The sequence below is a fragment of the Thermus scotoductus DSM 8553 genome (assembly GCF_000381045.1).
Classification (GTDB): Bacteria; Deinococcota; Deinococci; order Deinococcales; family Thermaceae; genus Thermus; species Thermus scotoductus.
In genome coordinates, this window is record NZ_KB905746.1 from 1 (window position 1) to 44,337 (window position 44,337).

At 64.6% G+C, this 44,337-nt stretch carries 47 protein-coding genes and 1 tRNA gene; 22 read left to right on the plus strand and 26 right to left on the minus strand.

The annotated features are described in order from the left end of the window. Positions 1-281 precede the first annotated feature (281 nt). The 4 genes from F604_RS0107210 to speD form a co-directional block, all read right to left on the minus strand. Positions 282-1,238 (minus strand): ABC transporter permease, encoded by a 957-nt coding sequence (locus tag F604_RS0107210; protein WP_019551061.1) that lies wholly within the window; start codon positions 1,236-1,238, stop codon positions 282-284. Further along, entirely contained in the window at positions 1,228-2,151 is a 924-nt protein-coding gene (locus tag F604_RS0107215) for an ABC transporter ATP-binding protein (RefSeq protein ID WP_019551062.1), read from the minus strand. The genes F604_RS0107210 and F604_RS0107215 overlap by 11 nt, the downstream gene beginning before the upstream one ends. Before the next feature lies 1 nt (position 2,152). Then, complete coding sequence (locus tag F604_RS0107220) at positions 2,153-3,304, minus strand: NEW3 domain-containing protein (RefSeq protein WP_019551063.1); 1,152 nt, start codon at positions 3,302-3,304, stop codon at positions 2,153-2,155. Between the two features lie 87 nt (positions 3,305-3,391). Continuing rightward, positions 3,392-3,826 (minus strand): adenosylmethionine decarboxylase, encoded by a 435-nt coding sequence (gene speD, locus F604_RS0107225; protein WP_015717779.1) that lies wholly within the window; start codon positions 3,824-3,826, stop codon positions 3,392-3,394. 278 nt (positions 3,827-4,104) lie between these two features. On the opposite strand from speD, the gene sdhC reads away from it, so the two are divergent. Genes sdhC through F604_RS0107250 form a run of 4 tightly spaced genes read left to right on the plus strand, consistent with a single transcriptional unit; the run spans position 4,105 to position 7,297 of the window. Next, positions 4,105-4,470: a succinate dehydrogenase, cytochrome b556 subunit gene (gene sdhC, locus F604_RS0107235; RefSeq protein WP_019551065.1), complete on the plus strand. Its 366-nt coding sequence runs from the start codon at positions 4,105-4,107 to the stop codon at positions 4,468-4,470. Then, the gene (locus tag F604_RS0107240; RefSeq protein WP_019551066.1) at positions 4,460-4,855 is read left to right on the plus strand and encodes a succinate dehydrogenase hydrophobic membrane anchor subunit; all 396 of its coding nucleotides are present in this window, start codon (positions 4,460-4,462) and stop codon (positions 4,853-4,855) included. The genes sdhC and F604_RS0107240 overlap by 11 nt, the downstream gene beginning before the upstream one ends. Before the next feature lies 1 nt (position 4,856). Continuing rightward, positions 4,857-6,590 (plus strand): succinate dehydrogenase flavoprotein subunit, encoded by a 1,734-nt coding sequence (gene sdhA, locus F604_RS0107245; RefSeq protein ID WP_019551067.1) that lies wholly within the window; start codon positions 4,857-4,859, stop codon positions 6,588-6,590. Positions 6,591-6,598: 8 nt separating this feature from the next. Continuing rightward, positions 6,599-7,297 (plus strand): succinate dehydrogenase iron-sulfur subunit, encoded by a 699-nt coding sequence (locus F604_RS0107250; RefSeq protein WP_015717774.1) that lies wholly within the window; start codon positions 6,599-6,601, stop codon positions 7,295-7,297. Between the two features lie 54 nt (positions 7,298-7,351). Here F604_RS0107250 and F604_RS0107255 read toward each other — a convergent pair whose 3' ends face one another. The 6 genes from F604_RS0107255 to F604_RS12895 all read right to left on the minus strand — a co-directional run bounded on the left by F604_RS0107255 (position 7,352) and on the right by F604_RS12895 (position 11,911). Beyond that, entirely contained in the window at positions 7,352-7,906 is a 555-nt protein-coding gene (locus tag F604_RS0107255; RefSeq protein WP_015717773.1) for a DJ-1/PfpI family protein, read from the minus strand. 83 nt (positions 7,907-7,989) lie between these two features. Then, positions 7,990-9,258 carry an aspartate--tRNA(Asn) ligase gene (aspS, locus tag F604_RS0107260; RefSeq protein WP_019551068.1) on the minus strand — a complete coding sequence of 423 codons (1,269 nt, stop codon included), beginning with the start codon at positions 9,256-9,258 and terminating at the stop codon, positions 7,990-7,992. A gap of 113 nt (positions 9,259-9,371) precedes the next feature. Beyond that, on the minus strand, positions 9,372-9,671 hold the full coding sequence (locus F604_RS0107265) for a hypothetical protein (RefSeq protein ID WP_019551069.1): 300 nt from the start codon (positions 9,669-9,671) through the stop codon (positions 9,372-9,374). Further along, entirely contained in the window at positions 9,658-10,956 is a 1,299-nt protein-coding gene (locus F604_RS0107270) for a phospholipase D-like domain-containing protein (RefSeq protein ID WP_019551070.1), read from the minus strand. Before F604_RS0107270 ends, F604_RS0107265 begins: the two co-directional genes overlap by 14 nt. A gap of 56 nt (positions 10,957-11,012) precedes the next feature. Then, entirely contained in the window at positions 11,013-11,768 is a 756-nt protein-coding gene (locus F604_RS0107275; RefSeq protein WP_019551071.1) for a TatD family hydrolase, read from the minus strand. Further along, on the minus strand, positions 11,765-11,911 hold the full coding sequence (locus F604_RS12895; RefSeq protein ID WP_019551072.1) for a hypothetical protein: 147 nt from the start codon (positions 11,909-11,911) through the stop codon (positions 11,765-11,767). The genes F604_RS0107275 and F604_RS12895 overlap by 4 nt, the downstream gene beginning before the upstream one ends. Before the next feature lie 115 nt (positions 11,912-12,026). Here F604_RS12895 and F604_RS0107285 point away from each other — a divergent pair, with 115 nt between their 5' ends. Continuing rightward, entirely contained in the window at positions 12,027-12,146 is a 120-nt protein-coding gene (locus F604_RS0107285; protein ID WP_019551073.1) for a hypothetical protein, read from the plus strand. A gap of 83 nt (positions 12,147-12,229) precedes the next feature. Next, positions 12,230-12,883, plus strand: coding sequence for a flavodoxin family protein (locus F604_RS0107290; RefSeq protein WP_026329050.1), 654 nt, complete (start codon positions 12,230-12,232; stop codon positions 12,881-12,883). 10 nt (positions 12,884-12,893) lie between these two features. Here the strand turns inward: F604_RS0107290 and tsaB are convergent, their stop codons facing one another. Further along, positions 12,894-13,448: a tRNA (adenosine(37)-N6)-threonylcarbamoyltransferase complex dimerization subunit type 1 TsaB gene (tsaB, locus tag F604_RS0107295; protein WP_019551075.1), complete on the minus strand. Its 555-nt coding sequence runs from the start codon at positions 13,446-13,448 to the stop codon at positions 12,894-12,896. A 28-nt stretch (positions 13,449-13,476) separates the two neighbouring features. Between tsaB and F604_RS0107300 the strand changes: the two genes are divergently transcribed. Genes F604_RS0107300 through F604_RS0107310 form a run of 3 tightly spaced genes read left to right on the plus strand, consistent with a single transcriptional unit; the run spans position 13,477 to position 17,160 of the window. Continuing rightward, entirely contained in the window at positions 13,477-14,670 is a 1,194-nt protein-coding gene (locus F604_RS0107300; RefSeq protein ID WP_019551076.1) for a carbohydrate ABC transporter permease, read from the plus strand. Continuing rightward, the gene (locus F604_RS0107305; RefSeq protein ID WP_019551077.1) at positions 14,660-15,853 is read left to right on the plus strand and encodes a carbohydrate ABC transporter permease; all 1,194 of its coding nucleotides are present in this window, start codon (positions 14,660-14,662) and stop codon (positions 15,851-15,853) included. The genes F604_RS0107300 and F604_RS0107305 overlap by 11 nt, the downstream gene beginning before the upstream one ends. A gap of 53 nt (positions 15,854-15,906) precedes the next feature. Continuing rightward, positions 15,907-17,160: an ABC transporter substrate-binding protein gene (locus F604_RS0107310; RefSeq protein ID WP_019551078.1), complete on the plus strand. Its 1,254-nt coding sequence runs from the start codon at positions 15,907-15,909 to the stop codon at positions 17,158-17,160. Positions 17,161-17,191: 31 nt separating this feature from the next. On the opposite strand, the gene F604_RS0107315 is transcribed toward F604_RS0107310, so the two are convergent. The 3 genes from F604_RS0107315 to glpX all read right to left on the minus strand — a co-directional run bounded on the left by F604_RS0107315 (position 17,192) and on the right by glpX (position 20,211). Next, positions 17,192-17,866: a DUF58 domain-containing protein gene (locus F604_RS0107315; protein WP_019551079.1), complete on the minus strand. Its 675-nt coding sequence runs from the start codon at positions 17,864-17,866 to the stop codon at positions 17,192-17,194. Continuing rightward, a complete protein-coding gene (locus F604_RS12020) occupies positions 17,863-18,849 on the minus strand; it encodes a glycyl radical enzyme family protein (protein ID WP_081624240.1) in 987 nt (328 codons plus the stop codon). The genes F604_RS0107315 and F604_RS12020 overlap by 4 nt, the downstream gene beginning before the upstream one ends. 393 nt (positions 18,850-19,242) lie before the next feature. Further along, positions 19,243-20,211 (minus strand): class II fructose-bisphosphatase, encoded by a 969-nt coding sequence (gene glpX, locus F604_RS0107325; RefSeq protein WP_015717753.1) that lies wholly within the window; start codon positions 20,209-20,211, stop codon positions 19,243-19,245. Positions 20,212-20,245: 34 nt separating this feature from the next. Here glpX and F604_RS0107330 point away from each other — a divergent pair, with 34 nt between their 5' ends. Next, positions 20,246-20,476, plus strand: coding sequence for a hypothetical protein (locus F604_RS0107330; protein WP_019551081.1), 231 nt, complete (start codon positions 20,246-20,248; stop codon positions 20,474-20,476). Here F604_RS0107330 and hisIE read toward each other — a convergent pair. Both hisIE and hisF read right to left on the minus strand, forming a co-directional pair. Further along, a complete protein-coding gene (gene hisIE, locus F604_RS0107335; protein WP_019551082.1) occupies positions 20,473-21,108 on the minus strand; it encodes a bifunctional phosphoribosyl-AMP cyclohydrolase/phosphoribosyl-ATP diphosphatase HisIE in 636 nt (211 codons plus the stop codon). The two genes, F604_RS0107330 and hisIE, sit on opposite strands and share 4 nt — an antisense overlap. Continuing rightward, positions 21,083-21,862, minus strand: coding sequence for an imidazole glycerol phosphate synthase subunit HisF (gene hisF / locus F604_RS0107340; RefSeq protein WP_019551083.1), 780 nt, complete (start codon positions 21,860-21,862; stop codon positions 21,083-21,085). The genes hisIE and hisF overlap by 26 nt, the downstream gene beginning before the upstream one ends. A gap of 96 nt (positions 21,863-21,958) precedes the next feature. Here hisF and trmFO point away from each other — a divergent pair, with 96 nt between their 5' ends. Beyond that, positions 21,959-23,272, plus strand: a complete 1,314-nt coding sequence (gene trmFO / locus F604_RS0107345) for a methylenetetrahydrofolate--tRNA-(uracil(54)-C(5))-methyltransferase (FADH(2)-oxidizing) TrmFO (protein WP_019551084.1) — start codon at positions 21,959-21,961, stop codon at positions 23,270-23,272. On the opposite strand, the gene F604_RS0107350 is transcribed toward trmFO, so the two are convergent. The 6 genes from F604_RS0107350 to uvrC are packed head-to-tail and all read right to left on the minus strand — an operon-like array spanning position 23,249 to position 30,580. Next, positions 23,249-24,709 carry a Mur ligase family protein gene (locus F604_RS0107350; RefSeq protein WP_019551085.1) on the minus strand — a complete coding sequence of 487 codons (1,461 nt, stop codon included), beginning with the start codon at positions 24,707-24,709 and terminating at the stop codon, positions 23,249-23,251. The genes trmFO and F604_RS0107350 overlap by 24 nt on opposite strands. Continuing rightward, on the minus strand, positions 24,706-25,314 hold the full coding sequence (locus F604_RS0107355) for a deoxynucleoside kinase (RefSeq protein ID WP_015717747.1): 609 nt from the start codon (positions 25,312-25,314) through the stop codon (positions 24,706-24,708). The genes F604_RS0107350 and F604_RS0107355 overlap by 4 nt, the downstream gene beginning before the upstream one ends. Before the next feature lie 13 nt (positions 25,315-25,327). Continuing rightward, positions 25,328-25,936: a deoxynucleoside kinase gene (locus F604_RS0107360; protein WP_019551086.1), complete on the minus strand. Its 609-nt coding sequence runs from the start codon at positions 25,934-25,936 to the stop codon at positions 25,328-25,330. A gap of 20 nt (positions 25,937-25,956) precedes the next feature. Continuing rightward, positions 25,957-27,006, minus strand: a complete 1,050-nt coding sequence (locus tag F604_RS0107365) for a S1C family serine protease (protein WP_019551087.1) — start codon at positions 27,004-27,006, stop codon at positions 25,957-25,959. Between the two features lie 4 nt (positions 27,007-27,010). Then, positions 27,011-28,789 carry an arginine--tRNA ligase gene (locus tag F604_RS0107370; protein ID WP_019551088.1) on the minus strand — a complete coding sequence of 593 codons (1,779 nt, stop codon included), beginning with the start codon at positions 28,787-28,789 and terminating at the stop codon, positions 27,011-27,013. A gap of 12 nt (positions 28,790-28,801) precedes the next feature. After that, positions 28,802-30,580, minus strand: coding sequence for an excinuclease ABC subunit UvrC (gene uvrC, locus F604_RS0107375; RefSeq protein WP_019551089.1), 1,779 nt, complete (start codon positions 30,578-30,580; stop codon positions 28,802-28,804). Positions 30,581-30,594: 14 nt separating this feature from the next. Between uvrC and F604_RS0107380 the strand changes: the two genes are divergently transcribed. Beyond that, positions 30,595-31,557, plus strand: coding sequence for a dipeptidase (locus tag F604_RS0107380; RefSeq protein WP_019551090.1), 963 nt, complete (start codon positions 30,595-30,597; stop codon positions 31,555-31,557). On the opposite strand, the gene F604_RS0107385 is transcribed toward F604_RS0107380, so the two are convergent. Beyond that, the gene (locus tag F604_RS0107385) at positions 31,540-31,944 is read right to left on the minus strand and encodes a PaaI family thioesterase (RefSeq protein WP_019551091.1); all 405 of its coding nucleotides are present in this window, start codon (positions 31,942-31,944) and stop codon (positions 31,540-31,542) included. The genes F604_RS0107380 and F604_RS0107385 overlap by 18 nt on opposite strands. Before the next feature lie 21 nt (positions 31,945-31,965). Between F604_RS0107385 and F604_RS0107390 the strand changes: the two genes are divergently transcribed. Genes F604_RS0107390 through F604_RS0107400 form a run of 3 tightly spaced genes read left to right on the plus strand, consistent with a single transcriptional unit; the run spans position 31,966 to position 33,422 of the window. Beyond that, on the plus strand, positions 31,966-32,598 hold the full coding sequence (locus F604_RS0107390) for an alpha/beta fold hydrolase (protein WP_019551092.1): 633 nt from the start codon (positions 31,966-31,968) through the stop codon (positions 32,596-32,598). Beyond that, positions 32,595-32,960 (plus strand): alpha/beta fold hydrolase, encoded by a 366-nt coding sequence (locus F604_RS0107395; RefSeq protein ID WP_019551093.1) that lies wholly within the window; start codon positions 32,595-32,597, stop codon positions 32,958-32,960. Before F604_RS0107390 ends, F604_RS0107395 begins: the two co-directional genes overlap by 4 nt. A 21-nt stretch (positions 32,961-32,981) precedes the next feature. Next, entirely contained in the window at positions 32,982-33,422 is a 441-nt protein-coding gene (locus tag F604_RS0107400; RefSeq protein WP_019551094.1) for a hypothetical protein, read from the plus strand. 25 nt (positions 33,423-33,447) lie between these two features. On the opposite strand, the gene truD is transcribed toward F604_RS0107400, so the two are convergent. After that, a complete protein-coding gene (gene truD, locus F604_RS0107405; protein ID WP_019551095.1) occupies positions 33,448-34,503 on the minus strand; it encodes a tRNA pseudouridine(13) synthase TruD in 1,056 nt (351 codons plus the stop codon). Positions 34,504-34,517: 14 nt separating this feature from the next. Then, a complete protein-coding gene (locus tag F604_RS0107410; RefSeq protein ID WP_026329051.1) occupies positions 34,518-36,230 on the minus strand; it encodes a M3 family oligoendopeptidase in 1,713 nt (570 codons plus the stop codon). Positions 36,231-36,263: 33 nt separating this feature from the next. On the opposite strand from F604_RS0107410, the gene F604_RS0107415 reads away from it, so the two are divergent. Beyond that, entirely contained in the window at positions 36,264-38,051 is a 1,788-nt protein-coding gene (locus tag F604_RS0107415) for an RNB domain-containing ribonuclease (protein ID WP_019551097.1), read from the plus strand. On the opposite strand, the gene icd is transcribed toward F604_RS0107415, so the two are convergent. After that, positions 38,048-39,328 (minus strand): NADP-dependent isocitrate dehydrogenase, encoded by a 1,281-nt coding sequence (gene icd / locus F604_RS0107420; RefSeq protein WP_026329052.1) that lies wholly within the window; start codon positions 39,326-39,328, stop codon positions 38,048-38,050. The genes F604_RS0107415 and icd overlap by 4 nt on opposite strands. 61 nt (positions 39,329-39,389) lie before the next feature. On the opposite strand from icd, the gene F604_RS0107425 reads away from it, so the two are divergent. From F604_RS0107425 to F604_RS0107450, 6 genes are all read left to right on the plus strand, one after another. Then, positions 39,390-40,502 carry an NAD(P)/FAD-dependent oxidoreductase gene (locus F604_RS0107425; protein WP_019551099.1) on the plus strand — a complete coding sequence of 371 codons (1,113 nt, stop codon included), beginning with the start codon at positions 39,390-39,392 and terminating at the stop codon, positions 40,500-40,502. Between the two features lie 158 nt (positions 40,503-40,660). Beyond that, positions 40,661-40,737: transfer RNA gene (locus F604_RS0107430), tRNA-Met, on the plus strand. A 167-nt stretch (positions 40,738-40,904) separates the two neighbouring features. Continuing rightward, on the plus strand, positions 40,905-42,227 hold the full coding sequence (gene miaB, locus F604_RS0107435; protein WP_019551100.1) for a tRNA (N6-isopentenyl adenosine(37)-C2)-methylthiotransferase MiaB: 1,323 nt from the start codon (positions 40,905-40,907) through the stop codon (positions 42,225-42,227). Positions 42,228-42,236: 9 nt separating this feature from the next. Further along, positions 42,237-42,572 carry a hypothetical protein gene (locus F604_RS0107440; protein ID WP_019551101.1) on the plus strand — a complete coding sequence of 112 codons (336 nt, stop codon included), beginning with the start codon at positions 42,237-42,239 and terminating at the stop codon, positions 42,570-42,572. 13 nt (positions 42,573-42,585) lie between these two features. Next, the gene (locus F604_RS0107445) at positions 42,586-43,497 is read left to right on the plus strand and encodes an NAD(P)/FAD-dependent oxidoreductase (protein ID WP_019551102.1); all 912 of its coding nucleotides are present in this window, start codon (positions 42,586-42,588) and stop codon (positions 43,495-43,497) included. A gap of 3 nt (positions 43,498-43,500) precedes the next feature. Continuing rightward, positions 43,501-44,058: a molybdenum cofactor guanylyltransferase gene (locus F604_RS0107450; protein WP_019551103.1), complete on the plus strand. Its 558-nt coding sequence runs from the start codon at positions 43,501-43,503 to the stop codon at positions 44,056-44,058. Positions 44,059-44,337: the final 279 nt, after the last annotated feature.

Here is a 44,337-nt window from a genome sequence, read left to right on the forward strand (position 1 = left end):
GGTGGACACGGATTGGGTACAATGTTCTTGGGGACAAAGTTCCCCGTGGACCTTGAAACTTGGAGTAGGGGGTTCCATCGGGTAGTCCGATGGGTAAAACTCCAAACGAACACCCGTGGCAGAGCCAGAAGCATTGCGCTCGCCTGCCGATACGGAGCCAAGGTCTTTCTGGGCCTGGACGGGGCCTTCGGGAGCAGTCCCGAGAAGCCCCGGACTTTAGTCCGGGGAGTCGTCACGGTTTCTGGGGTCCCCGCTGGGGTGCTTAGCCCCAGCGGGGTTTTCTAGGCGCGCACCTCCTGCCGCTGGAAGGCCACGTAGGCCAGGGTGAAGAGGAGGATCACCAGGGCCATGAGCCCGGTGAGCTGGGGCCAGATCAGGAGGAGGCTTTGGGAGAGGGGAAGGGGGGTTCCCAGCACCGCTCCCTCCAGCTGGGTGATGAGGATGGGGCCCAAGGAGCGCACCGCCGGGTTAAGCACAGCGGTGAGGGTTTCCGCGTAGAGGGTGTTGGGGGAGAGGCGGGAGATCCAAAGGGCCAGGTTGGCCTGCCTGAGCTGGCTTTCCGGGTCAAAGGGGTCGGCCTGAAGGAGAAGGGCGCTTGCCGCCAGGTCGGTGAGGATGGGGAAGAAGACGGCGAAGAAGAGCCAGACCCCGATGGCGGCTAGGGCGGCGGTGGCCGGCTGGCGAAAGAGGACGGAGAAGAGGAGGCCCAAGGCCAGCCAGAAGCCCGCATAGGCCAAGGTGGCCAGGAGAAAGAGGAAGGCCCGCCCCATCTCCTCGCCCTCAGGAGGCACTCCCAGGGTGAAGAGGCCGAGGCCCACCACCAGGAGGAAGAGGGCGGTGAGGAGCACGGCCAGGGTGCCGAGCCCCGCCAGGAACTTGCCGAAGAGGAGGGCGTCCCGGTAGATGGGCTGGGAGAGGATACGGGAAAGCGTTCCCCTGGCGTACTCCCCGTTCACCGCATCGAAGGCCAAGGCAATGGCCGCCAGGGGTACGAAGAAGGAGAGGAAGCCCACGAAGGAGGGCAGGGGGTCCTGGGCGGTGGTGAGGAGTTTCAGGTAGAGGTAAGGGTCCTCCCCCACGGTCTGGCGCAGGGTCTGGGTGCCGGTGTACACGGCGGCCAGGGCGGAAAGGAGGATCAATCCCTCCAGAATGCGCATCCTCAAGCCCGTGAGATGGTCGGCCATCTCCTTGAAGAAGACCGCCCAAAGCCCGGTCCAGGGGGAACCTTCACGCCGCATGGGCCACCTCCTTGAAGTAGTGGGCGTAGACCTCGTCCAGGCTGGGACGGCGGAGGGAGAGGCTTAGAAGCTCGCCCTGCTCCACGGCTATCCGGGCCAGCTCCGGCCGGAGGTCCCGGCTGGAGAGAATCCGGTACCGTCCTCCCTCCGCTGCCACCCGGGCCACGCCTTCCAGGCGGCGGAAGGCCTCCTCGAGGCCCGGGCTGGCCTCCACCAGGATCTCGTACCCACCCCCTAAGACCCTTAGCGCCAACTCCTCCACGGTGCCCAAAAGGGCGAGGTGCCCCTTATGGAAAAGCCCCACCCGGTCGCAGACCTCCTGGACCTGGTGCAGGAGGTGGCTGGATAGGAGGATGGTGATGCCCTCCGCCTTCAGGCCCTTGATGAGCTCCAGAAACTCCCGGGCGGCCTCGGGGTCCAGGCCCAGGGTGGGCTCGTCCAGGATGGCCACCTTGGGCCTCTTCAAAAGCACCTCCGCAAGCCCGAGGCGCTGCCGCATCCCCCGGCTGAAGGCGGAAACCCGCCGGTCCCGCACCTCCCACAGGCCCATGCGCTTGAGCACCTCCTCTATGCGGGCCTTGGCCTCCGTCTCCGGTAGCCCCAGGAGCCTTGTGGTGTAGCGCAGGTTCTCCCAGGCGGTGAGTTCCCCGTAAAACCCCACCTGGTCGGGGAGATAACCCACCCGGCTTTTCACCTTCAAGGGTTCCCGCATGGGGTCTAAGCCCAGCACCCGGGCCTCGCCCCGGGTGGGTTCGGTGAGGCCCAGGAGCATGAGGATGGTGGTGGTCTTCCCCGAGCCGTTAGGCCCCAGGAGGCCGAAGACCTCCCCTTCCTGCACCTCCAGGTTCAGGTCCTCCACGGCCACCACCCGTCCGTAGCGCTTGGTGAGGCCATGGGTTTCGATGACCGCCATGCTACCTCCGGCCGAAGCGGTTCACGGCGAAGCCCAGGACCAGAAGGGCCACGGCCATGATGCCCACCCCCACCAGGCCCCAAAGGCTGGAGCGCACCACGGTGGCCCGGTAATCCAGGCTCTCGGAAAGGCCATCGGACCCGGAAAGGCTGAGGGTCACCATGTAGTCCCCCGTCACCGCCTTGGGGGAGGGCTTGATGCGGGCGGTTACCTCCTGTTCTTGGCCGGGTTCCAGGGCGTCCAGCTTCTCGGGCTCAAACTTCACTTCCCAGCCCGAGGGCTCCATGGCGCTGAAGGACAGGTTCTTGGCCGGGGCGCTACCCTCGTTCTTCACCACAAGCTTCACCGCGTTTTCCCGGCCCGCCACCACCTGTCCGGAAAGCCGCCCCTCCTTGGTGGTGAAGCGCACCTCGGGCCGGCCCGTGACCTCGAGGGTCAAGGCCAGTTCCGCCTTGGCTTCCCCGGCGGCTGCCCTCAAGGTGAGGCCATAGGTGTCCGCCTTGGTGTCCTTGGGCAGGGAAACCTCCACGTCCAGGTCCTTGCTCTCCCCGGCCTTGATGGGCAGGCTGGTCACCTGCTGGCTGGAGAAGGCGGGGGTGAAGGTCACCTGCCAACCCTTGGGGGCCTCGTACTCCAGGGAAACCAATAGGTCGCGGTCGGACTCGTTTTTCAGGGTCACCCGGTAGCGGAAGGAGCTGGTGGGAGGACCCTTGAGGATGGGGAGCTCCGCCTCGAGGCTAAGCCTCTGGGGTAGGCCCTGCCCCACCACCAGGCCGATGGGAAGGCTGGCGGTATGGCCAAGCCCCTCAGCCCGCACCAGGAAGCGGTAGGTGCCGGGCTTCACCTCCTTGGGAGGCTGGAGGCGAAGGGTAAGGGTAGCCTCCCCGTCGGGGGCCAGGTAGACCGCCCGCACCAGGCGACCCCCGCCGATGAGGCTTGCCTGCCAGCCTTGCGGGGCCTCGGCCACCTGGACCCGCACCACCCCGGGGGGAAGGCCATAGTTCTTGAGGGTGAGGGTCAGGTTGACGCTCTCCCCGGGTTGCACCCCGATCTCCGGATAGGAGGTGCCTAGGGAAAGACCGCGAAAGCCCTGGGCTTGGGCTAAGGCCACGCCGAATCCCAGAAGAACCAGGGTGAGTAGCTTGCGCACCATACCTAAGCCTCCTCCTATAAGCTAGAGAGGAAGGATGAGTCCAAAATGAAAACCCCGGGGCAAACCCGGGAAAGGGGGGCAGTTTTCCTAGCTCACCCGGGCCTCGAGGTACTCCCGCTCCCCCAGGACAATCTTCCGGGCCAGCTCGGGGTCCTTGGGGAACTCCTTGCCCCGGTTGATCATGTAGGTTTCGTAGCGGCCGATCTCAAAGACAGCAGTGAGCTTCCTCAGCACCTGGGCCATGTCAAAGGCCTTGCAGGAGAAGATGTCGATGGAAAGGAAGCGCTTTTTGGGGAAGGTGTGGATGGCGATGTGGCTTTCGGCGATGATCACCACCCCGGTCACCCCGTCCTCCCCCTCGGGGCCGTAGCTGTAGACGAAGGGGGGAAGCACCTTGGTCATCTCCATCTCCTCGGGGAGCTCGTCCAGGACGCGGCGCACCAGCTCGGCGTCCCGGAGCTTTTCGGGATTGGCGTCGTAGCCGTCCACCATCAGATGCGGTCCGAATCCAAAGAGTTCCATCCTGACCACCTCCTTCCCGTGCCCCCCGGGGTATCCCCCGCGGCACGCCCCCCATTATGCCCCCCCCTCCCCCCCCTGTCAATACCTTGTCCCCTGGCGGGAAAACCCCCTTTTGCTCCCCCTGGGGGTGGCCCCGGGGAAGGGGGGAAGGGGAGGTGGAGGGAAGCTCCCTTCCATGCGCCTCTTATACGGGGATGGGGTATGGATGGGGAGGAAATAAGCCCCAGACGGTGGTTTCCTTAAGAAAGGTGGTATGATGTCCCCGGCAAGGAGGTGCCATGTACAGGGGAAGAGAAGGGCAGTGGGCGTTTTACCTGCACCGGATCTCGGGCCTGGGCATTCTGGTCTTCCTCATGCTCCACGTGGCCAACATCGCAAGCGCCATGTGGGGCCCGGAGGTGTCCAACGCCCTCATGAAGTTCTACCACCAGCCGGTTTTCCAGATAGGGCTCCTTCTTCTCATCGCCGGGGTGCTTTACCACGGGTTCAACGGGCTCAGGATCATCCTCATGGACTTCACCGCCTGGGGGGTGCGCTACCAGCGGCAGCTTTGGTACGGGGTCTGGGTTCTTTTCGTGATCTTCTACCTTCCCTTCCTTTTGAAGATCGGAGGGGGGATCCTGGGAGGTGGCCATGGCGATTAAGTCCAAGCGTTATGAGGAAGCCCGCCTCGAGGCCAGCACCAACCTGGAGCTTTACTGGTGGGTCTTCATGCGTATCTCCGGGGTGGTGTTGGTCTTCCTCCTCATCGGCCACATGTGGATGAACGCCATCCTAATAGACCTGAACCAGATTGACTACAACTATGTGGCTAAGAGACTTTCCCAGACCACCTGGAAGGTTTATGACTGGCTGATCCTGGCCTTGGCCCTCCTCCATGGGGGGAACGGGCTCCGTTATGTCCTGGACGACTGGGTGCGGCACCCGGTGAGGCGTTTTTGGACCAAGGTGGTGGTCTACAGCCTCATCGCCTTCCTTTTCTTCCTGGGGAGTCTTTCGCTTTTCAATCACGATTTCGGGGTGAAGTAGTATGGCGCACAAGCACGAGGTCATCGTGGTGGGTGCAGGCGGGGCGGGCCTTGCCACCGCCCTTTATGCGGCCAGGGAAGGTGCGGATGTGGCGGTGGTCAGCAAGCTTTACCCCACCAGGAGCCACACGGGGGCGGCCCAAGGCGGGATAGGGGCAGCCCTGGGCAACGTGGAGGAGGACCACTGGGAGTGGCATATGTTCGACACGGTGAAGGGGGGGGACTACCTCACCGACCAGGATGCCGCCGAGGTCTTCGCCAAGGAGGTGATCGAGGCGGTCCTGGAGCTGGAGCACATGGGCCTTCCCTTTGACCGGCTCCCCAACGGCAAGATCGCCCAGCGCCGCTTTGGCGGCCACACCAAGGACTGGGGCAAGGCCCCGGTGCACCGGGCGGCCCACGCCGCCGACCGCACCGGGCACATGATCCTCCAGACCCTTTACCAGCAGTGCGTGAAGCACAACATCACCTTCTACAACGAGTTCCACGTTACCGATGTCCTCGTTGAGGACGGGGTGGCCAAGGGTCTGGTGGCCTACGAGCTGGCCACGGGAGAACTGCACCTCTTCCAGGCCAAGGCCATCGTCATCGCCTCGGGGGGCTTTGGCCGCATCTACAAGGTGACCTCCAACGCCTACACCCTCACCGGGGACCTGCAGGCCATCCTCTACCGCAAGGGGCTTCCTCTCGAGGACATGGAGTTCTACCAGTTCCACCCCACGGGGCTTTACCCCTTGGGCATCCTCCTCACCGAGGGGGCCAGGGGGGAGGGGGGCATCCTGAGGAACGCCTCGGGGGAGCGCTTCATGGAGCGCTACGCCCCCACCATCAAGGACCTGGCCCCCAGGGACATGGTTTCCCGGGCCATGTACCTGGAGGTGCGGGAGGGCCGGGGGGTGGGCCCCAAGAAGGACCACGTGCTCCTGGACCTCACCCACCTGCCCCCTGAGGTCATCGAGAAGAAGCTTCCCGACATCACCGAGTTCAGCCGCATCTACCTGGGGGTGGACCCCTTGAAGGAGCCGGTGCCGGTGATGCCCACCGCCCACTACGCCATGGGGGGGATTCCCACCACCCTCTGGGGCCAGGTCATCCGGGACGAGAACAACACCGTGGTGCCCGGGCTTTACGCCGCCGGGGAGGCGGCTTGCGTGAGCCTGCACGGGGCCAACCGCCTGGGGACCAACTCCTTGGGGGATCTGGTGGTCTTTGGCCGGCGCGCCGGGATCCATGCAGCCCGCTTCGCCAAGGATGCCGACTACCACGAGCTCACCGAGGAGCACCTGCGCGAAAGCCGCGAGCGCATTGAGCGCATCAAGAACTCCACGGGCAAGGAGAAGGTGGCGGCGCTCCGGGCCGAGCTCCAGCAAACCATGATGGACAACGCCTCCGTCTTCCGCACCGGGGAGCTCTTGGCCAAGCAGGTGGAGATCCTGAAGGAGCTCATGGACCGTTACAAGCGGATCTCCATTGACGACAAGGGGGATGCCTACAACACCGAGCTGGTGGAGGCCCTGGAGCTTGGGTATCTCCTCGAGGTTTCCGAGGCCCTGGTGCACTCCGCTTTGAACCGCACCGAGTCCCGCGGGGCCCATGCCCGGGAAGACTACCCCGAGCGGGACGACCAGAACTGGCTCAAGCACACCTTGGCCTACAAGGTGGCCGACGGCAAGGTGACCTTCCGCTACAAGCCCGTGGTCCTGGGCCGCTTTGAGCCCAAGGCCCGCACCTACTAGGAGGTGCCATGCAGGTAACCCTGAAGATCCTTCGCTTTGACCCCGCCAAGGACCAGAAGCCCACCTGGCACACCTACCAGGTGGAGGCCGAACCGTGGGACCGGGTTTTGGACCTCCTCCACAAGGTGAAGTGGGACCAGGACGGCACCCTGGCCTTCCGCCGGAGCTGTGGGCACGGCATCTGCGGCTCCGACGCCATGCTCATCAACGGCAGAAACCGCCTGGCCTGCAAGACCCTGGTGAAGGACCTGGGGAACGTGATCACCGTGGAACCCATCCGGGGCCTGCCGGTGGAGAAGGACCTCATCGTGAACATGGAGCCCTTCTTCGCCGCCTACCGGGCGGTGAAGCCCTACCTCATCAACGACGAACCCCCGCCCGCCCGGGAGCGCCTGCAAAGCCCTGAGGAGCGGGAGCGGTTTGACCAGGGTACCAAGTGCATCCTCTGCGCCAGCTGCACCACCAGCTGCCCTGTCTTCTGGGTGAACGGGACGTATCTGGGTCCTGCCGCCATCGTGCAGGCCCACCGCTTCATCTTTGACTCCCGCGACCGGGGAAAAAGGGAGCGCTTCAAGGCCCTGGGCTCGGGAAGCGGGGTTTGGCGCTGCCGCACCGCCTACAACTGCACCGAGGCCTGCCCCCGGGATATCCCCGTAACCCAGCTCATAGAGGAGGTCAAGCGGGCCATCCTCTTTGACCGCTTCTAAAGGCGATAAAGGGCGCGCCCCGGGGAACCCCGGGGCGCGTTTTGGTCCTGGGATCTAGGCTACGCCTTCCTTTAAGAGGCGGATAAAGGCCTTGAGGACGGCGGGGTTGTCGGGCCATGCCCGGCCCGTGACCAGGTTGCCGTCTACCACCGGAGCATCGTCTACAAAGGTGCCGCCCGCTATTTCTACGTCGGGTTTGAGCACGCCGTAGGCCGCCAGGCGGCGCCCCTTCACTACCCCGGCGGCGGTGAGAACCAAAGGGCCGTGGCAGAGGGTACCCACGGGTTTGTTGGCTTGGAAGAAGTGACGGACGATCTCCAGGGCTTTGGGCTCTGTGCGGATCCACTCCGGAGCGCGTCCGCCCGGGATGTAGAGGCCTTGGTAGGCCTCGGGATCCACCTCTGCGAAGCTGAGGTCTGCTTGCAGGCGGTAGCCCAGCTTTTCCGTGTAGGTTTCCATAAAGGGTTCAAAGTCGTGGACCACCGTTTGAATGACCTTCTTCCGGGGCGCGGCCACGTGGACGGTGAACCCCTCTTCTTGAAGCCTTTGGATGGGGTAGAAGGTTTCTAAGGCTTCCGCGGCGTCTCCAGCGAGGATCAGGATCTTCATGCCTACCTCCTTCCGGCTCTTCAGAGCCTGCTTTTATCCTAGCTTTTCCCGGGCCCACCTATTGGGGTCGCGATTACCTTGCCTCAGGGCGTGAGCCGGTGCCGGTCCCGGGGGAAGGCCCGGGCGTAGCGGACGTTGGGGAGGCCCAGAAGCTTCTGGGTGAGGCGCTCGGCCCCGATGGCGAAGCCCCCGTGGGGGGGCATGCCGTACTTGAAGACCTCCAAGTACCCCTGGAAGGCCTCGGGGTCCATGCCCTTGGCCTTTAGGCTTTCCACCAGGTCCGGGTAGCGGTGGATCCTCTGGCCCCCGGAGGTGATCTCCAGGCCCCGGAAGAGGAGGTCAAAACTCCTGGTGGTGCCGTTTTCCTCGGGGTAGGTATAGAAGGGCCTAAGGCTTCGGGGGTAATGGGTGATGAAAAGCCAGTCCGAACCCCAGCGCTCCTTGGCGTACTGGCCGAGGAGGCGCTCCGCTTCCTCGGAAAGGTCCTGGCCCACGGGATAGCCCAGTTCTTCCTTCAGGATTCTCCTGGCCTCGGCATGGGTCAGGCGGGGGATTTCCTTGGGGAAGGAGGGCCACTCGGCTTCCAAAAGCCGGATCTCGTTTCCGGCGCTGGAAAGGGCTTCCTCCAGCATCTCCTGAAGGAGGTTTTCCTCAAGCCGCATGAGGTCCTCCTCCCCCTCGATGAACCCCATTTCCACGTCCAGGGACAGGTACTCGTTCAGGTGGCGGCTGGTGTTGTGCTCCTCCATGCGCCAGACCGGGGCCACCTCGTAGACGCGCTCAAACACCCCCACCATGATCTGCTTGTAAAGCTGGGGGGACTGGGCCAGGTAGGCCCGGTACTCAAAGTAGTCCACCCCGAAAAGCCCCGAGCCTCCCTCGGCCCCGGCCCGCACCACCTTGGGGGTGAAGATCTCCGTGAAATCCTGCCGGTCTAGATAGCGCCTAAAACCCCGCACCAAGGCGGCCTGCACCCTGAGGGGGGCGCGGGCCTTCTCCCCCCTTAGGGTGACGTAGCGGTATTCCAGAAGGGTGTCGGGGCTTGCCCGCCATTCCTCCTTGGGGATCTCCACCGGGGTGGGCTCCAGGGCAGGGGAGAGGATCTCTATTTCCTTTGCCTGCACCTCGAGGCCCCCCGGAGCCTTGGGATTCTCCACCACCCGGCCCCTTACCCGCAGGCTGCTTTCCGGCAAGGGGAGTTTCTGCCCACCGGTCACCACCTGCACAATGCCGCTTCGGTCCCGTAGCAGAAGGAACTGCACCTTGCCCAGGTCCCGCCGCCAGTGGAGAAAGCCCAAAAGCTCCACCTCTTCGCCCGCATGCTTCTTCAAGTCCCGTACCAGAACCCGCATCTCTCCTCCTTTAAGCTTTGGCCCCCCCGGCCATAGGGGACCGGGGGGGCCAGGCGGTTATGCCCCCCGTCTAGGCGTCATTAAGACAAGACGGGCGCATATTGCCCTTGAGTTTAGGGGGTTTCTTCCCCTAGGTCAAGGCGCTCAAAGGCCAGGACCAGGCTGGGGAGGTCCTGAGGGTCCGCCACAGCGAAGAAGTTCTCCTCCACCTGGTACCGGGCTGCCCACTCCCCTGCCACCCCGGCCAGGTTCAAGGGCTTTGCCTCTTCCCTCAGGAAGCGGAGGCGCCTTAGGCGAAGGTCCCCCGCCTCGGAGTAGAAGACCTGGTAGAGTACGCCCCCTCGGCGCTTCTCCCCGTAGAAGCCCCCTTCTATGGGGCTTACCTCGTAGCCCAGGGCCTTAAGGGCTTCCATCCAGCACCTCGAGGGCCGAGGGATCCTCCAGTATGATCTCGTAATACCCGGCGTAGAGGACGATGCGTCCTTTGGCCCTTACCTTCTTACCCAGATAGCTTTGCGGGAAGGGCTGTTGGAAGAGGCCGTAGTTTCTGGGGAAGACCACCAGCCTCAGGTCGCTTTCCCCGGGGCCAAACCGGAGGAAGGCCACGGTGCCCCGGTCCTCCACCTGCTGGATGAGGCCTTCCACGGTGGCGATGCGGCCAAAGTACCTGGGGGCTTCCTGCCAAGGGATGATCTCTTCCAGGGGGGGCAGGGCAAAGGGGTTTTCGGTAAGCCCTGCCTGGAAGTCCCTTTCCATCACGGAAAGGAGCCTGGCGAAGGCCTCGGGGGCCTCCTTGCGGGTGAAGCGCACGGCAAGCTCCCGGTTGGCGTTTATGGAGTTGGCGCTTAGGTTCAGGCTTCCCACCAGGGCCACCTCCCCGTCCACCACCAGGGCTTTGGCGTGCACGTAGGGATCGGGTAGGAAGCGGAGATCCGCCCCGGCCCGCCTTAGCTCCTCCGCTCCTGCCAGGAAGTAGGTGTCCCCGGGCTCCTGCGGGCTTCCCACCAGGCGGACCCGGATCCCTCTGGCCAAGGCTTCCTGGAGGGCGGCCACCACCTCGGGGTCGGCCATGGCCTGGTGCTCCAGCAGGATTTCCTTTTTGGCCCCTTGGATAAGGCCTAGGAGGGCTTCGCGGGCGCTGCCTTCTTTGACCCCTCCTAGGGTTCGGCTTGGAGCCCAGACGAGGAGGCTTCGGGATAGGTCCAGCCTCTTACCTTCCCAATCGGCCTCAAACACCCGCACCACCTCGGCCACCTGCTTGGGGTCATCCAGGATGAGGGCGTACTCCCGGTTGGCGGTAAAGGAGCTTCCCGTGAGGTTCATGGTACCCACCCAGGCCAGCTTCCGGTCCACCACCAGGCTTTTTTCGTGGACGAAGACGAAGCGGAAGGGGGTGGTGAGCTTGACGTCCACGCCCCGTTCCTTCAGGGCCTGAAACACCGTGAGGTCCACCCGTCCCCCGGAGGGCTCCCGCTCCAAAAGGACCTTTACCTTCACGCCTCGGGCCACAGCCTCCCCCAAGGCGTCCACCACGTCCAGGCGGCTTGGGGTCCAGAGGTACATCTTCACCAGGATCTCCTCCCGGGCCGAGGCGATGAGGTCCAGTAGCGGCTTGACCCCATCGTCCGGCTCCACCACCAACTTGGGGGCAGCCAAGGCGGTTAGGAGGAGGAAGAGAAGTAAAAAGAGCTTTCTCATACCGCCTTTCATTATGACCCATGGGGGTCAGGAAGCTTGCAAACAGAGGGGGTGGGCTATGTCCAGCGGAAGCAGGTTTCCGCGTTCTGGTCGGAGACGGCCTCCATCTCTTCCCAGGCCAGGCCCCTTGCCTCCGCAAGCTTTTCTAAGGTGTGCCGCACGTAATGGGGAAGGTTGCGCTTTCCCCGGTGGGGCTCTGGGGGCAGGAAGGGGGTGTCGGTTTCCACCAGGAGCCGGTCTAGGGGAAGCCTTTGGGCCGCTTCCCGGAGGGCCTGGTTTTTCTTGTAGGTGAGGGGGCCTGCCAAGCTGAAGTAGGCTCCCACCTCGAGGCCCGCTGCCTCGAGGGCCGGGTGCCCGCCAAAGGCATGGAGGACCACCCTTTGGGGTCGGTGGGCGAGGAGCCAGGCGGCCAGGTCTTCCTCCGCTTGCCCATCCTTGCTCCGCACGTGGAGCACCAAAGGTAGCCCGAACTCCTCGGCCAGGGTCGCTTGGAACTCCAGGGCCTTGAGCTGGGCGGGCTTGGTTTCGGGGGTCCAGTAATAGTCCAGGCCGCTTTCCCCAACGGCTCGCACCCGGGGGTGACGGGCGTAATACCTTAAAGCCTCTTCCACCTCGGGGGAAAGCAGATGGGCCGAGGTGGGGTGGAGGCCCACCGCGGCGTACACATTTTCCTGGGCCAGGGCCAGGGTCCTTTCCCAGCGGGTTGGGTCCACCCCCAGGGTGAGGATGGCCCTGAGTTCCGGAAAGTGGGCTTTGGCGTCTTCCAGCTCGGCTTCTTCCAGGAAATCCAGGTGGGCGTGGGTGTCGGTCATGCGTTCTCTTCGTCCTCTACCAGGATCCAGATGCGCTTAAGGGGCAGTTCGGCCTTAAGCTCCTCAGGCAGACGTTCGTAGCTCTCCAGGCAAAAGGCCTCTGTTTCTCCGCTCTTTCCCGCCCGCACCAGCCAAAGGGCCATGTCTTCAATCTAGCATGGGAGGTCCCCCACCCTGGCCACCCGGACCGGTTGTGTGGATTGAACCCATGCAGTGGCTTTGCCGCTTGTTGACTGCTTGTGCCCTCCACGGGTGGGGGTGGGGCTACACTTCGTTTCCCTGGACCGCTGGAAAAGCCCCTTGGGCTGCACGTATGTGCTGGCGTGGCCCCTCGAGGGGCCGGTGATGGAGCTTAAGGGCTACCCCGTCCTGGCCTAGGGGATGGGAGTTTGTGGCCGGACCTTGGCGGCCTTGGAGTGCGCGTGCTATGCTAAATGAGGTTTAGTGCGTGGGTGATATTTATGAGTCTACGCGTGCTCGGCGTCAACGCATCGGCACGAACGGATGGGTTTACGGCGGAGTTGTTGGACGAGGTTCTGGAAGCGGCCAGGCAGCAAGGGGCCACCACCGAGCGCCTGGACCTGGTGCGGTACCCCTTTCCCTTTTGCGTGGGGAACTACTCCCAAGACCCTACTTCCTGCGGCCCGGACACCTGCGTGCAGGGACCCTGGGATGGCTTCGGTAAGATAGCGGACAAGCTCGTCCAGGCGGACGCGGTGGTTTTCGCCACGCCGGTCTACTGGTTTAGCGTTTCCGCCCGGATGAAGGCCCTTTTGGAGCGCATGACCTCCATGGAGAACCAGGGCCTCTTAAACCTGGGCAAGCCCATGGTCCTGTTGGCGGTAGCCGAGGAGGAAGGGGCCAGCCAGGCGCTTTCCCAGATGCTCCTGCCCCTTTCCTACATGGGGTTTGTCCTGGCGCCCCTGGGGTTGGTCTACGCCCATCACCGGGGTGCCGTGAGCCTCAAGGGGAACACCGAGCTCATGGAGGATGCCCGCATTGCCGGGGAGAACCTGGTGCTGATGGCGGAAAAGCTTAGGGGAACCGCTTTCCGGGAACCCCTTCCCAGTTACCAGTACCGTCTGCCCAGGCTGCCAGGAGTGGCGGCGGACTAGCAGGGACGCTTCAAAGGTACAAGGGCTCCACCCCATCCCTGGCAAAGGGCAGAAGCTCGTAAAGAGCCCTGGGGTCTGGGGGCGCGTCCAGGAGAAGGTGGCTACCCTGGAGCTGGGCCCTTGAGATCTCTGGGGCTTTGAGCTTCCTGGGAGGCTCGAGCACAAGCGGCTTCCCCTCACGCCTGGCATAGGTGGCCCCATAGTAGAGCCCGTTTCTGGCGGTGAAAAGGGCGGTTAGGGGAGGCCCACCTTCCTCCAAAAAGGGCCAGCAGGCGGCAAGGAGGGAGCTTACCCCAAACACCTTGGCTCTATGGGCTAAAGCGATGCCTATCCCTGCTGCCAAAGCGATGCGAAGGCCCGTGTAGGAACCCGGGCCCTCCCCCAGGACCAGGGTGCCGATCTCCTCCCGCTCCACGCCCACTTCCCTTAAGAGGTCGTCCAGTAAGCCGAACAGGGCTTCCTCGTGCTTACGGCCCAGCCGCACCACCCGGCCCACTCCCTCTTCCCCGCGGAAAAGGCCCAAGGAAAGGTAGGGAGTGGCGGTGTCCAGGGTGAGGGTCCACACCCTTCCATCCTATATACTCCGGCACGGGATGCGGACCTTTCCTCTCCATGCCCTTCTGTCCTTGGGGGCGCTCCTTGCCCTGGGTGTGTACGCCTTCCGGCTCGGCTTTCTCCCGTGGGCCTGGGTGGGGGTGGGGCTTGGGCTTTACGCCCTTCTCGTCCTGTGGGGGCTTCGTTTCGGTCGGCACCATGCCCTTTTGGGGCTTGGGCTTTTTGCGTACTGGTTCCCACCCCTGGCCTTTCTGGCTCCTCTCTTGTTCGCCCTCTTGTTTGGCCGGGGCCTGAGGCAAAAGGAGCAGGCAGCCCTCTACGGCTGGGCCTTGGTTTGGCCGGCCTTAGCCCTCCTTCTGGTCTGGCATGTTTTCCCCACCTTTTACGCCTTTTACCTGAGCCTCTTTGAACGGGTTAACTTCCTGCGCCCCGCGGCCTTCGCTGGCTTGGAGAACTACCGTATTCTCCTCCAGGATCCTCTTTTCTGGAAGGCCTTGGGGAACACCTTCTGGTACGTGGTCTTTACCGTGCCGGTGGGCCTTCTCCTGGCCACAGGGGTGGCCATCCTCCTGAACACCCAGGTGGCCTTCCTGGGGTTCTACCGCACCCTTTACTTTCTCCCCTACATCACCGCCCTCACGGCGGCGGCGGCGGTGTGGCGCTGGATCTACCACCCGGAGTTCGGTTTTCTCAACTGGCTTCTTGGTACCCCGGGTCTCGACTGGCTGAACACGCCTAAGGGTGTCTTCGCCCTGCTCCTCGAGCCCCTGGGAGTTCAGCCCCCGGGTTTTTGGGCGGGGCCCAGCCTGGCCTTTGTGGCCATCATGGTCATGAGCGTGTGGCACTTTCTGGGATACCAGGTGGTGATCCTCCTGGCCGGGCTTCAGGCCATTCCCAAGGAGTATTACGAGGCGGCGGAGCTGGATGGGGCGAGCTTTTGGCAGAAGCACCGGCTCATCACCTGGCCGCTTCTTTCCCCCACCACCTTCTTTCTCTTCACCTTGGGGCTCATCGGGGCCTTCCAGGTGTTCACCCAGGTTTACGTCCTGACCCCCACGGTCGGGGTGTTGCAGGATACCCTTACCCTGGCTTTCTACCTCTACAACAAGGGTTTCCGCGACTCGGATTTCTCCTACGCCAGTGCCATCGCCATGGTGACCTTTCTCCTCATCCTGGTCCTCACCCTGATTCAAAGGCGGGTGTTGGAGAGGCGGGTGAACTATGAGATTTAGGCCCGGTGTCCTGTTCGTGCACCTGCTCCTCCTCCTGGGGGGGCTCGTCATGGCCTTCCCCTTCTACTGGATGCTGGCCACCAGCCTGAAAAGCCCCCAGGAGGCTCTACAGGCCAAGCCCGTCTGGGTTCCCGAGCGCATGAAGCCGGGAAACTGGCTCAAGGCGGCAAGGCTGGGGGATAGCCCCCTATGGGGGGGCTTGGCACCTGGAAGGAGCGTGGAGTTGGTTTTCCCTGGGAGGGAAGGGCATCCCCCCAGGGCCTTGGTACCCCGTACCCCCGGGGCCTTCTTTGACCCTCGGGCGGATGGCACTCGGGTGGAGGTGGTGTATCGGGAAGGGGCTTGGCGGGTGCGGCTGACCAACGCCACGGAGGAAGCCTTCCGCTTTTTGCCCCTGGTGGTGCTCTGGCCCAAGGAAGTCCCTCTGGCGGCACCCTTGCCCCCCGACGCCATCCGCTCCCAGGGGGAGTACTGGCGGCTGGAGTGGGTGAATGCGGTGCCCGGGGCCTTGGGCTACGTGCTCCACAACTACCTCGAGGCCTGGCATGCGGCTCCCTGGGGGCGCTACTTCTTCAACAGCTTCTTCACCGCCTTGACCCAGGTGGCGGTGGGGCTTTTCCTGGCGGCCCTGGCGGCCTTTGCCCTGGCCCGCATTCCCTTTCCCGGCAAGGAGGCGGTGTTCGTGCTCATCCTCGCCACCATGATGGTGCCGGGGGAGGTGCTCCTCATCCCCAACTACGTGCTTCTGGCCAGGCTGGGCTGGCTGGACACCTACTACGCCCTTATCGTGCCCTGGCTGGCCTCGGTGTTTGGCATCTTTCTCCTTCGGCAGTTTTACCTCTCCTTGCCCCAGGACCTCTTTGATGCGGCCCGCATAGACGGGGCCGGGTACCTGACCCAGCTTTTCCGCATCGCCTTGCCCTTAAGCCTTCCGGGATTGGTGTCCTACGGGATCTTCACCTTCCTGGGGGCCTACAATGCCCTCCTTTGGCCCCTCATCGTTACCCAGAGCCCGGAGATGCGCACGGTCCAGCTGGGCCTGCAGGCCTTTGTTTCCGAGGCGGGGTCGGACTACGGGGCCCTGATGGCGGCCAGCACCTTCGTGATCCTCCCCGTGATCCTGGGGTACTTCTTCGCCCAGCGCCAGTTCATCCAGGGCATCGCCCGCTCGGGGCTCAAATAGCCTGACCTTGGCTTGACACCAGGAGGGATATACTTAGTCTGGAGGTTTTGGGTATGCGAAAAGCGCTTTTGTTGGCGGCGGTTTTGGGGCTAGCCCTTGCCCAGCAGGCCAAGCCCGAGGACGTGATCAAGGAGCAGTGCGCCAAGGCCAAGGTGGTGGCGGAGCTCTGGCACGGCTTCACCGGCGGGGCACCCAAGGCCGCCTTGGAGAACCTGGTGGTGGAGTTCAACAAGACCCAGCAGGGCCGGTGCGTGCGTCCCGTGCCCCAAGGGGGGTACCGGGACCTTTCCACCAAGATCAAGGCGGCCTTCGCCGCGGGGAAGGTGCCGGCCATGGCCCAGGCCTACGAGAACAACATCGCCCTGTACCTCGAGGCCAAGGCCCTACTGCCCATTGAGTCCTTGGGGGTGAAGCTCCAGGGGGTGAACCTGGCTTTCCTGAACGCCGTGCGCTTCGGGGGGGTGGTCTACGGGGTGCCCTTCAACAAGAGCATCCAGGTCCTCTACTACAACAAGGACCTCCTGAAGAAGCACGGGGCCAAGGTGCCAGCTACCCTCGAGGAGTTCGTGGCCTTAAGCAAGAAGCTTTCCCAGGCGGAAGGAGGACCTGTCTACTGGTTCCAGCCGGATGCCTCCACCTTCGCCTACTTCTTCTTCAACCTGGGGGGGAGCTACCTGAAAAACGGCAAGCTGGTCCTGAACTCCAAGGAGGCGGTGGAGGCCCTCACCCTGCTGCAAAACGGGGTGAAGGAGGGGTGGGCCAAGGCCATCACCTCCGGCTACATCAACCAGAACCTGGGCTCCGGCCCCTACGCCTTCAGCGTGGATACCTCTGCTGGCTACACCTACTACCGCCAGGGAGCCAAGTTTGACCTGGGGGTGGCCACCCTGCCGGGCCGCACCAAGGGCCAGCCTGGGTTTGGTCTAGTCCAGGGCACCAACCTGGTGGTCTTCCGCCAGGCCAGCAAGGAGGAACAGGCGGTGGCCAAGGACTTCCTGCAGTTTGTCCTCTCCCCCAGGGCCCAGGCGGTCTTTGCCACCGCCACCGGGTACGTGCCGGTGACCGAGGGAGCCCTGAAGGATGCGGTCTACCAGACCTACGCTACCGAGAACCCCCACTTCGCCACCATCGTGCGCCAAAGCCGCTACGCCAAGTTTGAGCCGGCTTTGGCGGAGTGGGAGCAGATCCGCTTTGACATCCTGGGCCAGGCCATCAAGGAGGCCATTTTGAACAAGGCGGATCCCAAGTCGGTCCTGGACAAGGCCCAGAAGCTGGCCGAGGACCTCCTTTCCGGCAAGATCCGTTAGGGCCACGGCCCCTCCCCGCCCCGGGATTGCCCTAGATGGGCTCCAAAACCCCTTGGCGCAGGAGGGCGGGGAGGGGAGGCTCCCCCACCCTTAAGAGGGCGTACCGCCCCCGAAGAAGGGCGAGGAGGCGGAGGGCTTTTAGGTGCCCCTCGAGGGCCTTTTGGTATGCCCTTACCTCCTCCGGGCCCACGGGGAGGGTTTCCCCGGTTTCCACGTCCTTGAGGAAGGCTTCCTCGAGGGGCGGGGCCAGCTCCAGGGGCGCCAGGACCTGGACCAAGACCACCCGTTTCGGAAGGATCCTGGGCCAGGGCAAGGGGTCTAGCCCATCGGTGATGAAGACCAGGGTGCCCCGGCCCGGGCGAAGGGCTTCCGGTCTGCCCCGTTCCAGCCGGGCCAGGGCGTCCTCCTGGCGGGCGATCCCCAGGAGGAGCCTCGCCACCTCCTCCCCGTAGGCCAGCTTGCCGAAGAGGCGCATGCTTTCGCTTTCGTCCAGGTAGATGCGGAAGCGGCTTCGCTCGGGTGTGGTTTCCAGGCGGGTGTAGAGCCTTCCCGTCTTCCCGTAAGCCCGCCAGTGGACCCGCCTTATTTCGTCCCCAGGGGCATAGGGGCGGAGCTCGTAAAACTCGCCTCCCAGGCCCTTCCTGCGGGCCAGGCGCTCTCCCGGGTAGGGAAGGTAGGGCCGGGTGGCGATGCGGTAGCGGGTCATGCCGTCCGGCAGAAGGTGCAGACCCCCACCGGGGGCAGGGGTTCGATGACTTCCTCCCGGCTTCCCTCCCGGAAGACGGTGATGCCCTTGCACCCCTCCTTCCAGGCGGTGAGGAAGAGGTTTTCCACCACCTCCTTGGGGGTTTCCCGGGGGAGGTTCACCGTAGAGGAGATGCTTTGGTCCACGTGGCGTTGTAAGGTGGCCTGGAGGTGTACCCTCTGGAAAGGATCCACGGTATGGGCCGTGGGCCAGTCCGGCACCTCGCCTCCTCGTTCCCTGCGGTACCGCTTCAAGAGGGGATGTTCCGCCAAAAACACCTGGTGCTCCCGGGGTGTGGTGAAGGAAAGCGCCCAGGGTTTGTCGGCCAAGGCGGCTTGTAAAAAAGCGTCCGTGGCCCTTAGGGAGATGTTGGCGTGGCGAACCCGGCTTCGCTCGGGGTCGGTTTTGACCTGGAGGAAGTCCAGGAGGTCGGGATGGGTGTCGGAGAAGGTGAGCATCAAGGCACCCCGCCGGCCCCCGCTGGCCCCCATGACCCCCGCCAGGGTGGAGAAGAGCTCCATGAAGCTCACCGCCCCCGAACTCTCCATGCCTGCGTTGCCCACCTTAGCCCCCTTGGGCCTCAAGGTATCCGCATTGCTCCCCACCCCGCCCCCGTAGGCGAAGATGCGGGCGGCCTCGTCCAGGAAGCGGGTAATCCCCTTCACCGAGTCCTCCCCGATGGGGATGTAGTAGCAGTTGAACAGGGTGGACCGGCGCCAGTTCCCCAGGCCGAAGAGGATCCGTCCCCCGGGGACAAAGCGAAAGTCGGAGAAGAGCCAGGAGAACTCCTGCGTGGCTCCCTTTTCCACCCGGGTGACTCCTTGGACGAGCCGCTGCCACATCTCCTCTGGGGTGGCTTCCAGGAGCCTGCCTTCCGGGTCCTTTAGAGAAAAGAGGGGGTGTGGGGGAGCTATAATCCCCCGGTTTTTAAACCGGGGATACATGGACTCCCCCACGTCCACCACGGGTGGACACGGATTTGGTACAATGTTCTTGGGGACAAAGTTCCCCGTGGACCTTGAAACTTGGAGTAGGGGGTTCCATCGGGTAGTCCGATGGGTAAAACTCCAAACGAACACCCGTGGCAGAGCCAGAAGCATTGCGCTCGCCTGCCGATACGGAGCCAAGGTCTTTCTGGGCCCGGACGGGGCCTTCGGGGGAAACCCCGCGTGCTTTCCCGCAGGGAAACACCCCGAGAAGCCCCGGACTTTAGTCCGGGGAGTCGTCACGGCGTAGCGGTGGAGGAACACGGAGGCCCTAAGCTCATCGCCCTGGAAGAAATCCAGGGCAAGCCTTAGGGCTTCTTCCCGGGCGTACCAGCGGGGCACGCCCTTAGTCTAAACCCGAATGGTCACCCGGGCTCCGGTTTCAAAAAGATGAATGGAGTCTATGAACCGAACGGTGCGGGTGGCGTGGCCCAGAACGATGGAATGGGTCCTGGCCCCGCCCCCGAAGAAGCGCACCCCCTGGAGGATATCCCCGTCGGTGATGCCGGTGGCGGCGAAGACAATTTCCCTTCCCGGGGCCAGGTCCTCGGTGCGGTAGATGCGGTTTTCGTCCCCTCCCATGGCCTTGAGCCGGGCTCGTTCCTCCTCGTTTTGGGGGGTGAAGCGGGCCTGGATCTCCCCGCCCAGGCACTTTAAAGCGGCGGCGGCCAAAACGCCTTCAGGGGCCCCGCCAATCCCCATCACCGCATGCACCCCCGTGCCCCGGATGGCGGCGGCCAAGGCGGCGATCACGTCCCCATCGGAGATCAGCTTCACCCGGGCCCCTGCCTCCCGGATCTCCCGGATGAGGCGTTCGTGGCGGGGGCGGTCCAGGACCACCACCACCAGGTCCTCCACGGAGCGCTGGAGCGCCAGGGCTAAGGCCTTCAGGTTGGCGGAAACCGGCCAGGAAAGATCCACAAGCCCCGCGGCCGGGGGGGGAACGATGAGCTTTTCCATGTACATGTCGGGGGCGTGGAAGAGGCCGCCCTTCTCGCTGATGGCGATCACGGTCACGGCGTTGGGCAGGCCCTTGGCGGCGGTGGTGGTGCCCTCCACGGGGTCCACGGCGATGTCCACCTCCACGCCCCCTTGGCCCAGGACCTCCCCGATGTACAGCATGGGGGCCTCGTCCATCTCCCCTTCGCCGATGACCACCGTGCCTTTTATAGGAAGCTCGTTCAGGACCCGGCGCATGGCCTGGGTGCCCGCCTCGTCCACGGCTTCCTTATCCCCCTTGCCCGCCAGGCGGCTTGCCGCCAGGGCGGCCTGTTCGGTTACCCGCACCACCTCGAGGACCAGTCGGCGCTCTATTTCCATGTTTCCATCATAAGGGTTGGGCTAAGCTGGAAGCATGACCGCCTTGGTGCCCGACGGCCCCTGGCTTTACCGAAAGGCCACCCAAAAGCGCTTCCTCCGCCTAAGGAGGTGCTACCTCCGGCGTTTGCGGCAGAAGGGCTTCACTGCTTACCTCCTGGGATGGATCCGCCTTCTCGGGAGGGTGGTCCTTCTGGAAGGAAGGCTCTGGCTGAGCGCTCCCGCCCAGGGGGGCGGCGCCAAGGCCAGGGGGAAAGGGGGTGCTTAGCTGGGCGCAGGGCCAACTGGGGGCCGGTGCCGCTCCCAGAGGGTCCTGGCCAGGTCCTCCGGGGTGAGCCCCAGTTCCGCCAGCACGATGAGGAGGTGGAAGAGAAGATCCGTGGCTTCCCAGCGCACCTCCTCAGGGCTTTGATTCTTGGCGGCGATGATGACTTCCCCGGCCTCCTCCCCAATCTTCTTCAGGATCCGGTCCAGGCCCGCCTGGTGAAGCTTGGCCACGTAGCTTCCCTCGGGGAGGGTCTTTAGGCGTTCCTGGATGGTGGAAAAAACCTGGGAAAGGACAAAACCCAGGGAGGGCTCACCCGGAAGGAGGGGGCGGTGGAAACAGCTTTGCTCCCCCGTGTGGCAGGCGGGGCCGTGGGGAAGGACCCGGTAGACCACCGCATCCCCATCGCAGTCCAGGAGGACCTCCACCACCTCCTGGATGTTCCCCGAGGTCTCCCCCTTGCGCCACAGGGTCTTTCGGCTCCGGCTATAGAAGGTACTCCGCCTTGTCCTGAGGGTTTCCTCCAGGGCTTCCCGGTTGGCGTAGGCCAGGGTTAAGACCTCGCCTGTTTTGGCATCCTGCACCACCACGGGCACCAGGCCCTGTTCATCAAACTTCACTTGGGATAGGTCCATCTAGGCGCACCTCCAAGCCCTGTTCGGCCAGGAATCGCTTGAGTTCGGGTATGGGGATCTCGCCGAAGTGGAAGACGCTGGCGGCCAAGGCGGCATCGGCACCGGCTGAGAAGGCTTCCAGGAAGTGCTCCATTTTTCCTGCACCGCCGCTTGCGATCACCGGCACATTGACCGCCTGGGCCACCATGCGGGTTAGCTTAAGGTCGTAGCCCTCCTTGGTGCCGTCTTGGTCCATGCTGGTGAGAAGGATCTCCCCGGCGCCAAGCTCTACCCCCCTAAGGGCCCATTCCACCGCGTGAAGCCCCGTGGGGATGCGTCCGCCGGCGATGTAGACCTCGGGGAAGTCCCCCTTCCAGCGGGCGTCAATGGCCAGGACCACCGCCTGGGAGCCGAAGTGGTCCGAAAGCTCCTGGATGAGTTCGGGGCGCTTCACCGCGGCCGAGTTCACGCTCACCTTGTCGGCCCCGGCCAGAAGAAGCCTACGGGCATCCTCCAAGGAGCGGACGCCTCCCCCCACGGTTAAGGGGATGAAGACCCTTTCCGCCACCTGGGCCACCACCTCCAGGAGGATGGCCCGCTCCTCGTGGGTGGCGGAAATGTCCAGAAAGACCAGCTCGTCGGCGCCAACCTCGTCGTAGGCTTGGGCAGCCTCCACCGGGTCCCCGGCGTCGCGGAGGTTTACGAAGTTGACCCCCTTCACCACGCGGCCCGCGTGGACATCCAGGCAGGGGATGATGCGCTTGGCCAGGCTCATAGGGAATCCACCTTAAACCGGTGCCGCACCGCCATAGGGTCATTCTACCCGCCCTCGCCCTTTTCCCAAACCAGCCCAGGTGGTACCATCTAAGGGATGGAACGGGTGACGGTGGTGGGCGGAGGCTTGGCGGGAAGCGAGGCCGCCTGGACCCTGGCGCGGCTTGGGGTTCCCGTGCGCCTTTATGAGATGCGCCCCAAGCGCATGACCCCGGCCCACGCCACAGAAAGGCTGGCGGAGATCGTCTGTTCTAACTCGTTGGGGGGCGAAGGGCCTGCGAACGCCAAGGGGCTACTGCAGGCGGAGATGCGCCGGGCGGGAAGCCTGGTCATGGAGGCAGCCACTAGGGCCCGGGTGCCTGCGGGAGGGGCCTTGGCCGTGGACCGGGAGGAGTTTAGCCAGTACATCACGGAGAGGCTTTCCCGGCATCCCTTGGTGGAGGTGGTGCGGGAGGAGGTGGCGGAGGTTCCTGAGGGCCTCGCCATCCTGGCCACGGGGCCTCTTACCTCCGACGCCCTCTCCGAGGCTATACGGCACCGGTTTGGCGACCACTTCCTGAGCTACTTTGATGCGGCAAGCCCCATCGTCCTGTACGAGAGCATTGACCTGGAAACATGCTTCCGGGCCGGGCGCTACGGCCAGGAGGCGGACTACCTCAACTGCCCCCTGACCGAGGAGGAGTACCGGCGGTTCTACCAGGCCCTCCTCGAGGCGGAGGAGCACACCCCCCACGAGTGGGAGAAGCGGGAGTTCTTTGAGGCCTGCGTGCCCGTGGAGGAGCTGGCCCGAAGGGGCTACCAAACCCTCCTCTTTGGCCCCATGAAGCCCGTGGGGCTCAAGGACCCAAGGACCGGCAAGGAACCCTTCGCCGTGGTGCAGCTTCGCCAGGAGGACAAGGCGGGGCGGATGTGGAGCCTGGTGGGGTTCCAGACCGGTCTTAAGTGGCCCGAGCAAAAGCGGCTCATCCAGATGATCCCGGGCCTGGAAAACGCCGAGATCGTGCGCTACGGGGTGATGCACCGGAATACCTACCTAAACGCTCCCCTCCTACTCCAGGAGACCCTGGAGTTTAAGGAGCAGGAAGGGCTTTTCGCCGCGGGGGTGCTGGCCGGGGTGGAGGGCTACCTGGAAAGCGCCGCCACAGGATTCCTGGCAGGCCTGAACGCCGCCCGGCGCTACCGGGGGTTAAAACCCGTGGCCCCGCCGGAGGAAAGCATGCTGGGGGGATTGGTCCGCTTCCTGGCCACCGCCAACCCCAAGGGCTTCCAGCCCATGTACGCCAACTGGGGGCTGGTCCCTCCGGTGGAGGGAAGGATGGCCAAGAAGGAGAAGCGGGAAGCCATGTACCATAGGGGCCTTAGGGCCTTTGAGGAATGGGTGGCTTCCCTAGGGATGCTCGCCTCCACCTAGGCCCAGGGCCGTTAGCCCCTCCAGGGCCACCGCCTTCTCGTCCCAGGGCAGGGCCAGGGTACCCCTTTCCAGGGTGCGCTCGTGCCCCTTGCCGGCAAGGAGGACGGTATCCCCTTCCCGGGCCTCGGAAAGGGCGCGGAAGATGGCTTCCTTGCGGTCGGGGATGATCTCGTAAAGGCCCCCCTCCTCCCTGGCGGCCTTGGCCAGGGCCTCGAGGATGGCCTGGAGGTCCTCCGTGCGGTGGTCCTCCTCGGTGAAAAAGGTCTTGTCGGCAAGCCTCGCCGCCACCCGCCCGATATCCTCCCGCCTCCTCGGATCCCGTTCCCCGGCAGCCCCCACCACCAGAAGAAGCCTTCCCCGGGTGGTGGCCCGCAGGGTCTTTAGGGCCTCCTCCAGGCTCTTTCCCGTGTGGGCGAAGTCGATGACCACCCGGAAGGGCTTTTTCTGCACCACCTCCATCCGTCCCGGCACCCCCCTAAAGGTGGCGAGGCCCTGAAGCACCTTTTCCAGGGAAAGCCCATAGGCCAAGGCGGCGGCGCTGGCGGCCAGGGCGTTATCCAGGTTGTACCTCCCCAGCATGGGCAAAAAGGCTTCCCCCGAGCCCCAGGGGGTATGCAGGGTAAAGCGGAGGCCTTCCTCCCCTTCCCGCAAGCCCTCCCCCCACACCTCCCCACCCGGTCCGAAGAGAAGATGGGGCCTGGGAAGAAGGCGCTTCAGATGGGGCAGGCGGGTGTTTAAAACGGCAAGGTGAGAGCGCTCCACCAAAAGGGCCTTGGTGGCAAAGTAGGCCTCGGCGGTGCCGTGCAGGTCCAGGTGGTCGTCGGGGTAGAAGCTCACGAAGACCCCGATGCGGTAGGAAAGCCCCTCCACCCGCTTCAGGGCCAGGGCGTGGCTGGAAACCTCCAGCACCGCAGCTTCCAGCCCCCTTTCCACGGCTTCCCGCAAAAACCCGTACACCTCGGGGGCCTCGGGGGTGGTGAAATGGCCGAGGTTAGGGCGGGCCTCCTTTCCCAGGCGGAGGCCCACGGTGGAGAGGAGGGCGGCGGGTTTTTCGCCGGCTTGCAGGAGGTGGTGAAGGAGGCTTGCCGTGGTGCTCTTCCCCTTGGAACCGGTGATGCCCAAGAGGGCCAGTTTCCGGTCGGGTTCGCCGAAGAAATGGCGGGCCAGGTGGGCCAAGGCCTCCCGGGCGTCCCCCACCCGCAGGTAGGGCACGGGAAGGCTTAACTCCCTTTCCCCCACCACGGCGATGGCCCCCTTGGCCAGGGCTTCGGGGATAAAGTCGTGCCCGTCCAAGGGCTTGCGGTGGGGAAGGGGCACCCCGGGCACGGCCACGAAGACATAGCCGGGTTCCACCCGCCTCGAGTCCAGGGTGAGGCCTAAGACCCTAAGGGGCGGGGCCTTGAGGCCAAAGGGGGCGAAGAGTTCCTCGAGGGTCATGGCTGGATCCACAGGCGGAGGGCGGCAAGAAGGCTATCGCGGTCCTCCGCCTTTTCCACGAAGTCTATCCGGTCCGCCTCCACCACGTAGACGGGGGAGAGGTCCCAGGAGGCGATGAGTTGCTCGTAGAGGGCGTTGAGCCCGAGAAGGTAGCGGTCGGGGAGGTTTTGCTCAAAGGGCCTTCCCCGCTTTTTTATCCGCTCCCTTAAGGTGGGGAGGCTCGCCCGGAGGTAGATGAGAAGATCGGGCTTCCTAAGGGCTGGGGACACGCTCTGGAAGAGGTCCAGGTAGGTTCGCCAGTCCCGCTCCTTCAAGTGGCCTTCCCGGTAGAGGTTCTGGGCGAAGACCAGGGCGTCCTCATAGACCGTGCGGTCCTGCACCACGGCCCTCGCCCCGTTCACCTCCAGAAGGTGCTGGCGCACCCTTCTCGCCAGGAAGAAGACCTGGGAGTGGAAGGCGTAGGCCCCCATATCCCGGTAGAAGTCCTCCAGGTAGGGGTTTTCGCTCACCGCCTCGTACACCGGCTTCAGCCCGAAGGCCTCTGAGAGCAAAGCGGTGAGGGAGCTCTTGCCGCTACCGATGTTGCCGGCGATGGCCAGATACATGCTGGACCCTTCTTTAGGCGGTCCTGCCGTCCTGGGCCAGGTGGGTCTTCACCAGGGCCACCACCTGGTCCTGACCGGGGCCGGGTTGGCTATAGTCCAGCTGGTCCGCCTCGAGGACCAAAAGGGGATGGGCGTAGCGGGCAAAGTGGCGCTCGTAGGCTTCGGAGAGGGCCTCGAGGTAGGTGGGGTCCATCCCCTCCTCAAAGGGCCTGCCCCGTTTCCGGATGCGTTCCAATAGCACTGGCACCGGGGCCCTTAGGTAGACCGTGAGGTCGGGCGGGGGAAGCTTCAGGGAAAGCTCCCGGTAAAGGTCCAAGTAAAGGTCCCACTCGGGGCCCTCCAGGTTGAGGCTGGCGAAGATGGCGTCCTTGTCAAAGAGGTAGTCGGCCACCACCCCGCCAAAGAGGGGCCTTTCCCGAAGGCGGGAAAGCTGCCGGTAGCGGGAAAGGAGGAAGAAGACCTGGGTCTTGAAGGCGTAGCGCTTCCGGTCCTGGTAGAAAAGGGACAGGAAGGGATTTTCCTCCACCACCTCCAGAAGGGGCTCGGCCCCGAGCCTTTCCGCAAGGAGCCGGGCCAGGGTGGTTTTGCCCACGCCAATGGGTCCTTCTATGGCTACGTACACCCCTACCTCCGGAAGGTAGCCTAACGCCTGATAGGCCGGGCCACCATGGTCAAGGTGACCTCGAGCCTCCGTCCTTCCCGCCAAAGCATTAGCCGCACCCGGTCCCCAGGGCGGTAGCGGGCGATGAGGCGGACCACCTCCGCCTTGTCCTTGACCGCTTTGCCGTTCACCGCCAGAATCACATCCCCAAGGGCCAAAAGCCTCCCCTGGGCATCCCGCTGGGCTCCCCTTAGGCCGGCCCGGGCTGCGGGGCTTCCCGGGTCCACCCGGTCCACCATGGCCCCCTGGGTGGTGGTGAGGCCCACCGCCCTGAGGAGCACCGGCGGAAGTTCGTCCAGGCTAATCAGGCTGGCCCCCAGCCAGCCCCGCTGGGGGATGCCGAACCGCTCCAGGTCCTGGACGCTTTGGGCCACGAGATCCGCCGGGATGGCCACCCCGATTCCTCCCACCCCCGAGGGTCCTCCCACCACGTCCGCCACCACCCCCACCACCTCCCCTTGCAGGTTCAGAAGGGGGCTTCCCGAGTTGCCCACGGTGAGGGGTGCGTCGGTGAAGAGGTATTCCCCCACCTCGGCTCCCACGCTGGGGTCGGGGGAGGGAACCTCGAGGGGGCCTATGCCGGAGAGAATCCCGTAGGAGGCCAGGGGCCCCTGGCCGAAGGGAAACCCCACCAGCACCACCCCCATGCCCAGGGGAAGGCTGGTGCTGGGGGTCTTGCTGAAGGCCAGCACCCGAGGAGCCTGGAGGCCGCGTACCGTGAGAAGGGCGATATCGATCCCGGGGTCCACGGCGAAGCGCTCCGCAGGAAAGGTGCGCCCGTCCGCCAGGCGCACAGTGAGGTCGGCCAAGTCCTGGACCACGTGGTAGTTGGTGACCACCCGGAAGGGACTCACGAAGAACCCCGTGCCCACCACCTGGTTCTCCCCAGGGGCGGTTGGGGAGCCCTGGACCCGGACCACTGCGGGCAGGGCCCTTTGGATCACCTGGCTTCGGGCCACCTCCTCGGGGGAGACCAGGCGCTGGCCCAGGGCCAAGAGGGAAAGGAGGAGGGCAGCGAGGACGAGGCGCATGCCCTTACATTACCTCAGGGGCGGGGATACCCAGGAGGGAAAGCCCCGTCTTCAGGGTTTCTTGCAGGCTCCTCACCAGGCCAAGGCGGAGTTCCCTCAGGCCCGGGGGTGCCGTGAGCACCGGGGTGGCGGGCCTCCCGTCCTCCTTGGCGTTGTAGTAGGCGTTAAAGCTGGCGGAAAGGTCCAGCAGGTACTGGGCTAGGACATGGGGGGTTTTCTCCTCGGCAGCTTCCAGCACCGCCTCCTCAAAGTCCAGGAGGGCTAAGGCCAGTTCCCGCTCGTACGGGGTGGCCTGGGCAAGGTCTATCTCCCCCCATTCCCTGGCCTTGCGCAGGATGCTGTGGGCCCGGGCGTGGGCGTACTGGACGTAGGGGCCCGTATCCCCTTCAAAGGAAAGGGCCTCGGCGTAGCGGAAATCGATCTGTTTCCTGGGCTCGGTCTTCACCATGGCAAAGCGGATGGCCCCCAGGGCTACCATCCTGGCCGCCTCCTCCTTGGCGGGGTGGTCGGGGTTTTTCTCCTCTATCACGGCAAGGGCCCGCCTTTCCGCTTCCTCCAGGACCTCATCCACGCTCACCGCCAGGCCCTTGCGCCCGGACATCTGCTTACCTTCCAGCAGTACGGTTTCATAGGCCAGGTGGAAGGCGCCCTCCGCCAGCTCAGGGTGCCCCGCCAGGGCCAGAGCCGCCCGCACCAGGGCCTGGGGGTGGCTTTGGCGCACGTCGATGACGTTGATGGTTTCCCGGGCCCTGGGGGTGTAGGGTTCCCCCTGGGGGGCGCTGGTTCTCAGGGCCGGGTAGTAGGGGTTCTCGTAGGGCTGGAAGTACAACCCCTCCAAAAGGCCCATCTTCCAGAACTGGAAGGCGATGTCCTTGGCGTAGTAGGTGGCGGCTCCCCCGGAGCGCACCAGGACGAAGTAGGGGTCTTCCAGCCCGGGGATGAAGGGGCTTGCGTCCATGACCAAGGCCCCCGCGTACTTGCCCTCCGTGGGGCGGAAGACGTGGGGACTCTGCTCCAGGATCCTCAGGGCTTTTTCCAGAAGCCCCGCCCGAACGATGTCGGATTCCCAGACCAGAAGGTCGTAATGAGCGTTCAGGGCCTTCATGGTGGCCATCTGGGCCAGGAGGATGCGGTTGACGTCTTCCCTGAGTTCCCCCCGCTCCAGGGCGTGAAGGATTTCCTCTATGCCCCCCTGCAGGTTGGGGTACTCGGGATCCTGATGAAGGCGCACGTAGGCATTGCCGGCGAAGTGGTCGTACTTCTCCTTCCCGTCCCAGGTGAGGCCGTAGTGCCTTAGGGCGAAAAGGGTTTCCGCCGCCTGGCGGCCTGTGTCGTCAATGTAGTTCAGGACCAGGACCCTTCGCCCCGCATAGTCCAGGATGCGGGCCAGGCTGTCCCCGAGGGCGATATTCCGCAGGTGGCCCACGTGGAGCTCCTTGTTGGGGTTCACCGAGGTGTGCTCGATGAGCACCAGGCCTTCCCTCTTGGGAAAAGGCTCCTTGGGCCTCAGGGCCTCCTTGAGGAGATCCTTCGTGCGGATGCGAAAGTTCAAGTACCCCCCCACGGGGATGACTTCCTCCACGAAAGGGGGAAGGGCCAGGCGGGCCTTGAGCTCCTCGGCGATGGCCTGGGGGGGTTTCCTTAGCTCCTTGGCCAAGGCGAAGAGGGGAACCCCGTAGTCCCCGGGCTTGTCCTTGGGGGCCTTGGCCACCTTCAGGCGGAGGTCCAGGCCCATTTCCTTCAAGGCGTGGCGAATGGCTTCTTCCAGGGCGCGGCGCACCATCAGGGGGTTATCTTACCCCAGGGCCCCTTCCAAAGCGGCCTTCAGGGCCTCCGCCGCCTTGCGGTTCATGCCCGGCAGGCGGGCAAGCTCTTCCAAAGGTGCTTCCTTTAAGGCCTTAATCCCCCCGTAGCGCTCCAAAAGAAGGCGCCTTCTCGCCTCCCCGATGCCGGGGATGCCCTTTAGCACCTGGAAAAGTTCCTGGCTCCTTCGCTTTTGGTGGTAGCGGAGCCCGTTTTGGTGGGCCTCGTCCCGAAGGTGGATGAGGAGCTGGAGGGCCGGGTGGGTTAGGGGCAGGCGGATCTCCCGGCCCTCTTGGGTGATGAGGACCTCCTCCTTCTTGGCCAAACCCACCAGGGGAAGGCTCAGGCCGGCCCTTTCCAAAGCCCGGGCTGCTGCCCGCACCTGGCCTAAGCCCCCGTCAATAAGGAGGAGGTCGGGGAGGGGAAGATCCTTGAGGCTTCCCGTGAAGCGCCGGTATACCCCTTCCTCCATGGCGGCGTAGTCGTCGTTTCCCGACCCCAGGCGCATCCTGCGGTACTCCGCCCTCTTGGGCCTACCCCCCTCCAGGACGGCCATGGAAAAGACCCGGGCCTCCCCCTGGAGGTGGCTTACGTCGTACCCCTCGAGGCGATAGGGCCTTTGGGATAGCCCCAGGATCTCCTGGAGGGCCTTTAGGGCGGGGTGGTCCCCCCGCCTTTCCAGTTGCTTGAGCTCGGTTTCCAGGGCCAGGCGGGCGTTCTTCTCCGCCAGCTCGAGAAGCCTTACCTTCTCCCCCTTTTTGGGCACCCTTAGCTCCACCCTCCGCCCGGCGCGGCGGTGAAGCAGGGCTGCTAGGCTTTCCAGGTCCTCCAGGGGGAAGGGCAGCAGGATCAGGGGGGGTAGGGGGGAAGCCTCCAGGTAGTAGTCCCGCAGGAAGGCCCAGAGGATTTCCTCAGGGCTCGCTTCCTCCTTTTCCACCACCCGGTTGATGCGTCCCAGGATCCGTCCTGAGCGCACCTGGTACAGTTGCACCACTGCCAAAGGCCCTGCCTGGGCCAAGCCCAGGAAGTCCAGGTCCCCCATCTCCGGGTCAAAGGCTTGCTGGGCGGTGGAGAAGAAGGCCCTTAGGGCCTCCATTTGATCCCGGATTTCCGCTGCCCGCTCAAACTCTAACCTCTGTGCGGCTTCCCGCATCTTGGCTTCCAGCTCCCTTAGGAGCCCATCCACCTTTCCCTCCAGCACCGCCTCCACCTGCCGCACCACCTCCTGGTAGGCCTTGGGGTCGGCAAGGCCCACGCACGGGGCCAGGCAGCGGCCCATGCTGTAGTTGAGGCAGGGGTGGCGGCGCCTTTTCATGGGGTAGCCCGAGTTCTTGCGCAAGGGGAAGATGCGGTCAATCAGGGTCTTGATGCGGCGGAGGGCCCCCGCCTCGGGGAAGGGCCCGTAGTACTTGGCCCCGTCCTCCTCCACCCGCCGCACCACCAAAAGGGTAGGGAAGGGCTCCTTGGTGAGCTTGAGGAAAGGATAGTGCTTGTCGTCCTTGAGGAGGACGTTGTAGGGGGGGCGGTGGGCCTTGATGAGGTTGGCCTCGAGGAGAAGGGCCTCCACCTCGTCCCGGGTGGCGATGAAGTCCAGGCCTGTGGCCTCCTCGGCGATGCGCCTGGCCTTGCCCTCGGCGTGGAAGTAGCTCCGCACCCGGGCCCTCAGGCTTTTGGCCTTGCCCACATAGAGGACCTCTTCCCCTTGCTTCCACAGGTAAACCCCGGGGGCCTCGGGAAGGGGAGGAAGCTCGGAAGGCCGCACGATCCCCATTGTAGAGTTCCCCTATGGAGCCCGTCATGGTGGACGCCCACCTGGATTTGGCCTACAACGCCCGGATCCTGGAGCGGGACCTCTCCCTACCCCTGGACCGCCTTAGGGAGGTGGACCCCCATCCCGAAACCCCCTTGGTGACCCTGGAAAGCCTTAGGGAGGCCCGGGTGGCGGTGGCCTTCGCCACCTTGTTCGTGGATCCCAGGGAAGGGGGGCAGGCCGACTGGCAGGATGAGGTGTATGCCCAGCTAGCCCTCTACGAGGCCTGGGAGGCCAAGGGCTGGGTGAGGATCCTCCGCCACGGAAGGGATCTGGAGGCGCACCTCGCCCGTCACCGGGAGGACCGGATCCTGGGCCTGGTGCTCCTCCTGGAAGGCGCCCATGCCCTCGCCTCCCCTGAGGAGTTGGCTCCGTTGCGGCAAAGGGGCCTCAGGATGCTTTCCCTCACCTGGGCCACCCGGAATGCCTACGCAGGGGGCAACGCCGAGGAGGCTCCCCTGACCGACTTGGGAAAAGCCCTTTTGCGGGAAATGGAGGGCCTGGGAATGGCCCTGGATCTCTCCCACCTAGCGGAGGAAGCCGCCTTCCAGGCCCTGGAGGTCTTCTCGGGCCCGGTGTGCGCCACCCACGCCAACGCCCGGGCCCTGGTGCCCTCCCCCCGCCACCTTTCCGACCGGCTCATGGAGGCCCTAAGGAAGCGGGAAGGGGTCTTGGGCCTGGTGCCCTTTAACGCCTTTTTGGACCCGGGCTGGAAGCGGGGGGATCCCAGGCTTCCCCTGGAGGCTTTTCTCCGCCACAAGGTCCATGCGGAAGCCCTCCTGGGCCCCAAGAGGGTGGGCCTGGGCACGGACTGGGACGGGGGGTTTGGCCTCGAGGCGGTTCCTTTGGGTCTGGACCGCCACCGGGACCTCAGGGCCTTGGGGGACGAGGACTTCCTGGGGAGGAACTGGCTTCGGTGGTTACGTTCTTGGTTCTAGGGGCACCACCGCCAGGGTGCAACGGCTTGCCGCCACCAGCTTTCCCTCCTCGTCGTAGACCTTTACCTCCCACACCTGGGTGCTCCGCCCCACGTGGAGGGGCCGGCCTATGGCCCGGAGGGTCCCCGCCTGTTTCTTGCGGATGTGGTTGCAGTTGATCTCCAGGCCGAAGGCGGCATGCCCTGGCGGGCAGTTGAGGAATCCCCCCACGCTGGCCACGCTTTCCGCCAGGGCCACGGTGGCCCCGCCGTGGAGGAAGCCGAAGGGTTGGTGCACCCTGGGGGTTACCTCCAGCTCGGCTACCACCTCCTCCTTTTCCAGCTTCAGGTAGCGCACCCCCAAGGTGGCATCCAGGGTTTCCCGCTGGGGAATGGTTTTTCCTTCCATGCCTTGGAGTATAAAGGGGGCGTGGGCGAGATACGGCTTTTTCCTGGGCTTCTTTCCCCCCCGGCGGGGCTGGAGTTTTTCCTGGACCTCCCCTCGGAGGAGGGGCTTCACCTGATCGCCTTTGCGGAAGGGGCCCTTGCTGCCTTGAAGGTGGGCTTTCAGGAGGGGGCAAGAAGCCTGGTGCTCCTTTCCCCCATCCTGCGGCGGGATGCCCTTCTTTCCGCCAAGCTGGCCGCCCTCCGCTTTGGTTTGGAGGTGGGAGGGATGGAGGGGTTTGCCCGGGTGGGCCGGGCTCTTTTCTTTGGCCCCCGTGCGGCGGGAAGCGAGGAGATCTTCGCCGTCTGGAGGGAAGGGCTTTCGGAGAAAGGGGTGCAGGCCTGGCTGGCCCTTATGGAAGGGCTTTCCGATGAACGCCGCTGGCTTAGGGGCACGGAGGCCCGGATCCTGGTGGTCCAGGGGGCCTGGGATGCCTTTACCCCGCCTTTTTACGGCAGGGAGGTGGCGGACTTCGCCAAGGGGGAGGCCTTGCGCTTTACCCTGGAGGAGGCGGGTCACCTGGTGCCCTGGGAGGCTAGGGAGGAGGTGGTGGACCTGGTGGCGGATTTTCTCCTGGGGGAAGCTTTCCGTCCCTTGCCCGGAGGCCTTGCCCTATGAGGCGAACCGGGTACCTTCACCTCTATGGGCTCAACCTGGTTTTTGACCGGGTGGGAAGGGGGCCTGGGGTGGTTCTCCTGGCGGAGGAGGCAAGGGCTTGGCCCGAGGATCTTCCGGAAGGGTATACCTTCTATCTTTTGGACCTCCCCGGCTACGGGCGCACGGGTGGGCCTTCCATGGCCCCGGAGGAGCTGGCCGAGTACGTGGTGGGCTTTTTGGTCATGCTCAACCTGGGCTCGCCCCCCATCCTGGTCCGGGGAATAGGGGAGGCGGTGGGTGAGGTGCTTAGGGATAGGGGGTATCGGGTGTTTTCTGGAGATGCCTTAGATGAGGGCTTGAAAAGGGCCGTGAACATGGATTAACATGCCCATGGGAGGTGTTGTATGCGGAGGATTCTGGGTGTTTTGGCGGTGGTATTGGGCTTAGGCTTGGCGCAGTTTTCCGTGGAGAACTTAAAGCCCTCCTTGGCGGTGGTGGGGGGTAGCCAGGGCTTTGGCCTCGAGGCCTCCTGGAACTGCCAGCTCTTCCAGCCCCCGGTGGGGGAGGTGCGGCCAGCCCTGGACCTCGCCTATAACGTGAACGGCAACTGGAACGGATCCTTCCTCTTCCGCTACCTCTACCCTGTGGCCGAGGGTCTAAAGGCCGGGGTGGGGCTTGGCGTGGTCATTCCGGGCTTCCAGTTTGCAAATACCGCCCTCTACTTCCGGGCCGATGCGGAGTATGACCTGGCGGCCAGCCTGGGGACGCCCCTTTTCCTGGGCGGGGACCTGGGCCTCGCCGGGGGTAAGTTTGCCGGGCAGCTGAAGGTGGGCTACCGCTTCTAACGGCTACCCAGGGCTGGGGGAGGGTTTAGCCCTCCCCCAGGGCTTCTTCCTCTTCCGGGGCATCCACCTCCACCTTCATCACCTCCCTTAGGAGGCTGGTGGCGTAGCTGCCCTTGGGCAGGAAGAAGGTTAGCCAAAGCCCTTCTGGGGTTTCCTCCAGGGTCCACTCCGTAAGGGGGATGCGGATGGGCCTCCGTGCCCCCCGGCGGGCGCGGAACTCCTCCCGCTTCAGGTCATAGCGGGCCAGGATCTTGTCCTCCAGGGCCCTGGCCTCCCCCTGAGCCTCCGGGTACTTCTTGCCGAAGAGGGGCCCGGTGGCGCTGATTTCGAGCTTTAAAGCCCTTTCCGCCTCCTCCTCTCGCTCCACCAGAAACTCCCCCCCGGTGGCGTGCTTCTTGGCCCAGTCCCCGGGGATGACCCGGTCGTAAAGCCCCCTTTCCATCCTTAGGGCCACCCAGTCGTTGAAGAGAAGGCTTTGCAGGCTTCCAATCAGGAAACGCTTAAGCCAGGGATTTCCCCTTCCCTTACCCTTCTTCACCAGCTCATAGCCCTTGACCGGGTTCTGCCCCCCGAGGCCAAAGCGCTGGGGGCCGTAGTAGTTGGGAATGCCCTTGGCCTCGAGGGTCTTCAGGATGGCCCGGGCCTGTTCCACGTGGTGGGCCCCGCGAATGAGAATGCGGAAGCGGTTTCCCTTGAGGTGGCCCGTGCGCAGCTTGTTGGTGTGCAGGTTGGCTTCCAGAAGCCGGGTTCCCTTAAGGTTTTCCAGCAAGCAGAGGGCATCCTCGTGTTTGCGGGGGATGGAGAACCACTGGCGGGTTTGAGCGCGCTTGTCCTTCAGCCCCGCCACCCCGATCTCCTTTTCCGGGACCCCCACCTCGTCCCGCAGGAACTCCACCACCTGGCGGGTGGTGAGGCCTTCCTTCTCCAGGAGGAAGTAGAGGTGTTCCCCTTCCCCGCTGGGCAGGTAGGCGGGCACCTCCTCCACCTGGAAATCCTGGGGGAGAAGGCGGATAACCCCCCCCACGCCGGGAAGGTCCTGGGTGAGGTAAGGGTAACGCCCGGGGCGATAGACCAGGTCCATCCCTTTATTTTGCCTTAGAGAAGGGCCTTTAGCCAAGACTCCAGGACCCCGAAGCCGTACTGGAAGAAGGCCTCGGAGGCCAGGTCCACCCCGGCTTGGGCCAGGATCTCCTTGGGGCTTTGGCTTTCCCCCGCCTCGAGGATCCCCAGGTACTTGGGCACGAAGGCCTTTCCCTCCTCCTGGTACTTGCCGTAGAGGGCCAGCACCACCAGATACCCGAGGGCGTAGCTGTAGGTGTAGAAGCGGTAATGGACGAAGTGGGGAATGCCGGCCCAGGCCGCTTGGTCCAGCTCCGTCCACTCCACGGCATCCCCGTAAAGCCTTCCCTGCTCCTCCTGCCAGATCCCGTGGAAGGCCTCGGGGGAAAGGGCGGCTTCCCGGCGGGCCTCGAGGCTCCTTCGCTCAAAGAAGGTGTACATGACCTGGCGGAAGAGGGTGTTAATGGCGTCCTCCACCCTTTCGGCCAGGAGGAGGGTGCGTTCCTCCGGGGAAAGCCTTTCCAAGAGGAGGTCGTCCAGGAGGATCTCCGCAAAGACGCTGGCGGTTTCCGCCAGGGGGGTGGAGGCCCCGAAGTTCAGGAGGCGCTGCTTCCTGGCCAGGTAGAAGTGCACCCCGTGCCCAAGCTCGTGGGCCAGGGTGTGGGCGGCGTCCAGGTCGTCGGTGTGGTTGAGGAGGACGTAGGGGTGGGTGGAGGGAAGCCCGCCAGAACAGAAGGCCCCACCCCGCTTCCCGGGCCTCGGGTACACATCTATCCAGCGCTTCTCAAAGAACTCCCGGGCGATTCTCTCCACCACCGGGGAGAAGTTGCCGAAGGCGGTGAGGACCAGATCCTTGGCTTCCTCAAAGGGGATCTTGGGCTTCTTGCCCAAAGGGGCCAGGAGGTCTTGGCTTGGCACCTTCTCTTGGCCCAGGCGCCGGGCCTTCCAGCGGTAGTAGGCCTCCACCAGGGGGTAGTGGGCCCGGGTGGCCTCGAGGAGGGCCTCGATGTCCTTTACCTCCACCTCGTCCCGGAGGGCCACGGGCTCCAGGGGATGGCGGTAACCCCGTAGGCGAAGGTCCTGGAGGTAGTCCAGGAACACCGCATTGAACACCGCGCTTAGGGTGGGGGCTTCGGCCATGAGCTTCCCGTATAGCTCCCGGTGCGCTTCCCGCCGCACCTTGGGGTCGGGGTCCCGCCTCAGGGCCCGCACCTCCATCTCGGTAAGCTCCCTTTCCCCCACCCGGAAGCGGAAGCGGCCGGTGTATTCCGTGTAAAACTGGCTCCAGGCGCTTCTTCCCACCAGGCCCTTGAGGTTTAGAAGCTCCTCCTCCCGCTCGGAAAGGGTGTGGGGGGCGAAGGCCCTCTGCCCTTGCAGGAAGTGGCGGAGATCGGCAAGGCCGGGGTGCTCCAGGAGGGCCTGGAAGGCCTCCTCGGGAAGCTTGCGCAGGGCCACCTCGAGGGGTACCAGGCGGTTTCGCACCTCGGTGTAGCGGTTCCTTACCCGGTCCAGAAGGGCCTTGGCCACGGGGTCCTGGGTGCGGGTGGCGAAGTAAAGGGAAGCGTAGTTCAAGGGCTTATAGGCTTTCTCCAGGGCTTCCTCGTAGCGCCGGAAAAGGCCTTCCGCCCGGCTGGGATGGAGGAGGTCCTTGGGGTCCAGGCTGCTGGCGAGGTTCAGAGCCTCGGCCAAGTCCCTTTCGAGGTTTGGGTCCTCAGGGCTAAGGTACAGGTCGGAAAGGTCCCACTCCATGCCGCTCACTATACCCCGTGTATCCTTAGGGGCGTGGCCGCGTTGGTGGTCTACAAGGGTAGGCCTGCTTTGGCGGTGGAAAAGGGGGACCGTCTGGAACTCACCCTGCCCGATGGGGCTCGGGTAAGGGTACGTCCCAAGGATGTCCTCTGGCTTCACCCCGGGCCCGCTTCCCTGGAGTTGAACCCGCCCGAGGGCGAGGAGGAGGCTGCCTGGGAGCTTCTTCAGGGCCAGGTGGTGGATCTCAAGGACTTGGCCGAGCTGGTCTACGGGTCGTACACGCCCGAGACCGCTTACGGAGCCTATCTTCTGGCGCAAAGGGGGGAGCGCTTCCTCCTGGAGGGGGAAAGGGTCCGGGCCCGCACCCGGGAGGAAGTGGAGGCCCTCCTCGAGGCCAGGAGAAAGCGGGAGGAACAGGAGCGGCGCTTCCAGGAGGGGGTAAGGCGGCTTAGAGAAGGGGTGCCCGCCCCCGAGGACCGCCCCTTAATCCAGGAGGTGGAGGCCATGGCCCTGGGAGAAAGAAGGGAAAGCCGGGTGCTCAGAGCCCTGGGCCTTCCCGAAACTCCTGAGGCCGCCCACGGCCTTCTCCTGCGCCTCGGGGTGTGGCAGCGGCAAAACCCCCATCCCAGGCGGCTTGGGCTTATCCTCGTTCCTCCTGAGCTTCGCCTACCTGCCCTTCCCCAGGAAAAGCGGGTGGACCTGACCCACCTCCCCGCCTACGCCATCGACGACGAGGAAAGCCAGGACCCGGACGACGCCGTCTACGCCGAAAGGGTACCCGAGGGTTTCCAGCTTTGGGTGCACGTGGCGGATGTGGCGGCCTTGGTGGAGCCTTTTAGCCCCTTGGACCAGGAGGCCATGCGCCGGGGGGCCAACCTGTACCTGCCCGAGGGGACGGTACCCATGCTGCCCCAGGAGGCCACCTGGGTTCTGGGCTTGGGCCTGAAGGAGGTGTCCCCGGCCCTGACTTTTCGCCTCAAGGTTTCCGGGGAAGGGGAGATCCTGGAGGAGGAGATTGTCCCAAGCTGGGTAAGGGTGAGGAGGCTCAGCTACCGGGAGGCCCTGGGGGTGGAGGAGCTTGCCCCTTTGCGGGACCTGGCCTTGGCCTTCCGGCGGAAGCGCCTGGCCCAAGGGGGGCTGGACCTCCGCCTACCCGAGGTGAAGGTGCGCTTGGAGGGCCAGGAGGTAAGGATCCGTCCCCTCGAGGCCTACGAAAGCCGCATCTGGGTCCAGGAGGCCATGCATCTCGCGGGTTATGCCGCCGCCCACCTGGCCCTCAGGGAGGGACTGCCCTTCCCCTTCGCCACCCAGGAGGCACCCAGTAGGCGGGTGGAGGGGGAGGGCCTGAGCGCCATGTGGGAACAGCGCAAGGCCCTGAAGAGGGCCCAGCTCAAGGCCGTGCCCGCTCCCCACAGGGGCCTGGGCCTTCCCCTTTACGCCCAGGTGACGAGCCCTTTAAGGCGCTACCTGGACCTGGTGGCCCACCAGCAACTGAGGGCCTGGCTAAAAGGGGAAAAGCCCCTTTCCCAGGAGGAGGTTTTGCAGAGGGTGGGGGCGGCGGAGTCCATGGCCGATTTGGTGCGGGAGGCGGAGAGGAAGAGCAAGCTCCACTGGATCCTGGTCTACCTGATGGAGAAGGGGTACGAGGGAAGGGGAATCCTGGTGGAGAAAAGGGGAGGGCAGGGGATTTTCCTCCTGCCGGAGCTGGGCCTGACTGCCCAGGTGGCCCTCAGCAAACCCCTACCCCTGGATGCTGAGGTCCGCCTCCGCTTTCTGGAGGCGGACCTCCCTCGCCTCGAGGCCCGCTTCACCCTCCTTTAATCCATGTGCTCAATCAGGGCCCGGCCGAACTCGCTGGTCCTAAGGAGGGTGGCGGGCTTACCCTCTGCCTGGAGGAGGCGGTGGAAGTCGTAGGTAACGAGCCCCTTGGCAATGGTGCGCTCCATGGCCTGGAGGATGAGGTCTGCTGCCTCGTTCCAGCCCATGTAGCGGAGCATCATCTCCCCCGAGAGGATGACGCTGGAGGGGTTCACCTTGTCCTGGCCCGCATACTTGGGCGCGGTTCCGTGGGTGGCCTCAAAGACCGCATGCCCCGTTTGGTAGTTGATGTTGGCCCCTGGGGCAATGCCGATTCCACCCACCTGGGCGGCCAGGGCATCGGAGATGTAGTCCCCGTTGAGGTTCAAGGTGGCGATCACCGAGTACTCGTCGGGGCGAAGGAGGATCTGTTGCAGGAAGTTGTCGGCGATCATGTCCTTGATGACGATCTCCCGGCCGGTGCGGGGGTTTTTCAGCACGTGCCAGGGGCCACCATCCAGGGGCGTGGCCCCGTACTTCTCCCGGGCCAGGGCGTAGCCCCATTCCCGGAAGGCTCCTTCCGTGAACTTCATGATGTTGCCCTTGTGCACCAGGGTGACGCTGGGCAGGTCCTCCTTGAGGGCGTAGTCAATGGCCGCGGCCACCAGGCGCTCCGTGCCCTCCTTGGAGACGGGCTTGATCCCGATTCCCGAGGTCTCCGGGAAGCGGATCTTGGCGTAGGCCTTGGGGAACTCCCGCTTGAGGAAGTCCAGGACCTTTTGCACCTCCTCGCTGCCTGCAGGCCACTCAATCCCGGCATAGATGTCCTCGGTGTTCTCCCGGAAGATGACCATGTTGACCAGCTCGGGGTGCTTCACCGGGCTGGGTACCCCTTTGAACCAGCGCACGGGGCGCACGCAGGCGTAAAGGTCCAGCTCCTGCCTTAGGGCCACGTTGATGGAGCGGATGCCCCCGCCCACCGGGGTGGTCAGGGGCCCTTTGATGGCCACCAGGTACTCCCGGATGAACTCCAGGGTTTCCTCGGGAAGCCAGACGGGCTCCCCATAAACCTGGTTAGCCTTTTCCCCGGCGTAGATCTCCGCCCAGGCGATTTTGCGCTTTCCCCCGTAGGCCTTTTCTACGGCGGCATCTAAGACGGGCCTGGCGGCTCTCCAGATGTCCGGCCCCGTCCCATCCCCTTCGATGAAGCCGATGATGGGCTGGTCCGGGACCTGGAGAACCCCGTTTTGGATGGTGATCCTTTCGCCTTCCTCGGGGATACGGATGTGTTTGTAGCCCATGGCTACCCTCCGGGCCATAGCATACCCTCTCTTTGGGGGAAGGGTGTCCTAGACTGGGAGCATGCCGGATGCCCTGGTGGTGGGGGCGGGGATCGTGGGGGCGGCCTGCGCCTACCGTTTGGCCGAAGCCGGGCTAAAGGTGGTGGTCCTGGAAAAGGAGGCCACCTTTGCCCAGGGCTCCACGGGAAAGAGCGCCGCCGGGGTGCGGGTGCAGTTCTCCGAGCCCTTAAACATCCTTCTTTCCTACCACTCCATCCTGGAGTACCAAAGGATTCCGGAGGCCAGCTACCGGCCCATCGGCTACCTCTTCCTGGTGCCGGAGGCCATGAGGGAAGCCCAGGAGGAAGCCTTGGCTACCCAGCGGGCTTTGGGGGTGCCTGTGGAGAAGCTTTCCCTAAAGAAGGCCCAATCCCACGTGCCCTTCCGGGAGGAGGGCCTGGCCTACGCCACCTTCGGTCCCATGGATGGGGTCATAGACCCTCATGGGGTTACCGCCCACTACCTCAGGGAGGCCAGGCGGCTTGGGGCCAGGGTGCGCTTTTCCGAACCCTTGATCTCAGCTCGTAGGGAAAAAGGTGTCTGGCGGGCCAAAACCCCTAAGGGGGAGGTGGCGGCTTCCTTTCTCCTCCTTTGCACCGGAGCCTGGACGGGGGAGGTGGGGAAAAGGCTTGGCCTGGAGATTCCCATCCGGCCCGTGCGCCGCATGGTCTTCGCCACGGCCCCCGCTCCCTTTCCCCATGCCTTTCCCCTCACCATAGACCTGGCCATGGGCTTCTACCTGCGTTCGGAGGGGGCGAGGGTGCTCATGGGCCGGTCCAACCCGGATGAGCCCCCGGGTTTCTCCGAGGGTATGGACTGGAGATGGCTGGCTCCGACCCTCGAGGCGGGCCTTTCCCGCTTTCCCTTCCTGGAAGGGCTTGCCCTGGACCGAAGGGCCAGCTGGTGGGGCTACTACGAGATGACCCCGGATGCCAACCCCATCCTGGGTTTTGTGGAGGAGGGGCTTCTGGTGGCGGCGGGTTTTTCCGGCCACGGGGTCCAGCAGGCGGCCATGGTGGGGAGGCTTATGGCGGAGGAAGTGGTCCACGGGAAGGCGAGGAGCCTGGATATAACCCCGTTCCGCTTGGATCGCTTCCGGGAAGGGCGTTTCCTGAAGGAGAAGGGGATCGTGTAGACTGGGGGTGTCCTGCAAGGTCGCCTACGGGCCCACCGGGACGGAAGATTGGACCTTTTCGCCGAAGAAATCCTCCCCGACTTCATGGATCACATCGGCTTTGAACCTTGACCGCTTGGGGGCCCTCCCCTAAGATGGGGATTGCCTGGTGCGCCCATGGCGGCGTAGCTCAGGTGGTCAGAGCACACGACTCATAATCGTGGTGTCGTGGGTTCGAGTCCCACCGCCGCCACCAGCATCGGGATGCGAGGCTTAACCCCCCGGTAACGTGGCCGGGGGGTGTGGCCTTTTGGGGGGCTCGAGGCTGAGGAATCCAGGGACCGAGGTTGGCCTTGAGGGCCTCGAGGTTGCTACACTGGAAACCACGGGGCCCGGGATCCCCCCGGCCGCCCCAGGAGGTTTATGCGCGCCCACATCATTACCTTCGGATGCCAGATGAACGAGTACGACTCCCACCTGGTGGCCAGCGAGCTGGTGAGCCTGGGTTGGGAGTTGGTGGATTCGGTGGAGGAGGCGGACTTCGTCCTGGTGAACACCTGTGCGGTCCGCGGGAAGCCCGTGGAGAAGGTGCGCTCCCTTCTAGGCCAGCTTCGGAAGGAGAAGGATAGGCGAGGGCTCCTCATCGGGCTCATGGGCTGCCTGGCCCAGCTGGACGAGGGTCAGCAGATGGCCCGGAAGTTTGGGGTGGATGTTCTCCTGGGCCCCGGGGCCCTCACCTCCTTGCCCGAGGCCTTGAAGGGTAACCAGCGCTTCTGGGACCTCACCTTCAAGGACGATCTTTTGGACTACATCCCCCCACCTCCCAGGGGAGCGCTTTCCGCCCACGTGACCATCATCCGGGGGTGCAACCACCACTGCACCTACTGCATCGTCCCCACCACCCGGGGCCCTGAGGTTTCCCGCCACCCGGACCTGATCCTGAAGGAGATCGAAACCCTGAAGAAGGCCGGGGTGGTGGAGGTGACCCTCCTCGGGCAGAACGTGAATTCCTACGGCAAGGACCAGCCGGGCTTCCCCTCCTTCGCCGAACTCCTGAGGATGGTGGGGCAGATGGGCATCCCCAGGGTGCGCTTCCTCACCAGCCACCCGGTGAACTTCACCGACGACATCATCGAGGCCATTGCCGAAACCCCTGCCATCACCCGTTACATCCACCTGCCGGTGCAGTCTGGCTCGGACCGGGTGCTTAGGCGCATGGCCCGGGAGTACCGGCGGGCGCAGTACCTGGAAAGAATCGGGAGGATCCGCGAGATTCTGCCGGATGCCGTGCTTTCCACGGACATCATCGTGGGCTTCCCCGGGGAGACGGAGGAGGACTTCCAAGAAACCCTCTCCCTCTACGACGAGGTGGGCTACGACCAGGCCTACATGTTCATCTACTCTCCTCGGCCCGGTACCCCCGCCTACAAGCACTTCCAGGACCTGCCCCGCGAGGTGAAGGTGGAAAGGCTCCAGCGTCTCATTGAAAAGCAGAAGGAGTGGAGCTACCGCCGCAACCTGGAGTGGGTGGGGAAGACCGTGGAGGTTTTGGTGCGTGGGGTGGCCAAGGAGGAAGGGTACGTGCAGGGGCACGACCGCGGGAACCATCCGGTGCTGGTTCCCGCCCACCAGGCTCCCACCCCGGGGCTCTACCAGGTGGAGATCAAGCAGGCCACCCCGCACCTGCTCTTTGGGGAGGTGGTGGGGGCCAGGGAGCCTGCGCCCATCCCCTTGCCCGTGGCCTGAGGAGGTGGCATGCGCCAGCGCTTCCTCCCCTTTAGCGGGGCCTTGGCCCTTTTCCTTCTCGTTTATGCGGCCTCCCGCTTCGCCCTTTGGGGGCTTGTCCTGGCAGCCTTTCTTGCCTATCTTCTGTATCTGGGCCTACTCCGCTGGCAGGGAAGGCTTTTGGCCAAGGGGCCTTCGCGGGTAGCCTTGGAGCGCCTGGCCATGAGGGAAGCCTGGCGGAAGGGGGGGTTCTTGAGTCCGAAGGATCTTGGAGCTTTCCTCCCCCAGGACGAAGCAGAACGCCTCCTAGAGGGCCTGGCGGCCAGGGGTTTGTGCCGGAGGGAGGGGGAGGGCTTTCGCTTCTGACCCCCCGCAGGGGATGAGGAAGGTGGAGGAAGCCGAGGCGGTAGTCCTGGGAGCCGGGGTGGCGGGGCTTACCGCCGCCTGGCTTCTCAAGGAAAGGGGCCTGAGGGTGCGGGTGGTGGCCCAGGGCCTGGGGGGGGCAAGCCGGGTGCCTGTGGCTCTGGTGAACCCTTTGCGGGGGAAGCGCTTTACCCTGGCGAGAAAGGGAGAGGAGGCCCTCGAGGCGGCCCTTCGCTTTTACAGCCGCTTCGTGCCCCTGCACCTGGGCGTCTATCGCCCGGTGCCGGAAGGGGAGAGGGAGAAGGTGGCCTCTCGGCTTGGCGGGCTGAAGCACACCTGGGACCAAGGGGGTGTCTTGCTGGAAGAAGCTTTCTGGCTGGAGCCCAGGCCCCTTTTGCAGAAGCTCTCGGAGGGGGTTGGCGTTCTCAGGTCCCGGGTTCTGGCCTGGGAGCCTCCCTACCTCTTCCTGGAAGGAGGAGGGCGGATAAGGGGGGAGGTGTTGGTCTACGCAGGAGGTGGGCAGGGAGCCCATCTTTTGGGCCTGGAGGGGCGGCACATCCCGGGGCTGGTCCTCCTCCTGCTGGATTACTTCCCCCGGGCCATCAGCTACCGGGTCTACCTGGCGGGAAGCGCCCTAGGGGGAAGCTACCTCCCCCATCGTTCTGATCCGGAGGCTCCCCCTCCCACGGAAGGGGAGGTGGAATGGCTTCTAAGGGGTGCGGAAGACCTTCTGGGCTACCGCCCTTCGGTGGCCTCCGCATGGCGGGGAGTGCGCTTCCGGCTGGACCCCTCTCTTCCGCCTGGGGGTGTGGACCTTTCCTACCTGTTTCCCGTGGAAGGTGGCTTTGCCCTTACGGGCTTTGGCTCCACGGGTTTTCTCTACGCCCCCTGGCTGGGGGAAAGGCTTCTTGAGGTCTTAGAATGGTAGGCCGTGTACTCGGGGGCGGTGATCGCCGGGGGGCTTTCCCGCAGGTTTGGGGAGGATAAGGCCCTTTACCCCTATCGGGGAAAGCCCCTGATCCAGTGGGTTTTGGATAGCCTAAAGGAGGCGGGGGAGCGGTTCATCGTGACCAACAGGCCCTATCCTGGCTTTGGCGTGCCCGTGTATCCCGACCTGCTCCCGGGGGCGGATAGCCTTTCCGGCCTGCACTCCGCCCTCTTTCACGCCCGCTACCCCTGGGTGGCGGTGGCGGCCACGGACCTGCCCTTTCTGAGGCCGGAATACTGGGCCTTTCTTTATGAGCACGCCCTGGCCTCCCCTTACCCGGTGGTGGTGGCCTACAACCCGGAAGGCCACCTCGAGCCCCTCATGGCCTTCTACCACCAGGACTGCCTTCCCCAGGTGGAGTTGCAGATCCGGGAAGGGGATTTCCTCCTGAGGCGGGTGATGGAGGTGTTGGGGGCCACCTATATCCCAGCGGAGGAGGTGGTGGTGCGCTTCGGCGCCCAGGTCTTCCTGAACGCCAACCGCAAGGAGGAGCTTCCGTGACGACTCCCCGGACTAAAGTCCGGGGCTTCCCAGGGTGTTTCCCTGCGGGAAAGCACGCGGGATTGCTCCCGAAGGCCCCGTCCGGGCCCAGAAAGACCTTGACTCCGTATCGGCAGGCGAGCGCAATGCTTCTGGCTCTGCCACGGGTGTTCGTTTGGAGTTTTACCCATCGGACTACCCGATGGAACCCCCTACTCCAAGTTTCAAGGTCCACGGGGAACTTTGCCCCCAAGAACATTGTACCAAATCCGTGCCCACCTGTGGTGGACGTGGGGGAGC

Coding starts and splice junctions, on each gene's coding strand:
- F604_RS0107210 (WP_019551061.1), bottom strand. CDS start 1,238: ATGCGGCGTGAAGGTTCCCCCTGGACCGGGCTTTGGGCGGTCTTCTTC.
- F604_RS0107215 (WP_019551062.1), bottom strand. CDS start 2,151: ATGGCGGTCATCGAAACCCATGGCCTCACCAAGCGCTACGGACGGGTG.
- F604_RS0107220 (WP_019551063.1), bottom strand. CDS start 3,304: ATGGTGCGCAAGCTACTCACCCTGGTTCTTCTGGGATTCGGCGTGGCC.
- speD (WP_015717779.1), bottom strand. CDS start 3,826: ATGGAACTCTTTGGATTCGGACCGCATCTGATGGTGGACGGCTACGAC.
- sdhC (WP_019551065.1), top strand. CDS start 4,105: ATGTACAGGGGAAGAGAAGGGCAGTGGGCGTTTTACCTGCACCGGATC.
- F604_RS0107240 (WP_019551066.1), top strand. CDS start 4,460: ATGGCGATTAAGTCCAAGCGTTATGAGGAAGCCCGCCTCGAGGCCAGC.
- sdhA (WP_019551067.1), top strand. CDS start 4,857: ATGGCGCACAAGCACGAGGTCATCGTGGTGGGTGCAGGCGGGGCGGGC.
- F604_RS0107250 (WP_015717774.1), top strand. CDS start 6,599: ATGCAGGTAACCCTGAAGATCCTTCGCTTTGACCCCGCCAAGGACCAG.
- F604_RS0107255 (WP_015717773.1), bottom strand. CDS start 7,906: ATGAAGATCCTGATCCTCGCTGGAGACGCCGCGGAAGCCTTAGAAACC.
- aspS (WP_019551068.1), bottom strand. CDS start 9,258: ATGCGGGTTCTGGTACGGGACTTGAAGAAGCATGCGGGCGAAGAGGTG.
- F604_RS0107265 (WP_019551069.1), bottom strand. CDS start 9,671: ATGGAAGCCCTTAAGGCCCTGGGCTACGAGGTAAGCCCCATAGAAGGG.
- F604_RS0107270 (WP_019551070.1), bottom strand. CDS start 10,956: ATGAGAAAGCTCTTTTTACTTCTCTTCCTCCTCCTAACCGCCTTGGCT.
- F604_RS0107275 (WP_019551071.1), bottom strand. CDS start 11,768: ATGACCGACACCCACGCCCACCTGGATTTCCTGGAAGAAGCCGAGCTG.
- F604_RS12895 (WP_019551072.1), bottom strand. CDS start 11,911: ATGGCCCTTTGGCTGGTGCGGGCGGGAAAGAGCGGAGAAACAGAGGCC.
- F604_RS0107290 (WP_026329050.1), top strand. CDS start 12,230: ATGAGTCTACGCGTGCTCGGCGTCAACGCATCGGCACGAACGGATGGG.
- F604_RS0107300 (WP_019551076.1), top strand. CDS start 13,477: ATGCGGACCTTTCCTCTCCATGCCCTTCTGTCCTTGGGGGCGCTCCTT.
- F604_RS0107305 (WP_019551077.1), top strand. CDS start 14,660: ATGAGATTTAGGCCCGGTGTCCTGTTCGTGCACCTGCTCCTCCTCCTG.
- F604_RS0107310 (WP_019551078.1), top strand. CDS start 15,907: ATGCGAAAAGCGCTTTTGTTGGCGGCGGTTTTGGGGCTAGCCCTTGCC.
- F604_RS0107315 (WP_019551079.1), bottom strand. CDS start 17,866: ATGACCCGCTACCGCATCGCCACCCGGCCCTACCTTCCCTACCCGGGA.
- F604_RS12020 (WP_081624240.1), bottom strand. CDS start 18,849: ATGTATCCCCGGTTTAAAAACCGGGGGATTATAGCTCCCCCACACCCC.
- glpX (WP_015717753.1), bottom strand. CDS start 20,211: ATGGAAATAGAGCGCCGACTGGTCCTCGAGGTGGTGCGGGTAACCGAA.
- F604_RS0107330 (WP_019551081.1), top strand. CDS start 20,246: ATGACCGCCTTGGTGCCCGACGGCCCCTGGCTTTACCGAAAGGCCACC.
- hisIE (WP_019551082.1), bottom strand. CDS start 21,108: ATGGACCTATCCCAAGTGAAGTTTGATGAACAGGGCCTGGTGCCCGTG.
- hisF (WP_019551083.1), bottom strand. CDS start 21,862: ATGAGCCTGGCCAAGCGCATCATCCCCTGCCTGGATGTCCACGCGGGC.
- trmFO (WP_019551084.1), top strand. CDS start 21,959: ATGGAACGGGTGACGGTGGTGGGCGGAGGCTTGGCGGGAAGCGAGGCC.
- F604_RS0107350 (WP_019551085.1), bottom strand. CDS start 24,709: ATGACCCTCGAGGAACTCTTCGCCCCCTTTGGCCTCAAGGCCCCGCCC.
- F604_RS0107355 (WP_015717747.1), bottom strand. CDS start 25,314: ATGTATCTGGCCATCGCCGGCAACATCGGTAGCGGCAAGAGCTCCCTC.
- F604_RS0107365 (WP_019551087.1), bottom strand. CDS start 27,006: ATGCGCCTCGTCCTCGCTGCCCTCCTCCTTTCCCTCTTGGCCCTGGGC.
- F604_RS0107370 (WP_019551088.1), bottom strand. CDS start 28,789: ATGGTGCGCCGCGCCCTGGAAGAAGCCATTCGCCACGCCTTGAAGGAA.
- uvrC (WP_019551089.1), bottom strand. CDS start 30,580: ATGGGGATCGTGCGGCCTTCCGAGCTTCCTCCCCTTCCCGAGGCCCCC.
- F604_RS0107380 (WP_019551090.1), top strand. CDS start 30,595: ATGGAGCCCGTCATGGTGGACGCCCACCTGGATTTGGCCTACAACGCC.
- F604_RS0107385 (WP_019551091.1), bottom strand. CDS start 31,944: ATGGAAGGAAAAACCATTCCCCAGCGGGAAACCCTGGATGCCACCTTG.
- F604_RS0107395 (WP_019551093.1), top strand. CDS start 32,595: ATGAGGCGAACCGGGTACCTTCACCTCTATGGGCTCAACCTGGTTTTT.
- F604_RS0107400 (WP_019551094.1), top strand. CDS start 32,982: ATGCGGAGGATTCTGGGTGTTTTGGCGGTGGTATTGGGCTTAGGCTTG.
- truD (WP_019551095.1), bottom strand. CDS start 34,503: ATGGACCTGGTCTATCGCCCCGGGCGTTACCCTTACCTCACCCAGGAC.
- F604_RS0107410 (WP_026329051.1), bottom strand. CDS start 36,230: ATGGAGTGGGACCTTTCCGACCTGTACCTTAGCCCTGAGGACCCAAAC.
- icd (WP_026329052.1), bottom strand. CDS start 39,328: ATGGGCTACAAACACATCCGTATCCCCGAGGAAGGCGAAAGGATCACC.
- F604_RS0107425 (WP_019551099.1), top strand. CDS start 39,390: ATGCCGGATGCCCTGGTGGTGGGGGCGGGGATCGTGGGGGCGGCCTGC.
- miaB (WP_019551100.1), top strand. CDS start 40,905: ATGCGCGCCCACATCATTACCTTCGGATGCCAGATGAACGAGTACGAC.
- F604_RS0107440 (WP_019551101.1), top strand. CDS start 42,237: ATGCGCCAGCGCTTCCTCCCCTTTAGCGGGGCCTTGGCCCTTTTCCTT.
- F604_RS0107445 (WP_019551102.1), top strand. CDS start 42,586: ATGAGGAAGGTGGAGGAAGCCGAGGCGGTAGTCCTGGGAGCCGGGGTG.